General features: G+C 29.6%; 57 protein-coding genes and 6 tRNA genes (2 of these 63 cut by a window edge). 26 read left to right on the forward strand and 37 right to left on the reverse strand.

The window, feature by feature from the left end:
• The 4 genes from EAH69_RS05110 to kbl form a co-directional block, all read right to left on the reverse strand.
• On the reverse strand, positions 1 to 1,498 hold the 5' portion of the coding sequence (locus EAH69_RS05110) for a PD-(D/E)XK nuclease family protein (RefSeq protein WP_121934108.1). The gene continues 1,214 nt to the left of window position 1, outside the view; only the first 1,498 of its 2,712 coding nucleotides appear in the window; the start codon lies at positions 1,496 to 1,498; its stop codon lies off the left edge, out of view.
• Between the two features lie 59 nt (positions 1,499 to 1,557).
• Complete coding sequence (locus EAH69_RS05115) at positions 1,558 to 2,073, reverse strand: toxin-antitoxin system YwqK family antitoxin (RefSeq protein ID WP_121934109.1); 516 nt, start codon at positions 2,071 to 2,073, stop codon at positions 1,558 to 1,560.
• A complete protein-coding gene (locus EAH69_RS05120; RefSeq protein ID WP_147439092.1) occupies positions 2,070 to 2,543 on the reverse strand; it encodes a hypothetical protein in 474 nt (157 codons plus the stop codon). Before EAH69_RS05120 ends, EAH69_RS05115 begins: the two co-directional genes overlap by 4 nt.
• A 72-nt stretch (positions 2,544 to 2,615) precedes the next feature.
• Positions 2,616 to 3,815: a glycine C-acetyltransferase gene (gene kbl, locus EAH69_RS05125; protein ID WP_121934111.1), complete on the reverse strand. Its 1,200-nt coding sequence runs from the start codon at positions 3,813 to 3,815 to the stop codon at positions 2,616 to 2,618.
• A gap of 84 nt (positions 3,816 to 3,899) precedes the next feature.
• Here kbl and EAH69_RS05130 point away from each other — a divergent pair, with 84 nt between their 5' ends.
• The gene (locus EAH69_RS05130) at positions 3,900 to 4,817 is read left to right on the forward strand and encodes a GNAT family N-acetyltransferase (protein WP_230466711.1); all 918 of its coding nucleotides are present in this window, start codon (positions 3,900 to 3,902) and stop codon (positions 4,815 to 4,817) included.
• 21 nt (positions 4,818 to 4,838) lie between these two features.
• Here EAH69_RS05130 and EAH69_RS13915 read toward each other — a convergent pair whose 3' ends face one another.
• The 5 genes from EAH69_RS13915 to EAH69_RS05155 all read right to left on the reverse strand — a co-directional run bounded on the left by EAH69_RS13915 (position 4,839) and on the right by EAH69_RS05155 (position 8,050).
• Positions 4,839 to 5,600 carry a cobalamin B12-binding domain-containing protein gene (locus tag EAH69_RS13915; RefSeq protein ID WP_230466712.1) on the reverse strand — a complete coding sequence of 254 codons (762 nt, stop codon included), beginning with the start codon at positions 5,598 to 5,600 and terminating at the stop codon, positions 4,839 to 4,841.
• Complete coding sequence (locus EAH69_RS14115; RefSeq protein ID WP_121934113.1) at positions 5,524 to 5,682, reverse strand: MerR family transcriptional regulator; 159 nt, start codon at positions 5,680 to 5,682, stop codon at positions 5,524 to 5,526. The genes EAH69_RS13915 and EAH69_RS14115 overlap by 77 nt, the downstream gene beginning before the upstream one ends.
• A gap of 72 nt (positions 5,683 to 5,754) precedes the next feature.
• The gene (locus EAH69_RS05145) at positions 5,755 to 6,855 is read right to left on the reverse strand and encodes a glucosaminidase domain-containing protein (RefSeq protein ID WP_121934114.1); all 1,101 of its coding nucleotides are present in this window, start codon (positions 6,853 to 6,855) and stop codon (positions 5,755 to 5,757) included.
• Complete coding sequence (locus EAH69_RS05150) at positions 6,852 to 7,769, reverse strand: 1-aminocyclopropane-1-carboxylate deaminase/D-cysteine desulfhydrase (RefSeq protein WP_121934115.1); 918 nt, start codon at positions 7,767 to 7,769, stop codon at positions 6,852 to 6,854. Before EAH69_RS05150 ends, EAH69_RS05145 begins: the two co-directional genes overlap by 4 nt.
• Positions 7,769 to 8,050 carry a hypothetical protein gene (locus EAH69_RS05155; RefSeq protein WP_317124730.1) on the reverse strand — a complete coding sequence of 94 codons (282 nt, stop codon included), beginning with the start codon at positions 8,048 to 8,050 and terminating at the stop codon, positions 7,769 to 7,771. Before EAH69_RS05155 ends, EAH69_RS05150 begins: the two co-directional genes overlap by 1 nt.
• A gap of 184 nt (positions 8,051 to 8,234) precedes the next feature.
• Here EAH69_RS05155 and EAH69_RS05160 point away from each other — a divergent pair, with 184 nt between their 5' ends.
• Together EAH69_RS05160 and EAH69_RS05165 are read left to right on the forward strand one after the other, a co-directional pair.
• Positions 8,235 to 8,414 (forward strand): DUF5522 domain-containing protein, encoded by a 180-nt coding sequence (locus tag EAH69_RS05160; RefSeq protein ID WP_121934117.1) that lies wholly within the window; start codon positions 8,235 to 8,237, stop codon positions 8,412 to 8,414.
• A gap of 6 nt (positions 8,415 to 8,420) precedes the next feature.
• On the forward strand, positions 8,421 to 9,152 hold the full coding sequence (locus tag EAH69_RS05165; RefSeq protein WP_121934118.1) for a DUF2911 domain-containing protein: 732 nt from the start codon (positions 8,421 to 8,423) through the stop codon (positions 9,150 to 9,152).
• A gap of 322 nt (positions 9,153 to 9,474) precedes the next feature.
• Here the strand turns inward: EAH69_RS05165 and EAH69_RS05170 are convergent, their stop codons facing one another.
• From EAH69_RS05170 to EAH69_RS05225, 12 genes are all read right to left on the reverse strand, one after another.
• A complete protein-coding gene (locus EAH69_RS05170) occupies positions 9,475 to 10,137 on the reverse strand; it encodes a response regulator transcription factor (RefSeq protein ID WP_121934119.1) in 663 nt (220 codons plus the stop codon).
• Complete coding sequence (locus EAH69_RS05175; protein ID WP_121934120.1) at positions 10,122 to 10,892, reverse strand: sensor histidine kinase; 771 nt, start codon at positions 10,890 to 10,892, stop codon at positions 10,122 to 10,124. The genes EAH69_RS05170 and EAH69_RS05175 overlap by 16 nt, the downstream gene beginning before the upstream one ends.
• Before the next feature lie 622 nt (positions 10,893 to 11,514).
• Positions 11,515 to 12,120 (reverse strand): hypothetical protein, encoded by a 606-nt coding sequence (locus EAH69_RS05180; RefSeq protein WP_121934121.1) that lies wholly within the window; start codon positions 12,118 to 12,120, stop codon positions 11,515 to 11,517.
• Positions 12,121 to 12,240: 120 nt separating this feature from the next.
• Positions 12,241 to 15,621 carry an ATP-binding protein gene (locus tag EAH69_RS05185; protein WP_121934122.1) on the reverse strand — a complete coding sequence of 1,127 codons (3,381 nt, stop codon included), beginning with the start codon at positions 15,619 to 15,621 and terminating at the stop codon, positions 12,241 to 12,243.
• Positions 15,605 to 16,186, reverse strand: coding sequence for a DUF4194 domain-containing protein (locus EAH69_RS05190; RefSeq protein ID WP_121934123.1), 582 nt, complete (start codon positions 16,184 to 16,186; stop codon positions 15,605 to 15,607). Before EAH69_RS05190 ends, EAH69_RS05185 begins: the two co-directional genes overlap by 17 nt.
• Positions 16,179 to 17,642, reverse strand: a complete 1,464-nt coding sequence (locus tag EAH69_RS05195; RefSeq protein WP_121934124.1) for a DUF3375 domain-containing protein — start codon at positions 17,640 to 17,642, stop codon at positions 16,179 to 16,181. Before EAH69_RS05195 ends, EAH69_RS05190 begins: the two co-directional genes overlap by 8 nt.
• A gap of 130 nt (positions 17,643 to 17,772) precedes the next feature.
• Positions 17,773 to 18,345, reverse strand: coding sequence for a pentapeptide repeat-containing protein (locus tag EAH69_RS05200; protein WP_121934125.1), 573 nt, complete (start codon positions 18,343 to 18,345; stop codon positions 17,773 to 17,775).
• A 63-nt stretch (positions 18,346 to 18,408) separates the two neighbouring features.
• Positions 18,409 to 19,110 carry a hypothetical protein gene (locus EAH69_RS05205; RefSeq protein WP_121934126.1) on the reverse strand — a complete coding sequence of 234 codons (702 nt, stop codon included), beginning with the start codon at positions 19,108 to 19,110 and terminating at the stop codon, positions 18,409 to 18,411.
• A 16-nt stretch (positions 19,111 to 19,126) separates the two neighbouring features.
• Positions 19,127 to 19,504, reverse strand: coding sequence for a VOC family protein (locus EAH69_RS05210; RefSeq protein ID WP_121934127.1), 378 nt, complete (start codon positions 19,502 to 19,504; stop codon positions 19,127 to 19,129).
• A gap of 12 nt (positions 19,505 to 19,516) precedes the next feature.
• On the reverse strand, positions 19,517 to 19,921 hold the full coding sequence (locus EAH69_RS05215) for a hypothetical protein (protein WP_121934128.1): 405 nt from the start codon (positions 19,919 to 19,921) through the stop codon (positions 19,517 to 19,519).
• 19 nt (positions 19,922 to 19,940) lie between these two features.
• Positions 19,941 to 20,408 carry a hypothetical protein gene (locus tag EAH69_RS05220; protein ID WP_121934129.1) on the reverse strand — a complete coding sequence of 156 codons (468 nt, stop codon included), beginning with the start codon at positions 20,406 to 20,408 and terminating at the stop codon, positions 19,941 to 19,943.
• A 54-nt stretch (positions 20,409 to 20,462) separates the two neighbouring features.
• Positions 20,463 to 21,380, reverse strand: coding sequence for an N-acetylmuramoyl-L-alanine amidase (locus EAH69_RS05225; RefSeq protein WP_121934130.1), 918 nt, complete (start codon positions 21,378 to 21,380; stop codon positions 20,463 to 20,465).
• A gap of 147 nt (positions 21,381 to 21,527) precedes the next feature.
• Here EAH69_RS05225 and EAH69_RS05230 point away from each other — a divergent pair.
• The 7 genes from EAH69_RS05230 (at position 21,528) to EAH69_RS05260 (ending at position 23,053) form a co-directional block, all read left to right on the forward strand.
• Positions 21,528 to 21,611: transfer RNA gene (locus EAH69_RS05230), tRNA-Ser, on the forward strand.
• A gap of 45 nt (positions 21,612 to 21,656) precedes the next feature.
• Positions 21,657 to 21,731: transfer RNA gene (locus EAH69_RS05235), tRNA-Pro, on the forward strand.
• Positions 21,732 to 21,759: 28 nt separating this feature from the next.
• A tRNA-Arg gene (locus EAH69_RS05240) sits at positions 21,760 to 21,833 on the forward strand.
• Positions 21,834 to 21,874: 41 nt separating this feature from the next.
• A tRNA-Ser gene (locus EAH69_RS05245) sits at positions 21,875 to 21,958 on the forward strand.
• Between the two features lie 26 nt (positions 21,959 to 21,984).
• Positions 21,985 to 22,059, forward strand: a tRNA-Pro gene (locus EAH69_RS05250).
• Between the two features lie 32 nt (positions 22,060 to 22,091).
• Positions 22,092 to 22,165 (forward strand) — tRNA-Arg (locus tag EAH69_RS05255).
• A gap of 177 nt (positions 22,166 to 22,342) precedes the next feature.
• Complete coding sequence (locus EAH69_RS05260; RefSeq protein WP_147439094.1) at positions 22,343 to 23,053, forward strand: hypothetical protein; 711 nt, start codon at positions 22,343 to 22,345, stop codon at positions 23,051 to 23,053.
• 25 nt (positions 23,054 to 23,078) lie between these two features.
• Here the strand turns inward: EAH69_RS05260 and EAH69_RS05265 are convergent, their stop codons facing one another.
• Positions 23,079 to 23,315 (reverse strand): hypothetical protein, encoded by a 237-nt coding sequence (locus EAH69_RS05265; protein WP_121934132.1) that lies wholly within the window; start codon positions 23,313 to 23,315, stop codon positions 23,079 to 23,081.
• An 86-nt stretch (positions 23,316 to 23,401) separates the two neighbouring features.
• On the opposite strand from EAH69_RS05265, the gene EAH69_RS05270 reads away from it, so the two are divergent.
• The 6 genes from EAH69_RS05270 (at position 23,402) to EAH69_RS13920 (ending at position 28,263) form a co-directional block, all read left to right on the forward strand.
• Positions 23,402 to 23,797, forward strand: a complete 396-nt coding sequence (locus tag EAH69_RS05270; RefSeq protein WP_121934133.1) for an META domain-containing protein — start codon at positions 23,402 to 23,404, stop codon at positions 23,795 to 23,797.
• A gap of 66 nt (positions 23,798 to 23,863) precedes the next feature.
• Positions 23,864 to 24,598 carry a lysophospholipid acyltransferase family protein gene (locus EAH69_RS05275; RefSeq protein WP_121934134.1) on the forward strand — a complete coding sequence of 245 codons (735 nt, stop codon included), beginning with the start codon at positions 23,864 to 23,866 and terminating at the stop codon, positions 24,596 to 24,598.
• A gap of 9 nt (positions 24,599 to 24,607) precedes the next feature.
• The gene (locus tag EAH69_RS05280; RefSeq protein ID WP_121934135.1) at positions 24,608 to 25,606 is read left to right on the forward strand and encodes an acyl-ACP desaturase; all 999 of its coding nucleotides are present in this window, start codon (positions 24,608 to 24,610) and stop codon (positions 25,604 to 25,606) included.
• Positions 25,607 to 25,709: 103 nt separating this feature from the next.
• On the forward strand, positions 25,710 to 27,047 hold the full coding sequence (locus EAH69_RS05285; protein WP_121934136.1) for a cytochrome ubiquinol oxidase subunit I: 1,338 nt from the start codon (positions 25,710 to 25,712) through the stop codon (positions 27,045 to 27,047).
• 2 nt (positions 27,048 to 27,049) lie between these two features.
• The gene (locus EAH69_RS05290) at positions 27,050 to 28,060 is read left to right on the forward strand and encodes a cytochrome d ubiquinol oxidase subunit II (RefSeq protein WP_121934137.1); all 1,011 of its coding nucleotides are present in this window, start codon (positions 27,050 to 27,052) and stop codon (positions 28,058 to 28,060) included.
• 47 nt (positions 28,061 to 28,107) lie between these two features.
• The gene (locus EAH69_RS13920; RefSeq protein ID WP_230466713.1) at positions 28,108 to 28,263 is read left to right on the forward strand and encodes a hypothetical protein; all 156 of its coding nucleotides are present in this window, start codon (positions 28,108 to 28,110) and stop codon (positions 28,261 to 28,263) included.
• 219 nt (positions 28,264 to 28,482) lie between these two features.
• On the opposite strand, the gene lysS is transcribed toward EAH69_RS13920, so the two are convergent.
• The 13 genes from lysS to ruvX all read right to left on the reverse strand — a co-directional run bounded on the left by lysS (position 28,483) and on the right by ruvX (position 41,785).
• A complete protein-coding gene (gene lysS / locus EAH69_RS05295; RefSeq protein ID WP_121934138.1) occupies positions 28,483 to 30,186 on the reverse strand; it encodes a lysine--tRNA ligase in 1,704 nt (567 codons plus the stop codon).
• A gap of 113 nt (positions 30,187 to 30,299) precedes the next feature.
• Positions 30,300 to 31,220, reverse strand: coding sequence for a hypothetical protein (locus EAH69_RS05300; protein WP_121934139.1), 921 nt, complete (start codon positions 31,218 to 31,220; stop codon positions 30,300 to 30,302).
• 84 nt (positions 31,221 to 31,304) lie between these two features.
• The gene (locus EAH69_RS05305; protein WP_121934140.1) at positions 31,305 to 32,240 is read right to left on the reverse strand and encodes a hypothetical protein; all 936 of its coding nucleotides are present in this window, start codon (positions 32,238 to 32,240) and stop codon (positions 31,305 to 31,307) included.
• A gap of 32 nt (positions 32,241 to 32,272) precedes the next feature.
• Positions 32,273 to 33,643, reverse strand: coding sequence for a DNA recombination protein RmuC (gene rmuC, locus EAH69_RS05310; RefSeq protein WP_121934141.1), 1,371 nt, complete (start codon positions 33,641 to 33,643; stop codon positions 32,273 to 32,275).
• Positions 33,644 to 33,774: 131 nt separating this feature from the next.
• Positions 33,775 to 34,242, reverse strand: a complete 468-nt coding sequence (locus EAH69_RS05315; protein WP_121934142.1) for a hypothetical protein — start codon at positions 34,240 to 34,242, stop codon at positions 33,775 to 33,777.
• Positions 34,243 to 34,270: 28 nt separating this feature from the next.
• Positions 34,271 to 34,810, reverse strand: coding sequence for a CvpA family protein (locus tag EAH69_RS05320; RefSeq protein ID WP_121934143.1), 540 nt, complete (start codon positions 34,808 to 34,810; stop codon positions 34,271 to 34,273).
• Positions 34,811 to 34,926: 116 nt separating this feature from the next.
• Complete coding sequence (locus EAH69_RS05325) at positions 34,927 to 36,087, reverse strand: cysteine desulfurase family protein (protein ID WP_121934144.1); 1,161 nt, start codon at positions 36,085 to 36,087, stop codon at positions 34,927 to 34,929.
• 95 nt (positions 36,088 to 36,182) lie between these two features.
• On the reverse strand, positions 36,183 to 36,998 hold the full coding sequence (locus EAH69_RS05330) for a DUF4846 domain-containing protein (RefSeq protein WP_121934145.1): 816 nt from the start codon (positions 36,996 to 36,998) through the stop codon (positions 36,183 to 36,185).
• 36 nt (positions 36,999 to 37,034) lie between these two features.
• Positions 37,035 to 39,026, reverse strand: a complete 1,992-nt coding sequence (uvrB, locus tag EAH69_RS05335; protein ID WP_121934146.1) for an excinuclease ABC subunit UvrB — start codon at positions 39,024 to 39,026, stop codon at positions 37,035 to 37,037.
• Positions 39,027 to 39,347: 321 nt separating this feature from the next.
• On the reverse strand, positions 39,348 to 40,112 hold the full coding sequence (gene mazG / locus EAH69_RS05340; RefSeq protein ID WP_121934147.1) for a nucleoside triphosphate pyrophosphohydrolase: 765 nt from the start codon (positions 40,110 to 40,112) through the stop codon (positions 39,348 to 39,350).
• A gap of 8 nt (positions 40,113 to 40,120) precedes the next feature.
• Positions 40,121 to 40,729, reverse strand: coding sequence for a DUF5606 family protein (locus EAH69_RS05345; protein ID WP_121934148.1), 609 nt, complete (start codon positions 40,727 to 40,729; stop codon positions 40,121 to 40,123).
• A 22-nt stretch (positions 40,730 to 40,751) separates the two neighbouring features.
• Complete coding sequence (def, locus tag EAH69_RS05350; RefSeq protein WP_121934149.1) at positions 40,752 to 41,327, reverse strand: peptide deformylase; 576 nt, start codon at positions 41,325 to 41,327, stop codon at positions 40,752 to 40,754.
• Positions 41,328 to 41,371: 44 nt separating this feature from the next.
• On the reverse strand, positions 41,372 to 41,785 hold the full coding sequence (ruvX, locus tag EAH69_RS05355) for a Holliday junction resolvase RuvX (protein WP_121934150.1): 414 nt from the start codon (positions 41,783 to 41,785) through the stop codon (positions 41,372 to 41,374).
• A gap of 70 nt (positions 41,786 to 41,855) precedes the next feature.
• Between ruvX and EAH69_RS05360 the strand changes: the two genes are divergently transcribed.
• From EAH69_RS05360 to EAH69_RS05380, 5 genes are all read left to right on the forward strand, one after another.
• Entirely contained in the window at positions 41,856 to 42,671 is an 816-nt protein-coding gene (locus EAH69_RS05360) for a 2,3,4,5-tetrahydropyridine-2,6-dicarboxylate N-succinyltransferase (protein WP_121934220.1), read from the forward strand.
• Positions 42,672 to 42,846: 175 nt separating this feature from the next.
• Entirely contained in the window at positions 42,847 to 43,911 is a 1,065-nt protein-coding gene (locus EAH69_RS05365; protein ID WP_230466714.1) for a glycosyltransferase family 9 protein, read from the forward strand.
• 89 nt (positions 43,912 to 44,000) lie between these two features.
• Positions 44,001 to 44,783 (forward strand): glycosyltransferase family 2 protein, encoded by a 783-nt coding sequence (locus tag EAH69_RS05370; RefSeq protein ID WP_121934151.1) that lies wholly within the window; start codon positions 44,001 to 44,003, stop codon positions 44,781 to 44,783.
• Between the two features lie 12 nt (positions 44,784 to 44,795).
• Positions 44,796 to 45,674 carry an ACP S-malonyltransferase gene (gene fabD, locus EAH69_RS05375; RefSeq protein WP_121934152.1) on the forward strand — a complete coding sequence of 293 codons (879 nt, stop codon included), beginning with the start codon at positions 44,796 to 44,798 and terminating at the stop codon, positions 45,672 to 45,674.
• Between the two features lie 3 nt (positions 45,675 to 45,677).
• A complete protein-coding gene (locus tag EAH69_RS05380) occupies positions 45,678 to 46,586 on the forward strand; it encodes a GYDIA family GHMP kinase (protein WP_121934153.1) in 909 nt (302 codons plus the stop codon).
• 33 nt (positions 46,587 to 46,619) lie between these two features.
• On the opposite strand, the gene EAH69_RS05385 is transcribed toward EAH69_RS05380, so the two are convergent.
• Entirely contained in the window at positions 46,620 to 47,399 is a 780-nt protein-coding gene (locus EAH69_RS05385) for a lipopolysaccharide kinase InaA family protein (RefSeq protein WP_121934154.1), read from the reverse strand.
• Between the two features lie 80 nt (positions 47,400 to 47,479).
• On the opposite strand from EAH69_RS05385, the gene EAH69_RS05390 reads away from it, so the two are divergent.
• Entirely contained in the window at positions 47,480 to 48,286 is an 807-nt protein-coding gene (locus EAH69_RS05390) for a glycosyltransferase family 2 protein (RefSeq protein ID WP_230466715.1), read from the forward strand.
• Here EAH69_RS05390 and EAH69_RS05395 read toward each other — a convergent pair.
• Positions 48,259 to 49,368 carry a glycosyltransferase family 4 protein gene (locus tag EAH69_RS05395; RefSeq protein WP_121934156.1) on the reverse strand — a complete coding sequence of 370 codons (1,110 nt, stop codon included), beginning with the start codon at positions 49,366 to 49,368 and terminating at the stop codon, positions 48,259 to 48,261. The two genes, EAH69_RS05390 and EAH69_RS05395, sit on opposite strands and share 28 nt — an antisense overlap.
• Before the next feature lie 183 nt (positions 49,369 to 49,551).
• Between EAH69_RS05395 and EAH69_RS05400 the strand changes: the two genes are divergently transcribed.
• The 4 genes from EAH69_RS05400 to EAH69_RS05415 form a co-directional block, all read left to right on the forward strand.
• Entirely contained in the window at positions 49,552 to 50,109 is a 558-nt protein-coding gene (locus tag EAH69_RS05400) for an L-threonylcarbamoyladenylate synthase (RefSeq protein WP_317124731.1), read from the forward strand.
• A gap of 31 nt (positions 50,110 to 50,140) precedes the next feature.
• Positions 50,141 to 51,562, forward strand: coding sequence for a CCA tRNA nucleotidyltransferase (locus EAH69_RS05405; protein WP_121934157.1), 1,422 nt, complete (start codon positions 50,141 to 50,143; stop codon positions 51,560 to 51,562).
• Positions 51,563 to 51,565: 3 nt separating this feature from the next.
• Positions 51,566 to 52,081: an IS1096 element passenger TnpR family protein gene (locus EAH69_RS05410; RefSeq protein WP_121934158.1), complete on the forward strand. Its 516-nt coding sequence runs from the start codon at positions 51,566 to 51,568 to the stop codon at positions 52,079 to 52,081.
• Positions 52,082 to 52,194: 113 nt separating this feature from the next.
• On the forward strand, positions 52,195 to 57,671 hold the 5' portion of the coding sequence (locus EAH69_RS05415) for an alpha-2-macroglobulin family protein (protein ID WP_230466716.1). The gene runs 451 nt beyond the window's last position; 5,477 of the gene's 5,928 nt are visible here — the first part of the coding sequence; it begins with the start codon at positions 52,195 to 52,197; the stop codon falls past the right edge of the window.

A 57,671-nucleotide genomic window follows, 5' to 3' on the forward strand; every position in this document is an offset into this window, starting at 1 on the left:
GTAAACCTTTTAAAGGCTCACCGATAAATGCAACAGACTCGGATTGAACAATTTTGTTGTACAATAAGAATAAAGTTCTGTAGTCTTTAACATCTGTTACTTCTTTTAAATTATCAGCTAATTGAACAAAAACTTTCTTAAAATAGAAAAGGTATTCCTTTAATAATAAGAACTTAAAATCCGATCCGTCGTTAAAATAAGGATGTTGTATTAATTCTTCTGTCCAGTTTTTTAGTTGATTCACAAAATCAGGTAACGAATTTGGAATAAAGAATAATGAACTGAAAATGTTATCTTGTAAACTTCCTTGTAAAGTTTTTTCAGCATTAAAAATTCGATTGTTTTTTCGAATTGTGTTTGAAGTTTCACGTGATGATGCAGTTGAAAATTTAGATAAGGTTCTATTTTCTAAAATTTGTAAGACATTTTTAAAATAGAAGGTTTTTCCTTTTCCTAATTTTTCACGGTTCATTTGTAATTCGAAAACAGATTTGAAAAATTGAGCCAATGGAACTGATTTCAATGGAATACCCATCGAAATATTTAAGTATGAAATATTATCTGGTAATGAATTTAAAATGGCAGGTAAAATAGATTCATCCGCTAAAATTAAAGCTGTTTTTTTGATTTCATCTTCATCCATTTTTGCGATAATGTCAGCAATGTACTTTGCTTGTCCAACTTGCTTTGCAACGCCAGTTACGTAGATATTTTTCTCTTTTGAAAATTCGTCGAAAGTCCATTTCCAATTCTGAACTTTTTGTTTGTAACGGCGCATAAATGCACCAGCTTCTTGATTCGGATTTTCTAAATAGTATTTATCTGCATCCCAATAAATTTGAGCGATATGATGCTTTTCAAAATTGAATAATATCTTTTGTTCTGCCTCTGTTAATGCATTAAATCCAGCGAAAACAAACTTATCTTCTTGTGCAGCGATAATTTCTTCGACTTTGTCGGCTGCTAATCTAAATACTAAACCAGCATAACCTTGATTATTAGCAACCAAATCTTCTCTTAATTGGAAATAGAATTTTGTAACAACTTGCCAAAACAAAATGTGTTTTTGCATGACTTCATTTTTATTTACAAAAATTTCATCTTTTCCCCATTTTTCGATTCGTTCAATCGAAACTAAATAATCTAAAATTTTTCCAGGATCAACTAAAGAAGAATCGATATCATCAAAATCCTTTAAAATAGTTGGTCCCCATTTGATAAAGTCTTCAAATGTATCAGGCTTTTCGACCACTTTTTTATACGATTGATAAGCTTTAAACCAAAGATTAATTCCTGAAATGATTTCTAATTGAGCAATTTCGGCCATAAAATCTTCAACACTTATCATCTTTGGTAAAATCAAGGTATGCGCTTGTTTTTGAAACTCTTGTCTGAAGAATAACATAGGACGTTTACCAGGTAAAACCAAAGTTGTATTTAAGAAATCGTTTTTTTGGCTTAAAAGATCTGAAACTACGTTTTCGATAAATTGTGACATGATTGTAGGCTTGAAATTTATAGTGTAAAAATAGTGTTTAAAATGACAAAAGATGTCGTTTAATTTATAATCTCAGATTTTATTAATTCACCATTTTTGAAATGATCTTTTTTTATCAAAACACCATTTTCAGAATAAATATATATTTCTCCGTTACCCATATTAAATGGTCCACAGTAGATATTATTCTTTTTTTTATCGTAACAATTCGCAATTTTGTTTGGTTTTCCATTCACAAATAAAATGCGAGCTTTAGGATTACCATTTTTATAAAAATATTCAAAAACTCCTTCTTGTAAATTATTTACCATCATTCCTCTACTTTCTAATCTTGTATTGGGATGATATGATTCTAAAATTCCATTAATATCTCCATTGATGTAAGGAATTATACTTTGTATGGCACCGTTAGAATAGTAATTTGTAGTTTCACCCTCTTTTATATTTTGTGAATTATACATAACGATGGATTTGATACGACCATTATTATAGCGTAGAATTTCTTCGTAATAATCTTGTGCTTTTATAAAATTACTTATCAAAAATAGAAAGAGTAAAAAGATATTGTTTTTCATGGTTTGATTTCTTTGATTTTAGTTTGAAATAATTTCTCGAATGATTCCTTAATTTGATTTTTAACTAAAAGTGGACCAATATACATTAACATTGAACCGAAAAATAACATGATTAGAGAAATTCCTATAGCAAAAAGATTGGTTAAAATTAATGAACCGATTAAAAAAATACTTACAAAACTTAGCCAAAAAATACAAAATATAAAAGTGAATGAATTTTGTTTTAATTGGATTTTTATTAAAGTTTTATTAGAAGAAATTGGTTTGAAAGTTCCAATAATAGATGGATTAAAAGAATTTCTACTGTTTATAACTTTCTGAATTTCGAAATAATCATTATATATTTTACCTTGAAATTCTTTTTTAGGGGTGAAAAATCTAATTTTCTTTTCAATCGTATTTTCGAATAATATTTTGAAAACTTCTTCTTGCGAATAGTTTGTTTCTAATTGATAATATTTAGGTTTCAAAAGCATTTAATAAATATAAAAAAAAACGACTAATTTCTTAGTCGCTAATATATACTATTGAAAAATAATTTCTTATTTAATCACACCTAATTCTTTACCTACTTTAGTGAAAGCAGCAATAGTATGGTCTAATTGTTCTTTTGTGTGTGAAGCTGAAAGCTGAACACGAATACGTGCTTTATCACGAGGAACAACAGGGAAGAAGAATCCGATGACATAAACACCTTCATCAACTAATTTATTGGCCATTTCTTGCGATAATTTTGCATCATATAACATTACAGGAATAATAGCAGCATCACCTTCTGGGATATCGAAACCAGCATCAACCATTCCTTTACGGAAATACTCTGCATTCCACATTACTTTATCGCGTAAAGTTGTGTCCTTTTCTAACATATCTAAAACTTGTAAAGCTGCACCAACAATACCTGGAGCTAACGAGTTAGAGAATAAATAAGGACGAGATTTTTGACGTAGCATTTCGATTACTTCTTTTTTACCAGATGTAAATCCACCCATTGCACCTCCTAAAGCTTTACCTAAAGTAGATGTAATGATATCTACGCGTCCCATAACTTCATTATGTTCGTGTGTTCCACGACCAGTTTTACCAATAAAACCAGTTGCGTGAGAATCGTCAACCATAACTAACGCGTCGTATTTATCAGCTAAATCACAAACACCTTTAAGATCAGCAACAATTCCGTCCATAGAAAAAACTCCATCAGTTACAATAATTTTGAAACGATGACCTTTTTCAGAAGCTGCGATTAATTGCGCTTCTAAATCTGCCATGTTATTATTTTTGTAACGGTAACGAGCCGCTTTACATAATCTAACACCGTCTATGATAGAAGCGTGGTTTAATTCGTCAGAAATAATTGCATCTTCTTCAGTAAATAAAGGTTCGAAAACACCACCATTCGCATCAAAAGCAGCTGCGTATAAAATAGTATCTTCCATTCCTAAGAAGTTCGCGATTTTTTGCTCTAATTCTTTATGAATATCTTGAGTTCCACAGATAAAACGTACAGATGACATTCCGTAACCACGGTTGTCTAACATTTTTTGAGAAGCTGCGATAACTTCAGCATTATCAGATAAACCTAAATAATTGTTAGCACAAAAATTTAATAACGTTTTTCCGTTTTCTAATGTAATTTCTGCACTTTGTGGAGAAGCAATGATTCTTTCTTTCTTGAACAATCCTTGTTCTTCTAAATCATTAAGTTGTGTTTGTAAGTAGTCTTGAAATTTATTGCTATACATAATAAATCACTTTTGTTTACTACAAATATAATAGTTTAGCTTAGTTTTTGCTTAACTTTGTAGTTCATAAAAATAAAAGAATTAGTGTTTTTAATAATAATATTTTCATTTCAGTATTTTTTCCTTGCAAAAGTTTTTAATAAAAATAAATTAAAAGCAATTTTAAGTGCTTTAGGATTGTATTTCTTAGGGAATTTTATTTTTGGAATTGGATTATTTATTTTATTATCTTTTAATGTAATAAATGTAGGGTTTGATGTTACGAATCTAGATCCAAACAACATAAATGAATTTTCTAAAACTTTAAATCAATATTTAGTTGAAAATAATGTGCCTATTATTACAGAAGTAATTTTGTTTGTATTAGTTGGTATGGTTTATTATAATTATGTAAAAAATAAATGGATGAAAGAAGTTATCGCAGATAATGAACCATTTATTAAAGAGATTAAAGAACAAGTGACTAAAATACAGCAATTAATTCCTGTGAAAACGAATTGTTATTTACATTTTCATGATGTTAATGCTACAAATATTCATTTAGTTCCGCAATTGGCAACTGAAATTTGGAACCATTGTTACAAGGATATTATCTCGCAAGAGCAAATTGATTATATGTTAAATATGATGTATAATCAAGAAAAAATTAACGAGAATTTAAATAATGGTGAACATTGGAAAATCTTAAAAGCTGATAATGTTCCGGTAGGATATATTCATTTTAAAGAAGAAGATGAAAAGTTATTCTTATCTAAAATCTATTTGTTACAAGATGAAAAATATAAAGGGTTAGGACAAGCTTTATTAAATGAAGTAATTAAATTTGCTTTAGATAATAAATTTAAATCTATTTATTTAACTGTAAATAAAAATAATTCAAAGGCAATTCGTTTTTACGAAAAGAATAATTTTACAAACGTAAAATCAGAAACATTTGATATTGGTAATGGTTATGTAATGGACGATTTTATTTTTGAAAAGAAAATTGTTCAAGTAGTATAAAATCTAAAAGCGAATTAATTATTAATTCGCTTTTTTTAGTTCTAATTCTTCGAAAAAGATATTGAATTCATCAATGTTGTAGAATTTTTGTTTTCGTGGAATTTTGTATTTTTCAATAGTAATTTGTCTTCCAATCAAATAAAACTTATCTATTTCTTCAGGAAAAGCTTCAAATATTTTTAAATAAGATTTATAGTTAGCGCTATTCGTATCAAAAGATAAGATAATGTCTGGGTTAACGTCTTCTATAAATTGTTTAATTGATTTTACATTTTGATTGGCTCCTATATAAAATGTACGATATCCTCTTTCTTTTAATAATAAATTTGCGAATAGTAAGCCAATTTCATATAACTCATTTTCAGGTAAATACAATAATATTGTTTTATTTTTATCATAAACCGAGGCAGTATTATGTATTAAATGATGTAATTTTCTTTCAAGTAAATTCATCATATAATAAAACTGTACAGGAAATTCTTTTATAAAATGAAAAGTTTCAAAAATTCTAACTAAAAAAGGATAAATCACAAATTTGTAAAAGTCTTGTGTGGTAAGTTTTTTTAATGCAGAATCAATGATAAGATTAAATTTAATCCCATTGTATGTTAAAGTTGCAGCTAAAAGTTGGTTTATTATATCCTCGTTTAATTTATTTTTAATAAGATTGGATAACAACTCAATTTCAACCTTAATTTCTAATTGGTTACTTTCTAATAAACATATTTTCTCTATTGTATTTAAACCTTCTATCTTTTGTCGGAATAATATCTGGAAAGACATTGTATTTTTTGTGCCAAAATAAGATAGTAGTATCGGGGAGACCTGATAAATGACTAAGTTGATCTATTGTATATCTTTTCATGGTTTTTGTTTAGTTATTAAATATAATGAAAAAAGCCATCTAAAAAGATGGCTTTCAATAAATAAAATGATATTAAGATTTTTTCTTAGTTTTTAAATATATATTTTGTCCTTCAGTCGGCTGATCGCCTGGATCCATTCTATTTAATTTGTACAAGTTAGTCAACTTTACACCAAATTTTTGTGAAATAGAATACATATCGTCACCTTGTTTTACTTTGTAACTGTTTTGAGAACCTTTTGATTTTTTCATGTCAAAGAATACAATTTGACCTTCTTTAAGCTTAGTTCCTAATTTAATTTCATTGAACTTAGCTAAATCAGACGGAGTTTTTTTGTATAATTTTCCAATCGTACCTAAAGTTTCTCCAGCTTCTGCAACAACATAAGCTATATTGTTCGGATGTCGTTTAATTCTTGAAGTTGGATTCTTTTTACGCGTTTCAATAGTAATTGATGGTCTAGTTTCGTCAGAAGTTTTTGCAATTGTAGTTGTTCTCGTTTCTACATAATCTTCGTTAGCTGTATGTTTAACAGAAGTATTGGTAATAATTGTTTTATCTTTTGTACGTTCAATGGTTTTAGTTGATTTATTACTTGCTAAATATTTATCATCATTATTTCCATAAAGCGTATATAATTTAGCATAAACTTCTTCATTTGAAATTTTATCAAATTGATCTAAATTATATTTTTCAATTCTTGAAATTAATTTAGATGCATAAGTTGGATCAGTTGCATACCCAGCTTTTTTAAGACCATGTGCCCAACCTTTATAATCAGTAGTAGATAAGTTGAATAATGCTTTATAATATGGGCGTAAAGCTAAAAATTCTGAATGATCTCTGTAACTTTCTCCTACAGAAGTATAGCTTCGGAAACATTCACCTTTAGCATCATCATCATGATAAATACGACCTTTATGTAATGGCCATTCTTTTTCAGTTTTACATTTAATCCCGAAGTGATTATTTGCTTGTTCAGCTAATCTACTTTGTCCCCCACCAGTTTCTAATAATCCTTGTGCTAAAGTAATACTTGCAGGTACTTTATATAGGTGCATCTCTTCTACAGCTAAAATAGCGTGTTTTCTGATATAAGTGACATCTCTACTTTCTTGAGCTTGTAATGTTATTGTCGTTAAAAGACCTAAAATGTATAACAATAATCTCATATTATTATAGTTTTATTTTTCTTGTTTAATAATTTATTCATTCCCTCAATTCCCTGCAAACCTCCTGTGTGTACAACTAAAATTGAAGAGTTTTCTTTAAAATAATCTTGTTTGATTAAATCAAAAATTCCGTACACCATTTTTCCAGTATAGATAGGATCTAATGGAATTGATGTATTTTCTTTAAAAGAATTGATAAAATTAATCAATTCTTCTGAAACCTTACCATATCCTCCGAAATGGTAATTTTCTATTATACAATAGTTTATTTTTTTTGTTAATTTACGAATTTCTTCGTCAAAATGTTCACTTTTTACAGCAGGAAATCCTAAAATATGTTGATTATCAGTACTCGAATTAAGGATTCCTGTTATTGTTCCAGCAGTTCCAATTGCAGAAGTAATGTAATCGTAATTGTAACATTCTTCATACAATATTTCTTCACAACCTTTGATTGCTAAATCATTTGTTCCACCTTCTGGAATAATATAAAAATCAGGATAATCTAATTTAAGTTGAGATAGAAATTCTTCAGAATCCTTTAGTCGATATTTTTCTCTTGAAATGAAATTGAATTTCATTCCTTCACTTTGGGCAAATCGTAATGTTGGATTTTGATCAATTAATGCTTGAACTTCTTCGCCACGAATAAATCCAATTACTTCAAAATTATTCAATTTTGCTGCAGTAGCTGTAGCGGCAATGTGATTAGAAAAAGCACCACCAAATGTGATTATTTTTTTAAATCCTAAACGCTTAGCCTCAATTATATTGTATTTTAATTTTCGGAATTTATTTCCAGATATTTTGGGATGGATTAAATCCTCTCTTAACACAGAAAGTTTAATTTTTTTCTGAGCTAAAAGTGGTAAATCTATCGTTTGTATTTCACTTTTGTAATCGATCCAATTCATTAAAGGTATTTTAAAAACGAATAAAATTTTCGTTTCTTTAAATAATCTAAATTACGTTCATTCGCATAAGCTTCACGTTCAAAACTAATGTTTCTATATGCTTTATGGCTAATAAATTTAAACTGAATTAATCGAATTGCATATTCAGTTAGGTACCAAATAAAAAATGGAATTACTAACATTTCTATTTGTTGAATAATATGGATTCTTTCATGATGAATTAGATGTAAATCATTTTTATCTTCTTTATTTCTTAATAAAATAAAGGGAAAGATAGCCATACCAACAAAATTTTTACGAAATAACCAGCTTAAGGCAATTATATACATTAATTGTGATTTGTGTACAAAATTAAGATTATTGACTGAAATGATATAAATTTTAGCAGAAATTTAAATGAATTGTGATTTTATAAAGGTTTTTTAGAATGAATTAATAGAATTCGTAAATTAGAGAAATAAAGAAATAGCTGTGAGTAAGTTTGAGGAGGGTGATTACTATTTATCACCAGAAGGTTTTAGAATTTTTACAGAACAATATTTGAAACGAAGAGGATATTGTTGTAAAAGCGGCTGTAAACATTGCCCTTACGGATTTGATAAAAAAACAGGATTAATTAAAAAAAAAATAGAAAATAGAAAATAGAAATAGATGAAAGTAAAAACAACTTTATTGGCCTTATTGGTAGCAGGATTCTCTTATGCGCAAATCGAATTTCCACAAGCAAGTTCTAAAGCAGAATTAGAGCAAAAGATTGGTTATACAGAAATTGAAATAGATTATTTCCGTCCAAATTTGAATAATCGTACAGCTTTTGGAGGTTTAGTTCCATATGGTGAAGTTTGGCGTACTGGTGCAAATAATAATACAACAATTGATTTTTCTACAGATGTGTTAGTAGGAGGTAAGCCATTGGCACAAGGAAAATATTCGTTGTATACAATTCCAGGAAAAACAAGTTGGGATGTTATTTTTTACAAAACAACAGAAAATTGGGGTAATCCGCAGAAATGGGAAGAATCTCAAATTGCTTTAAAAGTAAATGTTCCGACAATTAATTTAAAAGATAAAGTAGAAACCTTTACAATTGATTTTGCTAATGTAAATGTAAACAATGGAGATTTAGTTATTGCGTGGGAAAATACTAAAGTGAATGTGAAAGTAGAAGCGCCTACTCAAAAAATTGCTCAAGAAAAAATTTCTACAGGATTGAATGCAGAATCATCTGCACGTGATTATTATGGTGCTGCAAACTATTACTTTAGTAATAATTTAGATTTAAAGAAAGCACAAGAATGGATTAAAATCGCGCTTGAAAAAGATCCTAAAGCGCCACAACATTTTAAAGATTTGAAAGCTAAAATTGATTCAGCAATTAAATAGATTTATAAAGTTATAAAAGCAAAAAAACCACTAGGAATAGTGGTTTTTTTGTGTTGTTAGTTTGTTAGTTAGGAAAAGCATAGGAGTGGTTAAATCCTATGCTAAAATGTTTTTCTTATAAGATGAATTAGCTAAATCAAATTAAGAATCTTATAAGTTATATTAAGGCTTAGGTTAGATTATAAATTTTTAGTTAATTATTTCATTGCTTTAATTAACTATTGTAAAATTAGGTAATCATCTAATCATATGCATCAGGGAAAACAACCAAAAAAAAAATAGGGAAAACCCCTATTTGATTTATTTTAACTTAATTGATGTCTTATGTTAATACGTAAATTCCATTTAAAATTGCGTAAGTTACCATTCCTACAACATTCTTACAACCAATCTTTTCCATTATTTTAGAGCGATGAGCTTCTACAGTTTTGTTACTAATAAAAAGTATTTCAGCAATTTCTTTCGTTGAATGCTCTTTACAAATTAGTATTAATATTTCGATTTCTCTTTCGCTAAGAGAAATCATATTCCAAGGATTTGTATTCTTATTTTTCTGTTGCAAGAAATCGTTAATCAGTTTTTGATTCCCTTCGTTGAAATAAAAGCGATCAGTATGTATTTTTTGAATAGCTTCAAATAATTCTTCTTTATCGGTATATTTAGGTAAGAAACCAGAGATTCCATATTTAATCATATACCCATACATAGAAGGATTATATAAGGAAGATAATACTAATACTTTTATGTCTATTTTTTTTTGATGTAATTGTTCTAAAACTTCTAATCCATTAATAGGTTCCATATTTAGATCAAGTAATATTACATCTGGCAATTGATCCAATTTTTGTAATTCTTCAAGAAAATCAACTGGATTTGTGTTTTTAATACAAACTTCAAAATTTTCGTTCATCGAAATCAGGTTACTGAAAGCTTCAACCAACAATTTTTCATCGTCTAATATTCCTATTCTTATTTTGTCGGACATAACTTTATGATTAAACGTGTTCCTTTATTTTTACCAGATTTGTATTTAAATTTAGCATTGATTGCATCTAATCTTGTTTCTGTATTATTAATACCTAATCCTTTATTGATATTATTTAAATCCATACCAATTCCATTGTCAGAAATTAATATTGAAACTTGATTATTGATATTTTTGATGTGAATATTAATCTGATTACCACCTGAATATTTAATTGAATTTGTAATGAATTCCTGAATCACACGATACAATTGATGTTCAACTAATTTTGGTCCAAAATCAATATTTTCATCAGCAAATAAATCTATAGAAAATTCATTACTAGAATAACATAGTTCTTTGATACAAAGAAACAATCCTAAATTATCAATCTCTACCGGGAATAGATAATGTGTAATATCTCTATTCTTTTTTATTAAAGTTTTGATGTCTGTTTTTATCTCTCCAATTTCGGTATCAAAAGTATTAGCGTCTAAGGCGTTTAATTTTAGTACAACTAAATTAAGTTTATTACTTATTTGGTCATGTAATTCTGATGCTATTACTTTTCGTTCATTTTCTTGCGTTGTAATAATAGCTTTTTTCATTTCACGTTCAGAATTTAATTTTTCATTAAAAACTAATTCACGCTTTTCAATGTCTTTTTTGTAACTAATTTTTATTAAATAACTTATGAATATCATTAATACAACTAAGAGTATTAATGTTATTACAATCCATAAGATTATGACGTTTGGGTCTTGCCATTTTTCCATAGTATGTAAACTATATATGTGTAAAAAGCACTTACATTAATAATATTTGTTAACCAGATAATATATATTATATCGCTATTATAGGTTACAAAAAAATTCATCGGTAGGTTGAGAAAAGTACTAAATGTAAGATAGATTATTAAATAAATGTATAATTGATAAGTTAATCCATATTTTTCTGTTTTGATATGTTTTATAAGTTGCGAAAAGCATACTACTAATAAAAATATACAATTAATACTGTTAGAATAATTTTGATACTTAGAATAGTCTTGATAGTCTGTGTCAACTAATTCGTAAAAATTATAAAACAAAATACCTAATAGTATTAACTTTAAATATGGACTAAAATTGATGCTATTTGCCTTAATTATAAGAAAAAGACAAACAACTTCTATAATGTTATATGTGTTAATAAACATCAAGTTATTCTGATAATAATGAGAAACTACGCGACTTAATAGGTCATTAGATAAACTTAGAATCAGAAATAAAATGAAAAATTTCAAACTTGTTTTTTGTGTTCTTTTTACATAAAATACTATGATTCCAATAATCAAGATTAATGGAGTTATGTAACTAAATGTATCAATAGCAAGATATATAAAATTTGTTTCCAAAATTAAGGTTTAAACGGTGGTACAGGTCTCACACGATCCATATATGCATCGTTTACAGTTATTAAATCTATTGTAACATTTTGTTCTTTAGAAGCATAAGACTCTTCGAAAAGTCCAAATACACAATAATTATTTACATCATTTTTAAAATTTGCTTGATCAATAATAAAATACTGTATCATAATATTGTTATCTAAAACATTTTGTAACCAAGCAGCTTTATTTACTTCCCAATTTTTTACTCTTTTTTTATATTCATCTATTGTGATTTCAGTATTATCAGCAGTTAATTTTGTTTTTAAACTTTCGTTAGCAACAAATTTATTTGACATAAAATTTAAAACTATTGGAGAATAGTTTTCAATATTATTGATATCAGGAGTAGTAGTGCTGTGAACTAGGATGGCATGTAAATTATCTTTTTCTAAGCCTAAATACAAATAGTAATGTCCTTTAATTGTAGTCTTTAAATTATTAAAGTCAACATAGTTTGCATTATCTAAAATGCTTAATATTTGATTTTTAATAATGATTTTTGATGATTTCGTAGCGTTTTTGTAACTATTTACAAGATTGCTATAATTATTAATTGCAGTTTGTGTGCTCATTTGTTTAAGTCTGTTTTATAAGTATTGTTGAGTTTTGTAAAAATAATCCTTTTTGTTTAACTAATACTTAAATACTTAATAATAAAAAAGCCGAAGTGTAAACTTCGGCTTTTCATATATTTAAATTGATAATTCTAGCAATTCTTTTTGTGATTTATATTGCGTAATAGGCATGTCGTATAACCAAGAATATTTTTCTTCTTTTCGTTCTACATAATGGACAAACGAAATATGATCTTCAACAATATGAATATTATCCGCGGGCGTAACAACCAATAATTGTAAGTTCAATTGATCACATAAACGTAAAAGATATTTTGCTTTATCCTCATCTTGTGCTTTAAAAGCTTCATCAATGGCAATAAAACGGAATGTATTGGCTTTATCTTTTCGCATCAATCCAAATTGATAAGCAATAGCAGAACCTAAAATTGTGTATGTCAATTGTGCTTTTTCACCTCCAGAAAGTGCCCCCATATGTTCATAGGTTTTTACTTTTTCTTTTGTATCACGACGGAATTCCTCAGCTTTATAATTAAACCAATAACGAACATCCATCACTTTAGATCGCCAATCTTCTTTATTCAATTTTTTGATTAAAGGTGCAATATGTTCATTGAAATGATCACGTTTTTCTTCGAATAACATGATAGTATCATTACCAGTTGAAATTGCACGATTAAGTAATGTTTTAAAATCTTGAATTTCGGCAACATAATGCGAATTTGCAATCAACTGAATATATGTTGTGTATTCTTTTGTATTGTAATCAATTTCAGCCAACGATTCGTTTAATAAAGTGATATTTTCTTGAATATTTTCCGACCAATTTTCAAAAAACATTCTAAAATCACCAATCTTATTTATAATCGTTTCTTGTAAATAAGACTCAAATTTAGTTTCGAAACGCGGTAAATTATCTTCGTTTAAACGTTGGTAAAAATCTTGATATTCAGAAACTAATTCCAAATGTGCAGAATCGGGTAGAGCAGAAGCATCAGATCGCCAATCTTTATATTTTAAAAGGATATCTTCTTTTGGATTTTTAAACTCGTTGATTTTTTGTTTGATTTTATCCTCAGCTAATCGCTTCGAATATTCAAAACTTTTTATCTGAGTTTCTAAATCTTTTTGAAATTCAGCTTGCTTAATTTTAACTGAGAAATAATCAACCGTTAAAAGTTCTTTGTGTTTTTGCTCAAATTCTTCAACAGAAACAACCTCTAATGTTTGAATAATTTCTTCATTACGTTTAATTTCTTTAAGAATTTGCTGAATTTGTGTTTCAATCTTGAACGTTTCACGGTTCAAGTTATGTATATCTTTTTCAGTTAGTTGTTTCAACGCTTCTTGCGTTTTTTCTAACTCTTGTTGTAATCCTTCAGTTCGGTTTGATCCTGAATTTAAAACATCAATCAAATTTTGCTTTTGTGCAATTTCTTCAACAATATCTTTTGTGTCAATTATAGCAAAAGAAGGATAAGTGTTTTTAACCTTAGAAATTGTTTCTTTGATTTGTTCAATGAATTGAATCTGCTTCAGAATTTCTTTATTTTGAATCTCATTTGATTCTAAATCTGATTCAAAATCTTTTAATTCTTGATAAATCGCTTGAACTTTAGACGTATTTTCCCAACCTAAAACAAAATGTTCTTTACGTTTAGATGCTGTACGGCCATCTTTTTGAATATTTCCGTTTTCTAAAATTAAAGTTCCGTCTGTTAAAAGTGTATTTTTTCGATCTTGAATTTCTTCAGCACAAACAAAATTAAATTCAGTTTCAATAGATTCTTTGATCCATTTAGCGTAAATACTTTCAGTTTTAAATTCGATTTGATTCATTAAATGATTTTCTTCAACAGTTGGTTTTAATCCTTCCATCGACGTAAATCCATTGTATGCTAAAATTTGTATAAAGGCTTCTAAATCGTTCGATTGAATATAGTTTCTAACTTCTGTTAAATATTTTTCAGGAACAATAATTTGATGTGCAAATTGATTTAAATGTTGTTCAATTGCATTTTCCCAAATTGGATTTTTGATTTTAATTAATTCAGCAACAAACGGAATTTCAGCTTGTGTAGCTTTCGTTAAAGTAACAATCTCATCACGAATCAAAGCAATTGTTCCTGTAATGTTATTTTGATGTTGCGCTAAGAAATCTATTTTAGTTTGTGCTTCATTAATTTCAGATTTAATCTGATCCGCTTGATTTTTAATTAAACGTAAATCTTCATGTAAAACATCAATTTTTAGACTGTTTTCTTGTCTAATTTCTTCTATTTGTTGATTATTTTGATTGAATTCTTCTATCGAAGGATTTTCAATTAAACCTAAAATCTGAATGAAATTATTATAAGCTGTACGTTTCTCCTCAATCGATTGTTTAGACTTTTCTAATTGAACTAAGTCTATTTTAATCTGTTCAATTTGTTTACCAACATCATCCGATTTGATTTGAACTGTTAAATTAGTTTCCTGATTTTTTAAAGTAGCTTCTTTTTCTTTCAGTTTTTCTAATTCAGCCTGGAATTCATTAAACTTAACATTCGTTTTTTCTAATTCAGTATTCGCTAAACTCAAACCTTTTTGCGCAAACCAATATACTGCAGTTTCTTTTGAATGCGTAACAGTTGCTAATTTTTCGTTTAAATCCTGAATTTTAGTTGCGTTATCGTTAATTGGCTCTAAATATTTAATTTGGTCTTTTACCTTTTCAATATTTATTTTAGCTTCCATTAATGTATTGAAACTTTCTTTCAGTTGAAGAAATTCAGCTTCTGCATTCCATTCTTCCAACATGTTAGTACGAATAAATTCGTCTAAATCTTCTAACACTTTTACTCCAACAACTTGATTAAAAAGAGTTAAAGATCGAGAAGATTTCATACCAAAAATATCACTCATTCGATCTGCATAAGCAATCGGACCATCCATTAATTCAATTTTCTTTTTCGTCGAATTTGAATTGTATTTTTGATCTAAAGTCTTCTTCCAGTTTCCTTTTTGATCAAAATGAGAAAAATCGGCTTCAATTGTCAACGGAACATGCGCAATTCCGAATGTTCTTTTCAGTTCATCTCCAGAAAACCATCGCACCTGAAAAATGGTGATTTTTTTACCATCTTTATTATCGAAATGAGCTAAAATTATCGAAAATGTATTTTTATCACGTAACGATTTTGTCATTGTGCCTAAATCGCCATCACGCTGAATGTGTGCGTAATTCCCAAGAACATACGTTTCTTCTGTACGGTCACCTTTTTTATCAACTCCCGAAGATTGATTGTAAAAACGATCTTTTTTTGCTGGTACCAACAAGGTTAAAAGAGCATCAATAAAAGTACTTTTTCCAGATGCATTTGCTCCCGTTAATAACGAATTATTACCTTTTGGTTGAATGCGAAAAATACGATCTGTGAAAGTTCCCCAATTGAAAACTTCCATGTATTGCAGACGATATCCAGATTCTTCGGACGTTGTACTAAATAGATTCAACATAGGTTTCTAATTTGTTTTTAAATTCTTGTAATTGGTCTAACGACACTTTTTCTTTGATGATACGATGAATTTGATATTTAGTTTCAAACTCATTTTTATCGATTTCTTTCAAATAACCTAAATCTACAATACGGCGTATATTAAGATCTAAATCTTTTAAAAGTTTAACTTTATTGTAAGTTTCTGGTAGGAATAATTCAACTTCTTCTTTGATTTCTTGGAAAGTGATAAATTTCTCACTTACATCAAATTGAGTAGGATTTTGATCAAATTCTTCTAAACTTTGGCGTAAAACGACTAAAATAATAGATGCTTCAAAACCAATTTTACGTTTAGAAACAAGACCTAAAGTATTTCCTTCACGATCTTCTAATTCGCGTAAATAAGCAAATCCTTCATCTTTTTTTACGACCAATTCTAAACCAATCATATTCAAATAATTTTGAATTTCAACTTGGTAATTGATGATTTCTTGCCAAAGTGATTGATTACTTTCAATAGGCTGTTTTAGTAATTTTACAATAGCCTTAGAATAGGGTTTAATATGTTGTTCTAAATTACTCATGCTTTAAGGTAATCGTTGGAATTTGTATTGATTTATTTTCTGATGTATTGAAAATGATATCTTGTAAAGCTTCATCATTTTTTTCATGCTTATATTCATTACTTAAAGCGATAAAAGCAAAAAGTTCTGGTAATCCTTTTTGTAAACCACCTGAATTTTCAATAATTTGATTCAGATTTATAGTTTGATGCAATTCTAATTGCAAATTAATTCGGTCACGAATAACTTGTTTATCAATTGCATATTTATTGAATATTTTTTCTAAATGCTCTGATTTTGAAATATCAGATTCAGCTAATTTTGGAGTTGAATCGTAAATGATTTCCTGAGTTTGTTCTAACGTTAATTTACGGTCAAAAGGTAAATGAATATTGATTCCATCATCCACAATTAAAGAAATATCTGGAGTCTCTTTTTGCTGACTAATTTTAATCAATGATTTTTTGATTTCTTGAATCGTTTTCTTCGTTGCCTTTGCATTAGAAACTTGCGTTTCTCGAATCACTTTACTCAGTTTATCAGCCATTTTATCATTGGCTTTATATACTTTTTGTCCCGCAGCATGCAAATGCTTTTTCATGTTTTTTAGATAAGCATCTTGTATCTCAATCTCTTTATGAGAAAGCGTTGCATATAATTCTTGCGTTAAATGATCCCATTCGTGCTGTAAGGAAGGATTCAATAAGAAATTCCAAAAGGCATAAAAACTTTTACCTTGAGAACTTTCTTTCAAAGAATCTAAGGAATTGAATGTATAATCTAAAATTTCGGCTTTGGTAAGATTACCTTCGTTATGTTTTTGGTAGATTTCTTTCGTTATAATTTTGAAATTATCTTCTACTTCTTTAAAATCAGAAAGTAACTCTTTCGCGGCTTGTGTAATTTGATTGACACGCGGCACAATTTCGTAATCTTCGTAAACTTTCAAGGATTCACCTAAACGTAGGTGCATCATTTCTTGTTCGATTTCTTTTTTCCGATTTTCTAAAATTTCTAAACGTTGTTCTTTGTTATCGTTCGAATATTCAACTAATTCTTTTAACTGTGTAACAATCGTTTTAAATTTAGATTCAGTTCCTACATATTCGTCTTTGTCCAAGGAAGTAACCCAGTCCAATGTTTTACTTGTATGAGAAGATAATTCGTAAAAAACTTCTCCATTTTCGGTCTGAAAATTTGATAAGAATCCACGATTAGTCCAATCTGTAATGTATTTTTTAGCTTTCAATTCGTATGAATCGAATACTTGTATGTCAATATCCTCGTCATTTTCTACTTGACGATATTCCAAATAATCTGTTAAACGAGAGTGAATAATCTCGGAAGATAAAATGCGATGTTTCTCTGCAAATTGATCAGCCAAAAAGACTAAAATCAATTCTCTATTTCGCATTTTTAGCAAATCTACACTTGGAGATCGCTGTAAAATGGATGAAATTTTTGAACCGTCTAACATATAATTGATTAATTATTAAAATCTTAGCTAAAAGTCGCTAAAATAGGGCATAGACGGGCAATTTAAGTTTTTATAATCGTTTTTGAAATGATGAAAAACGTTAAATTAAAAAGAGTTATGAACAATAAAGTTATTGGATTTTAATCTTGAATTGATTTAATAAACCATGTAAATTTTCTTTGGAAAATGAAGCATTTATTACTTTATTTTCAGTTGGATTTATATTGAAATTATATGCAGTTGTAAGATTTGCTTTTTCAAGAATAGTTTGATCAAATATAGAGTCTTTCAAGTCACAATTTTCCAAAAAAGAATTAGATAAATCAGCAAAAGACAAATCAATATTATGCATGATACAACTTTTGAAATATGTTTTAGAAAGAGGACTTTGGTAAAATGAAGATTCGTTTAAAATGCAATTTATAAACTTTACTTTTAAAGCAAAAGAATTACAGGTTTCTAAATTGAAACCAATCATTTTACAAGCGTTAAATTCTACATTTTGCAGAATAGTTTTATTAATTTTAGCTACACTTAGATTACATCCTTTAAAGATACAATCGCTAAAATTACAATTGCTAATATCAACTCCATTAAAATTGCAGTTGATGAAATGGCATTGTTCGTAATCGCCTAAAGGAAATTCTTTTAGAGTAAAATCTATATTTTCGAACCGTTCGTCGTATGTGTATTTTTTTTGCATAAAAAAATCGTAATCTTTCCAAATTTAAGAAAGATTACGATTAGTATTTTGTTTGAATGAATTTTAGTAAATAAAATCTTTATCAGTTATGCCTTTGTTAATTTCTTGTTTTGTAAAAGTCATTGTTGTTATAACTTTTTTGGGATCTGTATGAATTAATTTGTAATTAACAATTAATCCATCTAAAGTTCTATAATCTAAATACTCAAAGGTTGATAAGTTATTTTCATCATTCATTACGATGTTTTCAGATTTTACTTTTCTGAAGTTGTTAGAGTCAAAATAAATATATTCTATCGTTCCGTTTTTGTTTTCACCTTTTAATTTGTGAGCTTTAGAATTGTTTAAATCAACCTCACCAACGTAGTTAAAAGTCCAAATTGTAGGATCAATATATGCTAGTTCATTAAAAATGTATTTTCTATTCTTTTTATCAGTAATTTCTTCATCAGGCATTTGTTTGATTTGTCCATTTTGTTTCTCAAATCCTTTTTCACCGTCAAAACGATAACCAAAAACTGAATTTCCATTCACTTTTACCTCTAAAGAACCTTTATTTGGTGCTTTCTCTTTTGTGATATAAAATACAGGATCGTTATTGATTTGCATTTCAGTGTAAAGCGTTTTTACATTTTCTAGCTTCTTTTTACCACCAATAGCATCAATAGATTTATTGATGATTTCTAAAGATTTTTGGTCAGATTGAGCGTTAACAATAACACTTGTAATTAAAGTAAATGTAATAGTAGTAAGTAGGTTCTTCATAATTATTTTTTTAAGGTTAATCTTCGTCTCCGTAATCAAATTCAATCGCTTCACCGAATTGTAAAATGTATCCATTGTTATCTTCAATCGCAAATTCGCGCATTCCCCAATCAAACGTTTCTATTTCGTAAACCACTTTGTTGTGTTTTAAATCTTCCCAAGCTTCATCTGCATTTTCTACATTAAAATAGAACGTTCCAGTGAATTGAGGTTGTTTAAAATCTGGATTAGCTTCAGGATTAGCGATATTGATTTCGATGTCTCCATTTTGCATACAAGTCCATACTAAATCTTCGTTTTCTTCGATGATTTTAAAACCTAATTTTTTATAAAAAGTTGTAGTTGTTTGTATATCTTTTGTCCAAATAATAGGAGTTAAGCTTTTTAATTTCATATTGATTTATTTTTATTTATCTGATGTAAAATTACCGAATAATTGATTCTGAAATTCGGCATGTTTTGGTTCTATTTCTTGATTGACAAAGATTAATTTATTGCCATCAATTGTATAAATTGTTTTTCGTTTGGCTGTGGTATAATCAAATTTTGGTGCTTTACGATTACTGTGTTTATTTTCAGATTTTTCGCTGTGTGCAGTTTCAATTAAAATTAATTGATTTTCTTCTGATTTCCATTCACCACGAACATATTCTTTAATCAAACCATTTAGATTCTGAAAGTGGAAAAAATTGTTTTCAGTTAAGTTTAATTTTAAATTGAATTCGTCGTTTGAATAATTTCCAGTTTTAACTTGGGCAAACAGAAAACCAGTTTGCAGCGTAAATAAGGAAAGAATAAACAATTTTTTCATTTTTATAGAGTTTTTAGTGTTACCAGAATTTCCACCATTTTTTCTTTGGTACGAAATAATTAATCGTGACCATAGGATGTATGTTTTTATTCGGAATTTCAGTTTTTGTAAAAGTTAGAGTAGAAGAAGTTGTCGGTACTAAATCTTCCAAATCTTCAATTTTAAACGTTTCTTGGTTTGAATTAACTGCGTAGATATCTTCATTAATAAAATAGAATTTATAATCTATCTTATTAATTGTTTGATAACCTTCTATAGTTATGATTCTGTCGTTTGTAGGTTTGTTTTGATTGATTGTATTTACCCAATCTAGCAATTCTTCTGGAGCGAGCTCTTCATTAAACTGAACAAAATATGTTCGCGAGTTTTTCATTAAGATATCTGCTGAAAGTGTAGAATCTTGGTCGTAATTGGCGTTAAAGTATTCTTGAGTAATATTTTGTATTTCTTCAAGATAAAAATTCTTAATAAAGATATAGCTCGACATTTTTATAAAAAATTGTATATATAAAAAAAGCTCCTACGAATAGGAGCCTCAAATTTACGGATTATATTTTTTGTTTAAAGCTTTAATAATAGCCCAAGTTTCTACATCCAAAGTACCATCATACTTTTTAGGATTAAAGTGATATTGGAATGCTTGTGTTGTTTTCTTTGTTTTATCGTCCCAAATTCCAGTTTCAGTTATATCATAACCATATTTTTTTAATTCTTTTTGGAATTCTTTAATTACAACTTCTCCATCAAATATAAAAGGAGCAGTAGTTATGAAGCTTTGTTTGTCTGCTTCTTCATACCAAGCACCAACTCCATATTCATCATATAAACGTTTCCACGGAAATAATGGTCCTGGATCGTGTTTACGTCCTGGAGCTATATCAGAATGTGCTATTACATTAATTGGTAATATTTTGTAACGATTGACAATATCTTTCGTTAAACTTCCAATTTTCTTGAATTGGTATTCTGGATATGGGTAATGTGTAATAACACCACCATTAGTTGTATAACCTGAGTTTACGATTTCAATCCCGATTGATGTAAAATTCAGATTATCTAAATTTTTCCATTTACTTGCTCCGGCATGCCAGGCTCTTTTAGTTTCGTCAACTAATAAATGAATTTCATTGTCGTCGATATCATTTACTAAATAATGAGAACTTACTTCTTGTTGTGTTAATACCTGCATCGATTTCTCATTATTTAATGCAGTATAATGTAAAACTAAAAATCTAACTCGATCATCTTGCCCAACGGCAGGATAATTTGCTGTACTAATTTTATAATCTTCCAACTTTGCTGCGCGTGTCATTTCATATTGATCGGTCTTAGAATTTACGATAACTGTATCGCGAATAATTTTTGTTATGACCTTTTGTGGTATGTTTTTTGAACTTCCGCAGCTAGAAAGTGAAAAAATTGATAAAATTCCTAAAATCACTAATCCTTTAACATTCATTTCTTTACTTGTAATTTGGCTTTTCTAGGGACAAAATTAAGCTATTTTTTTTAAAAATATTTTCAAAAAGACTTGCGTAAACTGAAAACACGTTCTATATTTGCAACCGCTTAGAACAAGTAACGATAGTTATCAAAAGCTAAGTTAGGAGAGGTGCCAGAGCGGTAATGGAGCAGATTGCTAATCTGTCATCGGGAAACCGATGCCAGGGTTCGAGTCCCTGTCTCTCCGCAGTAGTTCATTAAAATATTAAACTTTTTTATCTACCTTAAAATTCGGGGTGTAGCGTAGCCCGGTCATCGCGCCTGCTTTGGGAGCAGGAGGTCGCAGGTTCGAATCCTGCCACCCCGACGAATTTTTAGAAATAAAATTTTGGATTGGTCCAGTAGCTCAGCTGGATAGAGCAACTGCCTTCTAAGCAGTAGGTCTCAGGTTCGAATCCTGACTGGATCACTGATCTAAAGTAGATAAAAAGCATAATTCGAAAGAGTTTAGGAGAGGTGCCAGAGCGGTAATGGAGCAGATTGCTAATCTGTCATCGGGAAACCGATGCCAGGGTTCGAGTCCCTGTCTCTCCGCTTTTTTTGAATTTTGAATTACACCTCGGGGTGTAGCGTAGCCCGGTCATCGCGCCTGCTTTGGGAGCAGGAGGTCGCAGGTTCGAATCCTGCCACCCCGACAAAATTTCTAGTAATAGAAAGTTTTTGGATCGGTCCAGTAGCTCAGCTGGATAGAGCAACTGCCTTCTAAGCAGTAGGTCTCAGGTTCGAATCCTGACTGGATCACTGATCTTTAATTAACCCACACTTGAAAAAGTGTGGGTTTTTTGTTTTATATTGGATTTACAATAATATAAAATGACAATTGAAAGAAAAGTAAATTTAAAAAAGCGAATTCAAAGATTTAATTATATAATTAATGAAATTGTAGAATTAAACGAATTCATAAAGGCTTCGAATGAATTGTATTTAGATAACAATTTTGAAATTATTAATGGATATAATATTAATAATAAATATCTAAATGTTTTATCGAATCATTTGATTATTCATGCCCAAAAGAATATTATTAACCTTTATAAGATTTTGTATTTAAAAGAAGATTCAAGTGTTTTTAAAATATTTAATGAATTAGTTAGTTTAAGAAGGAGTCCATTATTGCAAAATAATCTTTATTATGAAAATTTTAAATCAAAATATGATGAGCTGATTTTATTTAAAGATTTTATTGCTAAGTTATGTGATTTTAGAAATAAATTTTTGGCTCATTCAGATATAGATTATAATTTTAGTAGGTCGTTTAAGTATTTAATTGAATTTTATATTGATAATATAATAGAAATCGAGTCTATTATTTTCCTATTAAAGGGAATTACTAAAGATTTATTGAAATGCTTTTTTAAAGAATTTAGTGATGAAAATATTATAATTGAGAATGATTATATTTTAGAATCTAAAATTGTCGATAATATAAATAGAGTCAAATATTTAAAGTCAAATGAATCTTTAGAACTTTATAAATTATTAGATTATATTAAGGATGTGAAAGAGATTCAGGATATTGTTATGGATAGAAGTTTAGATGATAAAACTATTGTATCTAAAGTAAAAGATATCTTAAAGAAGGACGAATTCTTAATTGATGGTAAAAAGCATATTTCTTATAAGTATTAAAAAAACACCCTAATTAGGATGTTTTTTATTTTAATACCTTACGACCTTTCTCGCTTAATTGCTTGTAGTTAATTACAGGTTTTTCTAATTCCATTTCTACGCTTGGCGTTTCAAAAAAATCTAATTCGTACAAACCATCTTCCACAAACCAATCTTTTTTTATCAAATCATATATTTTGTAAAAAGTAGGTTTACGTTCAAGTTTTACTTTTTTATTTCCATTTGTATCAGTAAAAACTTCAGCTTTTCTTGTATTTGCCATAGTAAAAGAGTTTCTGCAAAAATAAGTGATAATATTTAAAGATAGAATTCCTACATTCGCTTTATAGTTTATCATAAAATTAAACCATGAGAATTTTAAGTTTAGTTATTGTTTTAATAACTATTGTTACGAGTTGTAGTACAACAACATATCCTATATATCCAACAACTCCAGTTGATACTAAAGTGATATTGGCTGGGAAATGGAAAGAGACTAATATGAATGTGAAAGTTTATTTTGAAGAAGAATTAAATAAAATAGTCTTGTCTAATGGTTGTCAGGTTGTATCAGCAAATTATAATCGTTTTGAGCCTGCTATTTCATTTTCAAATATCACATCAACACAAAAAACTTGTGAATTTCAAGGGATGGATTTAGACCAAATTTTGAAAGAAACCATACTTGTTAAAAATAGATCGAATAAACAAATTGTATTCTTGAATGAAAATCAAGAAGAATTATTGATTTTGAATAAAAATTAGTAAATCCTTCTATTAATCATTCCTTGTAAAGATTTTATTTTAATTAACTTTGTAAAAAATCAACGATTGAAAAAAATAATTGCTATTCCATTATCAATCATATTTTATGTATTGTATGGATTAACGCTTTTAGTGATGCATGTAGCACAATGGTTAGCGTATAATTTAGGTGGTTATCAAGCACATCATCAGTCTGTTAAAGTATTGAATGGGTTATTGGTAGCTTCTACAAAAGTTTTATTCACAACTTATAAATATTCTGGGAAAGAAAAAATTCCTAAAGGTGTTCCTATTATCTTTGTAGCCAATCATCAGAGTATGTATGATGTATCTCCTTTAGAGTATGATTTATCTGAATTTAATCCAAAATTCATTTCTAAGATTGAATTAGGGAAAGGAATTCCAAGTGTTTCATACAACTTACAAAAAGGAGGTTCTGCGTTAATAGATCGTAAAAATGGTAAACAAGCCATTGATGCAATTAAAAAATTAGCGATTTATATTCAAGAAAATAATTATTCTGCAATTATCTTTCCAGAAGGAACAAGAAGTAAAGACGGTACTCCGAAAGACTTTAAAGAAAGTGGGTTAAAGGTATTAGCGAAGTATGCTAAAAATGCATATGTTGTGCCTGTAACATTAAATAATACTTGGCAAATTACTAAATGGGGAAAATTTCCTTTAAATTTAGGTTCGAAAGTAACAATTGAATATCACGATCCAATTAAAGTGAGTGATTATAAATTTGATGAACTTTTTGAAAAAACAGAACAAGTAGTAAAATCTAAAATAATTTATTAAGAAAATATTATGTCAATACACAACGTTAGATTGGAAGTAATGCAGCTTCTTGAAAAGGATGTTGATTCTTTCATGGAGAAATTTTTAGTTCCAGTTGAAAAAATTTGGCAACCAACAGATTTTTTACCTAATTCTCAATCAGATTCATTTTTTGAAGAGATTAAAGAATTACAAGAATTATCAAAAGACTTACCAGACGATTTTTGGGTAACATTAATCGGTGATACAATTACAGAAGAAGCATTACCAACTTACGAATCTTGGTTATTGCAAATGGAAGGAATTGTGGACGAGGAAGGAAAATATCTAGAAAATGGATGGGCAAAATGGATTAGACATTGGACAGGTGAAGAGAATCGCCACGGAGATGTATTAAATAAATTTTTATACTTATCTGGTCGTATAAATATGCGTGAAGTTGAAATTTCAACGCAACATTTAATTAACGATGGTTTTGATATTGGAACATCTCATGATCCATATAGAAATTTTGTTTACACAAGTTTCCAAGAGTTAGCAACTTACATTTCTCACAACAATGTATCGAGAATTGCAAAAGATTACGGTGCGAAAAAATTATCTCGTATGTGTAAAATTATTGCAGGAGATGAAATGCGTCACCACTTAGCTTATTCAGAATTTGTTAGACGTATTTTTGAAGTTGATCCATCAGAGATGATGAAGGCAGTTCAGTACATGTTTAAACTAAAAATTGTGATGCCAGCTCACTTCTTACGTGAAGGAGGTCAAGAAAAAGGTAATTTATTTGAACCTTTCTCTGATGCTGCACAACGTTTAGGTGTTTACACAGCTCAAGATTATGTAGATATCATGAAGAAATTGATTACGATTTGGGAATTAGACAAAATTACAGGATTGAATGACGAAGCTGAAAAAGCGCGTGATTACATCATGAAATTCCCAGAGCGTATGGAACGAATTTCACAACGTATTGTAATTCCAGAAGAAGGACCAGAATTTAAATGGTTAGTTCCGGCAAAAAAATAATAAGCAATATCATATTATTAAAAAGGCATTTCGTTATTCGAGATGCCTTTTTTATTTCTAACTTTAAGCAACACAAACAAAACATAAAAAAAAACATTTTCTAATGGATGATTTTATCGCTGCACGAAGTCAGATGGCATTATCTTTAGCCTTTCACATAGTATTTTCTTGTGTCGGAATGGTTATGCCTTTTATGATGGCAATTGCTCATTATAAGTACTTAAAAACTAAAAAAGAAATTTATAAAGGACTTACTAAAGCATGGAGTAAGGGAGTTGCAATTTTATTTGCAACAGGAGCCGTTTCTGGAACTATGCTTTCATTTGAGTTAGGTTTACTTTTTCCTAAATTTATGGAACACGCAGGACCTATTTTCGGAATGCCTTTTTCGTTGGAAGGAACAGCTTTTTTTATTGAAGCGATAGCTTTAGGTTTCTTTCTTTACGGTTGGAACAGATTTAATAAATGGTTTCATTGGATTTGTGGTGTAATCGTAGGGATTAGTGGACTTTCATCTGGAATTTTAGTGGTTGCTGCTAATGCTTGGATGAATTCTCCAACTGGTTTTGAATTCATAAATGGAGAATATTTAAATATAGATCCGATAAAAGCGATGTTTAATGAAGCTTGGTTTTCACAGGCATTACACATGACAATTGCGGCTTTTTGTGCGACTGGTTTTGCTGTTGCTGGTTTACATGCTTATTTAATTTTAAAAGGTAAAAATGTTGTTTTTCATCAAGAAGCTTTTAAAATTAGTGCAACTATGGCTGTTATTGCGGCTTTATTAGCTCCATTAAGTGGAGATATTTCTGCAAAAGATGTAGCGGAAAGACAACCTATTAAATTGGCTGCGATGGAAGCTCATTTTCACACAGAAGCAAGTGCTCCTTTTGTATTAGGAGGATTAGTTGATGAGGCAAACGAAGAAATTAACTATGCTATTAAACTACCAGGGGTATTAAGTTTCTTGGTGCATTCCGATTTTGAAACTCCAGTAAAAGGATTAAATGAATTTCCGAAAGATGAATGGCCACCAGTGGCAATTACGCATTATGCATTTCAGATAATGATAACTTTCGGAATGTTGATGATGGGAATAGCAGTGATTTATTTATTCGCTAAATTCTTCAAAAAAGAATGGTTGAATACACGTTGGATGTATAAACTATTTATGATTGCCACTCCATTCGGATACATTGCTTTAGAAGCCGGTTGGACAGTAACAGAAGTTGGTCGTCAGCCATGGATAATATATGGTATTATGCGAACTGTAGATGCAGTTACGCCAATGCCAGGAATACAATATTCGTTTTATATTTTTACTGCAGTTTTTGTTTCATTATCTATTATTTTAGTGTTTTTGATGAACAGACAAATTCAGATGGTTGCTAAATTATACGATCCAAACGATCCTAATTATAATCCTGAAAAACATTAACTATGATTTACGTTGTTATCGCATTTTTATGGACTGCATTAGGAATGTATGTCATATTTGGAGGAGCAGATTTTGGTGCTGGAATTGTAGAATTATTCTCAACAAAGGATTTTAAGGAAAAAACACAACGAATTATGTACAATTCGATTGGTCCAATTTGGGAAGCAAATCATATGTGGTTGATTATTTCAATTGTGATATTGTTTGTAGGTTTTCCTAAGATTTATGCAGATTTATCAAACTATTTACATATACCATTAGTGATTATGTTATTAGGAATAATCGCGCGTGGAACATCATTTACATTTCGTAATTATGATGTAATTAAGGACGAATGGCACAAATTATATGCTGTTATTTTTACAATTTCGAGTTTAATTACACCTTTATTTTTAGGGATCATTGCAGCTTCTACAGTTTCGGGATCAATAGATAATACGGCAACAGATTTTCTTTCTGCTTATGTCTACTCTTGGTTAACATGGTTTAATGTGTCTGTCGGAATTTTCACTGTTTCTATTTGTGGATTTTTAGCTTCTGTCTATTCTATTCATTCAATTGATGATGAGAAAGACAAACAAACTTTACGAAATACTGCAAAACGATATTCAATAGCAATTTTTATAACTGGTGGATTTGTATTTTTGGTTTCGTTTTGGAAGGGAATTCCATTGATGCAATGGATTTATTCTGATTGGAAAGGCTATGTAGCTGTTGGTTTAGCTACTTTATCAATTGTAGCTTTAATTTTTTCATTAAACAAACATCAAGATATATTAAGTAGAATCATTGCTGGTTTTATTGTTTTAATGATTTTATTTGCTGTTTCATATTCTCATTTCCCACATCTTATTTTGTTTAAAGATGGTTCAACTTATTCATTATTGGATTTAAATCATTCAGAAAAAACGATTGAAGTTTTGGGATGGGCGTTATTATTAGGGAGCATTTTTATACTTCCATTTTTATTTTATTTGATCTATTCTTTTAACAAAAAAGCTGATATAAAATAAACACCTTGGTATATATTTTGTATTAAAGAATCAAAATATTGATTAAGATGAGAAGATTATTTATCTATCTCGTATTTCTTACTCTTATTAGTTGTAAGTACAAAGAATCAAAAGCTACATATTCAATAATAGAAGTAGATACGATAGCGATTGATGGAAAAGTTTTAGAACAAAATCAGGATAATAGAGTCGAGATTTTTTAAGATATCAGTTAATGATAAGAGATAAATGCAGTATAAAATTGAGTCGAAAAATTTTTAGTGTAACAAGATGTACCTTTTGTTGATTTAGAAATAGATAAGAAAAGGAGAGAGTCCAAACTTTGTAATAGGTTTGGACTTTTTTTATAAAAAAAGAAGCTATTTCTTTAAAGAAATAGCCTCTGAAGTATCATCTTAATAGATGAAAGGGTTGTATTTTAATTACTCTCCTAAATATTCAACAGTTTTAGAATCACCGTTTACATTTACTTTAGTTAAGTTATATTTTGCTAAGTTTTTCATTGACTTATCCCATTTCTTACCACTTAAAGCAGATTGAGTTTTTAAATCAGCTAACTCGATATTGTTATTCGCTTTTAATAATGCAATGATAGCAGTTTCTTCTTCAGTTAATTCATAAGAAGGAGCAGCCTTCTCTGGACGCATTTGAGGGAAGAATAATACTTCTTGAATTGATGGATTGTTAGTTAAATACATAATTAAACGGTCCATTCCAATTCCTAAACCACCTGTTGGAGGCATACCGAATTCTAAAGCTCTTAAGAAATCTTCATCGATAAATTCTCCAGCTTCATCATCACCTTTTGCAGATAATTTTAATTGTTCTTCAAAACGCTCACGTTGATCGATAGGATCATTTAACTCAGAGTAAGAGTTAGCAATTTCCTTACCACAAACCATTAATTCAAAACGCTCTGTTAAGTTTGGATTATCACGGTGTTCTTTAGTTAAAGGAGACATTTCTTTTGGATAATCTGTAATGAAAGTAGGTTGGATATAGTTTCCTTCACATTTTTCACCAAAGATTTCATCAATTAATTTTCCAACACCCATTGTTTCGTTCACGTCGATTCCCATACCTTTAGCAGCTTCAAATAATTCTGCTTCAGTTTTTCCTTCGATATCGAAACCAGTGAAATCAATGATCGATTGACGCATTGTAACGCGTTTGTAAGGTGCTTTAAAGTTAATTTTGTGTTCACCAAAAGTAGCTTCAGATGTTCCGTTTACTGCAATTGCACAGTGCTCTAATAATTGCTCTGTAAAATCCATCATCCAGTTGTAGTCTTTGTAGGCTACATAAATTTCCATTGCTGTAAATTCTGGATTGTGTGTACGGTCCATTCCTTCATTACGGAAGTTTTTAGAGAATTCGTAAACACCTTCAAAACCACCAACGATTAATCTTTTTAAGTATAATTCGTTTGCGATACGTAAGTATAAAGGAATATCTAGTGCGTTATGATGCGTAATAAATGGACGTGCTGCAGCACCACCAGGAATAGACTGTAAAACTGGTGTTTCAACTTCCATGTAACCACGGTCGTTAAAGAAGTTACGCATTGCGTTAAATAATTTAGTTCTCTTGATAAAAATTTCTTTTACCTGAGGGTTAACAACTAAATCTACATAGCGCATACGGTAACGTAATTCTGGATCTACGAAAGCATCATAAACTTTACCTTCGTCGTCTGTTTTAACGATTGGTAAAGGACGTAATGTTTTAGCTAATACAGTTAATTTCGTTACGTGGATAGAAATTTCACCAACTTTAGTCTTGAATAAATATCCTTCAATACCAATGAAATCTCCAATATCTAATAATTTTTTGAAAACAGTGTTGTATTCTACAGCTTCTTCCGTAGAAGAGATATCTTCACGAGAAACGTAGATTTGGATTCTACCTTCAGTGTCTTGTAATTCAGCAAAAGAAGCTTTACCCATTACACGCACGCTCATCATACGACCTGCAAGCTTCACAACCTTACCTTCTTCGTACTTTTCCTTTATTTCTTTCGAATTAGAAGTTATTACAAATTCTTCAGCAGGATAAGGCTCAATACCTAAATCTCTTAATTGCTGTAATTTTTCTCTACGAATAATTTCTTGTTCAGACAATTGCATGATTGTTATGATTTTTTTAAAATAGATTGCAAAATTAAGAAATTTTATTCAAATTTCCGAAGTAAATTATCTCTAAAATATATGATAAAATAAGGGTTTTATATGATGTTGGATTAATCCAATTCAATTCTCCTTTCTAAAGTGTAATTAGTATCCTGGAAGTTTACTGTTTTAATCTCAGTGCTATAAGAAAGCCAACCATTATCTTTTATACGCGAAGTTGTATTTACGTTATAGATAATTTCGTCATTTAGATGGTTTTCATCAGGTTTTTCAGTTTCTAATTCTTCAGATAATTGTTTCAAATAATTAAACCAAGAATTAGCCAACCATTCTTTGTCCGCCATTTGCAGCGCATTCATTGTATAATTAGTTCCAGTAAATGCGATTTCATTTAATTTAATAGTTGTTTTTGCAGGAGTAGGAGAAGCACTAAATAAATTATCCATGTACGAATTATATTCAATCGTATTTCCTTTGGTATTAAATTCTCCTTTTCCAAAAAATAAATGAAATTGACGAATATCTTTTTCGAAAATACGTGTAATATTTTCTTGTGTTGAATACGCATTGATTAAATCCTGAACTTTCGTAAGCGTTTCAGGTTGATGGATATATTCATTTTTTACCTTTTCGGCAGATTTTAAATAATCTTCAATTGTTTGTTCAATATTTTCGAATCTTAAAAAACGACCTTGTGCATCGATAATATATTTTACTGTGACTTTATCAATTAAAAACAAGGGATTATTTATGAATTTATTCGAATCAAATTTCACATTTTCATACGTCCATAAAATGGTAATTTCATCTCCGTAAATATCTAAAACATCAATTTTTACGTTGTATGAAATTTCTTCTTCTTGAAAAGTTTCGGCAGTTTTTTTAGTTTCTTTTGTTTTAAAAACGTAATTATTAACATCATCCACATTCCAAAATATTTTTGGATTTACTATAGAATCTCCTTCGATTATTTGTCCGAAAGTGAATGGAATAGCAAAAAAGATTAATAGATATGTGAAAATGTTTTTCATTTATTTGAAATTAAATTTCTGACCAAAAATAAGGAAATAATTAAAATAATATTCTAATTATTGGATAAATGAGAGAAAATAGAATTAATTCGTACGCTTAATATTTAGATGATTAATTGTTTTTTTAGAACCAATATTCATAATAAAACGATAATCTGATTCTAATAAGATTGAATTTTTATCGTATTTAGAAACGTATCCAACTTTTAATTCAACGGTTTCAGAATATTTTTTAATTTCTTTTTTAATTTGATCTTGACTTAATTTTAAATTTTTGTCATTTAACATGTAATAAGCCATTTCTTCCCATAATTTTTCAAAATCATCTTTACTTAAATTTTGATCAGAAATAACTGTAAATGTTTCATTCTTTTTATCAATTTCTTTTAAGTAAGTTGTTGTTGTTGATGAAATAGGGAAACCAAAAATATTGTCTTGTACCGTTTTACCAATATACTCTTCACCCAATTTTAGGTAATATCCATTAAAGAAATTTAGAACCTGAATTTCTTGTTCGAATACATATGGAATATAACTATCAGAATTAATCATATTTTCTAATTCTGCAATGTTATCTTTATATTCTTTCGGTTTACGCTTTATGTCAGCTAAATCTTTAGTAACTTTTAAAAAGCTTTTACGAATGTCACCAATATTTAATAATTCTAAAAATTCGCCAGATAAATTTGTAGTGAATTGATATTTAATTCCGCTCGAATTATTGATGAAATCTCTATAAAATTCGTCTGGATCGTTAGAAGTATTTTTACCGTTTATTAACTCAAGTTTATACGCAAAATTATTTTTATCTAAAATGTTCAATGATTTTTTCGAATGGTTAACAACATTCATAACTGTATCATTGACAGAAATAGATATATTCTGGTCAGCAAACTCGTATTGATAAATCTTTTTAAGCTCCCAATTAGGCTTAACTTGCACGGTGTTATTTTCGTAATCTATCTGTCCAAAAAGTGTTGAACAAAGCATAGCATTTACAAAAAGTAAAATATTTCTCATTCTTAATAAAAGATTGTGCAAATATAGGAGGATTATTGATATTCCGACTGATTTATTGCACGAATCATAGTGTCTATAGGTTTAGTTTCGTTAATTTCTTTTTCCATTAATGTTCCGCCAATTTCTTTCAGCTTTTTAACTTGTGGAATAAAGCGGCTTTCTAATGATCCAATAGCCTTATTATAGCTTTGTGTTGCTTGATTTAAATTATGTCCAACACTCGAAAAATGCTGTATTAGAACGTTTACACGATTATATAATTCAATTCCTGCATCGCGCATTTGATAAATATTATCAGCAACATGAATTTGTTGCCAGCTAAATGCAATCGTTCTAAGCATTGTGATAAGCGTAGTTGGAGTTGCTATAATAATTCTATTATTTAATGCATCTTCAATCAAAGTTCGGTCCAATTCTAAGGCAGAACCAAAAGAACTTTCTATTTGTAAATACATTACAACATAATCTGGCGCATCGTTGTATTGATTCCAATATGCTTTTGAGCTTAAGTTTTTTAAATGTTCTCTTACCGCTTTAGTGTGATTGATTAAATGATGTTTACGCACATCTTCATCTTCGGTTTCGAAAGCTTGCATGTATTGATTTAATGGAACTTTAGAATCAATGATAACTTTTCTTCCGCCTGGAAGATTTACAATTAAATCTGGACGAAGCAGTCCACCTTCACTTTGTACTGAAGTTTGTTCTTCAAAATCACAAAAAGAAGACATACCAGCGAATTCGACGACACGTTTTAAACCAATTTCACCATATTTTCCTCTTGTATGAGATGTTTTAAGTGCAGAAACTAACGTATTCGTTTCTTTCTGCAATTTATCTGTAGTTCCTTTCATCGCATCAAGAAAAACTTTAATTTCTGAATATGCACCTTCTCGTGCTTTTTCAATTTCTTGAATTTTACCATCAAACTTAGATAAACTTTCGCTTAATGGTTTTACGATAGAATCAATTGCTTGCTGACGTTTTTCTAAATCATTTTTCGATTCATTGATATGATTATCCAATGCTGTTTTGGCTAAATCTAAAAATTGTTGATTGTTACTTTGAAGAACTTTGGAAGATAAGGCTTCAAATTGTTCTTTTAAACGCTCATTCGTTTCAGCTAAAAATCTTTTTTGTTCGTCAGCAGATTTTAAAACTTCTTGGTATTTTGTATTTAATTCTGTGTTTCGCTCTTTTTCTTTGAACCATTCAAATTGTAATTCATTTGCATTGTCTTTTGCCTCCGTTAATTCGGTGCGTAAAACAGCATTTAATTTATCTAATTCTTCAAATCGAATTTGATTAGAAATTTGTTCAGAAGATAATTTACTCTTAGTGAATAAATAAGCAATTACACCTCCTAAAACGAAGAATACAATTGCTACTAAAATCGTAGTCATAGTTATAAAGATTACTATTGGTATACAAATGAAAGCATTTTGTACGACAATTAATGGCGTCTAATATTAATTTTTAAAGTAGTACTAAGCTTTATTTAAATAAAAAAAGCTCCTATTAGAAGCTTCTTTTGTTATTTTTTGATATTCTTAATAAATTCAGATAATTCATCTGGTCGTCTTGTTCCAACTAAAAGATGTGTACCATCTTTAAAATGAATTTTTAAACCATGTTTTCCAGATGGATTAATAGCTTTACCAGTTTTGCTTCTTCTGTATCCCCAACCACCATATTCTTTGATTGCAGAATATTCTACTACTTCAACTTTTTTCGTATCACTCCATAAAATAGTTTGATTCGTTAAGTTGAAAGGAACAATTTTTACGTTAATACTTTCTTTAGTAATATTTGTTTTTACTTTAAAAACAATAAATAAAACAATACAAAGAGGTAGTAATATTAATGATAATATTGATGAAGTTTGAAAACCTTCTGTAATGTTCGTGTAAAGGATTTTACCAAATAAAACGACAACTAATAAAATGATGATTTTATTAAAAGTTGAATCAAACATTCTTTGGCTTTCTGTATAAGTATTCATGCGTTAATTTTTAATAAAGATAGAGGTTTTATAAATAGTTTTCAGATTCAATTTGATTTTGTTCTCTCAAAACATCTTTTGTTTCGTACAGCATATTTTTTACATATTCTGCCGATTCAATTAAATAAGGATATAAAATACTATTTTCTTTCGTCTCTTTAAAACCAATTTCTAAAATAGGATCGATATAAAATAATACTGAAGAAACTAAAAGTAATAAAATAACCAAACCTAAAGCTGCTCCAGCTATTCTGTTTACAAAACCAAGTCCAATCATTTCTACTGTTTTTTGAGTAAGAGATGATAATAGTTTGATGGAGAAAAATGCAATGGCAAAAGTTAAAACCAGAGAAACGATAGAAACTAAACTATCTGCTACGATGTTTTGACTTCCGATAAAAATGCTAACGAATTGATAGAATTTAAAACTTAACCAAATGGCGATAAAAAATCCTAAAAGTCCAATTAATTGAGAAATAAAACCTTTGAATAAACCATTGATTACGCCAAAAGCTAACGCAATTGCAATTAAAATATCTAAGTTGTTAAATGTTGATGCTTGATCCAATTTTTATTTATTTATGATGCAAATATATTTAATTGATTGCATCTTCAAAATGAATCAAAGGATAAGCTATCATAAAAAAAGCATAAAAAAACCTCCTAAAAAGGAGGTTTGTATAATTAAGCATTCACTACTAAATGTTTACTTGATATTTTGACTAAAGTAGAAACTAATGCATCAATGTCTTCTTTTGTGTTCATGTAACTAAAAGATACACGTAATGGAGTCATTTGGTTAACTTCTTCTTCTGTATATAAAGTTTCCATAACTTTTGAAACTTTAGCTGCACCAGAACTACAAGCTGATCCTTGAGAAACTGCGATTCCAGCTAATTCTAATTCAAATCCGATTAATGTGTCGTGAAATGGTAACTTAACACTTAAAACGGTATATAAACTTTTTTCGAAATCGTTACTTAAACCATTAAATGCAACACCTGGGATTTTTGCAGTTAACTCTTCAATTGCATATTTTTTTAATCCTTCGATATGTTTTGTGTGATTTTCTAATTCTTCTAAAGAAATCTCTAATGCTTTAGATAATCCTACAATTCCGTATACATTTTCAGTTCCAGAACGTAAACCTCTTTCTTGTCCACCACCAGCAATTAATGGTTTGATGTGAGTTGATTTACGTGCATATAAAAATCCTGCACCTTTTGGTCCGTGAATTTTATGTGCAGAACATGAAGCGAAATCAATTCCTAAATCTTCTACATCAATAGGGTAGTGACCAACTGTCTGAACAGTATCAGTATGAAATAATGCGTTGTATTCTTTAGTTAAAGCAGAAATTCTTTTAACGTCTAATAAGTTTCCGATTTCGTTATTGGCATGCATTAATGAAACTAAAGTCTTCTTTGATTGATCTTTGATTAATTCTTCGAATTGATCATAATCAATAGACCCGTCTTTTAAAATATTTAAACGAATAACTTCAACTTTGTCTCTACTTTCTAAATCACTTACACTTTCCATTACACATTTGTGTTCCATGTAAGTTGTAATGATACGAGTAACTCCTAAATCGTTAACACAAGAACGAATTATAGTATTGTTTGATTCAGTACCGCAAGAAGTAAAGTAGATTTCTGCTGGAGCAGCGTTTAATTGTTGTGCAATTTTCTTCCTTGCAAGTTCTAATAATGCCTTTGCTTCTCTACCAAAAATATGTGTGGAAGAAGGATTTCCGTAGCAATCTTTCATTACGTTTACCATCTCTTCAATTACTTGAGGATGAATAGCCGTTGTAGCTGCATTATCTAAATAAACTTTTTGCATGTTGTTAATTTTTCGGCATTAAAACAATGCCTGTGTTTGTATAATGTAAAATTGAGTACAAATGTATTAATTCAAAAACACTTTATCAATAGGTTTTAATTAAAGCGAATTAAATCAGATGTCATAAATCGCCATTCAGGTGTTAAAAGTACTCCATCTTTCACTTCATACCATGGAGATAATTTATCATTTGATGGATTGGAAAGGATTTGAATGTCTTGTCCTGGATAATAACTCTGAGCTAATAACATTATTTTGTCACCATTTTTGTTTACAGCTAAATCCATTACAATAATAGCATGACTCTTTGTTGAAGACATTTGCATAAAAACATCTCCAATATTAATTTCTTTTAGTTTGATTGGCGAAGCTAAATTAGATAAGCTATTTGTTGTGGTTGCTGTTAAAAACTTATCCATGTACTCTAAAAATTTTTCATAAGAATAATCTCCTTTTGCAAACGTGTTGTACGAAACAAATGTAAGTTTATTGTTGATTCTGAAATCTATTTCTTCATATCTTTTATTATGATATAAAAATTCTGCTCTTAAACGATAAATTGCATTTGCATGAAATTGGACGTTGTTTGTAAAAGGTTGCAAGTCTAAAACTCCTGCATACGAGCTTTTGTTTAGTTTATCAGTTCCGTCAAAAAGTTTTACTGTACCTTTTTCTCCTTTTAAAGGAATGTGATTTAAAAAAACAGCAAAAGGAGTTGAAGGATTAATTCTTGTATAACCTTCGGGTGTTCTAAATTTTGAAGTAAGCGTACGTTTAGTCTCGTTTATTAGTTTAGAGACATCTATAGTGTTTATATTTTCTGCTTCAACTGCTTCGTTTTCGGAAATGTATGCATTACATCCACCGAGAAAGAATGGTAACAAAAGTATAATACAATAGAAAATTTTCATTATTGTTTGTTAGTTTGTAAGGATTACGAATGTAGTTTATTTTTCGTTTAACGCATTTATTTTATCTCTAAATTCCGCTGCTTTTATAAAATCTAAATTTTTTGCAGCAGTTTCCATTTCTTTCTGCAATTTTTCGATGATTTTTGCCTTTTCTTCATCAGAATAATCAATTTTTTCTTCAGCGGCAACTGTAATTAAACTTTTTTGCTCGTACGGATTATTTTCAAAATCAGCTGCGGCTAAACTAAGTTTAGTAATCTTCTTATTTAAAGCTTGAGGAGTTTTACCATGATCCTCATTATATTTCATTTGAATTTCTCTTCTTCGTTCGGTTTCATCAATCGTTTGGCGCATACTATCTGTAATTTTATCAGCATACATTATTGCTAATCCATTAACATTACGTGCAGCACGACCAACCGTTTGCGTAAGCGAACGATTACTGCGTAAGAATCCTTCTTTGTCAGCATCAAGAATTGCAACCAAAGATACTTCTGGTAAGTCTAATCCTTCACGAAGTAAATTAACTCCGACTAAGACATCAAATAAACCAGTTCGTAAATCGGACATGATTTGTACACGTTCTAATGTATCTACGTCTGAGTGAATGTAACGACAACGAACGCCATATTTTGTTAAATATTTCGTTAATTCTTCTGCCATTCGTTTAGTTAAAGTAGTAACTAAAACACGTTCATCAGCTTCAACACGTTTATTAATTTCTTCCATCAAATCATCTACTTGATTTTGAGATGGGCGGACTTCAATAATAGGATCTAATAAACCAGTTGGCCTAATTACTTGTTCTACAACAATTCCTTCAGATTTTTCAAGTTCGTAATTAGCTGGAGTTGCAGAAACATGAATTACTTGGTTTTGTAATGCTTCAAATTCTTCAAATTTTAATGGACGATTGTCCATAGCTGCAGGTAAGCGGAAACCATATTCAACTAAATTTTCTTTACGTGAACGGTCACCACCATACATAGCGTGAACTTGTGAAACAGTAACGTGAGATTCATCAATTACCATTAAAAAATCGTCTGGAAAATAATCTAATAAACAGAAAGGTCTTGTTCCTGGTTCTCGGCCATCTAAGTAACGAGAATAATTCTCGATACCAGAACAGTAACCTAATTCTTTAATCATTTCTAAATCGAATTCAGTTCGCTCTTTTAATCTTTTAGCTTCTAAATGTTTTCCGATATCATGAAAATAGGATTCTTGTTTACCTAAATCTATCTGAATATCTTTAATAGCGCCTTCTAAAGTATCTTTAGACGTGACAAAGATGTTTGCAGGATATATGTTTATTTTATCTAATCGAGATGTGGTTTCGCCTGTTTCAGTATTGAAAATTGTAATTTCTTCAATTTCGTCACCAAAAAAGCTAACTCTAATTCCATCATCAGCGTAAGCTGGGAAGATATCTAATGTATCACCTTTGATTCTAAAATTACCACGTTGGAAAACTCCTTCAGATCTTGAATATAATGCTTGAACTAATTGATGTAAAAATTTTGTTCTTGAGATGATTTGTCCAATCTCTACTTGAATTAAATTTTTATGAAATTCTGCAGGATTTCCAATACCATATAAACAAGATACAGATGCAACGACCAAAATATCTCTACGTCCTGATAAAAGGGAAGAGGTAGTGCTTAAACGAAGTTTTTCGATTTCTTCGTTGATTGATAAGTCTTTTTCAATATAAACTCCAGAAGTTGGAATATATGCTTCTGGTTGATAGTAATCGTAGTAAGAAACAAAATATTCAACTGCATTATTAGGAAAAAATTCTTTAAATTCCATAAATAATTGCGCGGCTAATGTTTTGTTATGGGCTAAAACCAAAGTAGGTCGTTGTATTTCTTGAACTACATTTGCAATAGTAAAAGTTTTACCCGAACCAGTAACACCTAATAGTGTTTGATATTTATCTCCGTCAAGAATTCCTTTTGCTAATTGTTCAATAGCTTTTGGTTGATCTCCTGTTGGATCAAATTCTGAATTTAATTGAAATTGCATAACAGCAAATTTACAAAATAGTATAGGAAAAAAATAGTGAGTGAAGTAGATAAAAAAATAAAAAGGCGACATAAGTCACCTTTTCATCAAAACCACAAAAAAATGAGAAAACTGTTTACATAGTAAACAAACTTCCTTCCATTATTACAAGCTATTGCCCGCTATAACCATTGCAAATATAGGCCTGTTTTTTAAGCGAGCGCAATGTTTTCTCATTGTTTCTTTAATCGGTGTGTATAGTAGTAATCTATTTAGTTGTTATCTTATTGATAATCAATATACATTATTTAGTTTATTGCGTTTATTAGTGTTTGAATGACACTAGCGAATTTTCGCTAAATTCCATAAGTCTTCTAATTGACTAATGGTCATTTCTCCCATTATTAAACCTTTTTCCACTGCTAATTCCTCTAAAATTTGGAATCTTGAAATAAATTTCTTGTTAGATTTTTCTAAAGCATCTTCTGAATTAATACCAACAAATCTTCCATAATTGATTAATGAAAATAAAATATCTCCAAATTCCATCTCACGATCGATTGGGTTTTCTTCGTTTTTAAATTCAATAATCTCTTCTTGGATTTTATCAAAGACTTGATCTGTGTTTTCAAACTCGAAGCCAACTCCTTTTACTTTGTCTTGTATGCGAAATGCTTTTACCATCGCAGGTAGGGAGGTAGGAACACCAGAAAGTACAGATTTATTACCTTCTTTTAATTTAAGTTTTTCCCAATTTTGTAAAACTTTTTCTTCGGTATCTGCTTTGGTGTCTCCGTAAATATGAGGATGTCTGTGAATTAATTTATCACAAATAGAATTCAGAACATCAGCAACGTCAAATTGACTTTTTTCTGATGCTATTTTAGAATAAAAAACTAGGTGAAGAAAAACATCACCTAGTTCTTTTTTTATTTCATCTGAATCATTTTCGATAATTGCATCCGAAAGTTCGTAGATTTCTTCAATACTTAACGTACGTAGCGTTTCATTGTTTTGTTTACGATCCCACGGACACTTTTCACGTAACTCATCCATTATATCCAACAATCTATTGAAGGCTTCTAATTGATCTTTACGTGTATTCATATCAAAGATTATTCTTCAGTTTTTTTCTTTGTAGTTTTTTTAGCAGCAGTTTTTTTCGCTGGTTTTGCTTCAGCTTCAGCTTCAGCTTTTGCTTTTTTAGGCGCAGCTTTTTTAGCTGGTGCTTTCTTTTTTGGTTTTTCTTCAACTGCAACTTCTTCAGTAGCAACTTCAGTAGCTTGAGCAGCTTCAATTTCAGCTTGTTGAGCAGCGATTGCAGCTTCAACAGCAGCTAAATCGATGTTTAATAATCCTTTAGATTGTAAAATGTTATACCATTGGAATAACTTTTTTAAATCAGAATCATAAACTCTTGAATCGTCATATTCAGGTAAAACTTGCTCCATATATGCACGTAATTCAGCTCCAGATAATTTGTGGTCGATAGATGCACCACCGTTTTCTTTTTTGTAAATTCTAAAGAAAACTTCAGCTAAAGGGTATTCTTGAGAAACACCGTAAATAGCAACGTTGTCTAATAAACTTACGTTGTAGTTAGCAGCGATAGAAACTTTTTTTCCTTTGTCTAAATCTTCAACTACGAAACCGTTTCTTGTTTGAGAAACTAAACGGTATAAACCTGGTTTTCCTGAAATTGCGATAACTCTTGATAAATCCATATTCTAATTTATGTTTAAGGGACTATATAGGGAATTTCATCTTGTAAGATGTTTTCACGTTCCCTTTTGTTATGTTTTTTAATTTATTACTTATTAATTTCTTTTTGAAGCTCGAAATATAATCAATAAAAAGTTTACCTTCCAAATGATCATATTCGTGTTGAATAACTCGAGCGCGAATATCCGAAAAAGTTTCAGTATGTTTTACCCAATTCTCATCGTAATATTCTAAAGTGATAGATGCTGGTCTAGAAACGTCTTCATGTACATGTGGAATACTTAAACATCCTTCAGCAAATTTCCATTCATCACCTTCTGATTCACTGATTTTTTTTGGATTAATAAAAACTTTCTTAAAAGATTCTAATTCTTTTTCGATGTCTTCATAGTCTTCATCTTCAGCGAACGGACTACAATCTACAACAAATAATCGAATATCGCGACCAATTTGTGGAGCAGCAATTCCAACTCCATGAGAGTCGTACATTGTCTCAAACATATTGTCAATTAACTCGTTTAAGTTCTTGTAATCCTGATTTATATCTTGTGAAACTTTACGAAGCACAGGATCTCCGTAAGCTACAACTGGTAATACCATTTAATTTTATTTTTTATTAAATAATGGGCAAAGATACAATTTTGTTATAGTTTATGGGATAAAAATGATTGTAAAATTATTACAGCACTAACTTTATCTACCATTCCCTTCTCTTGTCTCTTTTTCTTTTTAAGACCACCTTCAAACATTGCTCTTGATGCCATTTTTGATGTAAACATCTCATTTTCTCGGTGTATTTTAATGTTTGGGAATTTTGTCGAGAATTTTTCTATGAATTTTTTTATCTCGATTTCAATATCATTTACTTCACCTGAAAAACGCATAGGAAGTCCTACGACTAAATCAGAAACATTTTCTGTAAATAAATATTTTTCAAAGAAATCCAATAATTTACTTGTTTCGATTGTGTCTATAGGAGATGCTATGATTTGTAATTCGTCAGTTGCTGCAACTCCCGTTCTTTTGCCTCCAAAATCTATTGCTACGATTCTTGCCATTTTGCAAATTTATAAAAAGGTTTATTTAAACGTAGATATATTTTATATTTGTAGTTCATTAGTTGAAGAAATGGAAAATTTAAGAGAAATAATCGAAAAAGCTTGGGATAACCGTGAGTTATTACAAGAAGATACTACACAAGCAGCTATTCGTGAAGTGATTGAATTAATTGATAATGGTCAATTACGTTGTGCTGAACCAGTTGAAGGTGGATGGCAAGTGAATGAATGGGTGAAGAAAGCTGTTGTAATGTACTTCCCAATTCAAAAAATGGAAACATTAGAAGCTGGAATTTTCGAATACCACGACAAGATGGAATTAAAACGTAACTACGCAGAAAAAGGAATTCGTGTTGTTCCTAACGCTGTTGCTCGTTACGGTGCATATATTTCTTCGGGTGTTATTTTAATGCCATCTTATGTTAATATTGGTGCTTACGTAGACGAAGGAACAATGGTTGATACTTGGGCTACTGTAGGTTCATGTGCTCAAATTGGTAAAAATGTACACTTGTCAGGAGGTGTAGGTATTGGAGGAGTTTTAGAGCCATTACAAGCTGCTCCAGTAATTATCGAAGATAATGCATTCTTAGGTTCTCGTTCTATTGTAGTAGAAGGAGTAAGAGTAGGAAAAGAAGCTGTATTAGGTGCAAACGTAGTATTAACAGCATCTACAAAAATTATCGATGTTACAGGTGATGAGCCAATTGAAATCAAAGGATACGTTCCAGAACGTTCTGTTGTGATCCCAGGATCATACACTAAAAAATTCGCAGCAGGAGAATACCAAGTTCCTTGTGCGTTAATTATTGGTAAGCGTAAAGAAAGCACAGATTTAAAAACATCATTAAACGATGCTTTACGTGAGCATAATGTTGCAGTTTAATCTATATTTTTAATATAATTTTAAAGGAGTTGATTTTTTTCAACTCCTTTTTTTTATGTTATCAATTGAAATAAAATGGATTCTTAGGAAATGATCAAGAGTTGTAATTATACCATAAATTCGATACTTTTGTAAGTGCCTTTTCAAGAAGAAAGGCTTTCATCTAGCTTACGAAATGAAAAGAATTTTAGTTATCCAACATAAAATGATTGGAGATGTTTTAATAACATCTTTGCTTTGCGAAAACTTAAAGAAAAGTTATCCAGAAGCAACGATTGATTATTTAGTAAATAGCAATACGTTACCCGTTTTAGAAAATAATCCTTATATAGATAATCTTATAGTTTTTAATGAAAAAGAACAAAAAGGTTTTCTTAACTTAATTAAGTTTTCTGAAAGCGTAAGCAAAAATAATTATGATGTAATTGTTGATGCATATTCTAAATTACAAAGTTGGGTAAATGTATTCATGAATAAAGCTCCGGTTAAAATTTCTTATAAAAAACCAGGTAGAGAATTTATTTATACTAATAATATAGAGAAGCACGAAGAAGCAAAATCTCATTTAGGGCTATCAATAGAACATCGTTTGGCATTATTACAGCCTTTTGGTATCACAAATCCAATAGCTACTGAACCGAAATTATATTTAACGGAACAAGAAATTGAAATAGCTAAACAAACGTTTAAAAATCATAAAGTTGATTCGTCTCGTAAAACAGTAATGATTAGTTTGTTAGGATCAGACGAAACTAAAACCTATCCATTAGACCAAATGGCGAAAATGGTAAATCATATTGGCGCAAACTATAACGTTAATATATTATTTAACTATTTCCCAAGTCAAAAAGAGCAAGCTTTAGTAGTTTATAATCAATTAAATGATATAACGAAATCTAAAGTGTATTTTGATCTTTTAGGTGATGATTTACGTTCTTTTATTGCCATTGCAAATGAATGTGACATTATTGTAGGTAATGATGGAGGTGCTATTAACATGTCTAAAGCTGTAGGGAAGAAGTCATTTATTATTTTTTCTCCATGGATTGATAAAAATGTATGGGCAACTTTTGAAGATGGTATTAATCACGTAAGTGTTCATTTAAAAGATTATCATCCAGAAAAATTTATAGATTTAAATAATCGTAAAATTAAAAAAGAAGTGAATTCTTTTTACTCGTTATTTGATTTTGAATTATTTAAGATAAAACTAGATGAATTCTTGATAAAACATATATAATAAATAGTTACATTTTCTGTTTAATAACTAACAATACGTATGTTAAATATTATATATTTGAGATACATTAAAGAACAAAACCAATCTAAATGCAAAAAATCTCAGCTCTACTGATTACATATAACGAAGAGAAAAATATCAAGCGTTTTTTAGAAGATGCTGATTACGCTGATGAGATTATTGTCGTAGACTCATACAGTTTGGACCGAACTGTAGAAATAGCCAAAACTTTTCCGAAGGTTAAATTATTTCAAAGAGTATTTACAAATTTTTCGGATCAAAAGAACTTTGCAATTCATCAAGCTTCTAACGAGTGGATTACATTTTTTGATGCTGATGAACATATTCCAGAAAATTTAAAAGAAGAAATTTTAAAGACTGTAGAAAGCAATACTTCTGCTGATGCTTATTACGTATATCGCAAGTTTTATTTTAAAAATAAATTATTAAATTATTCTGGAATGCAGAATGATAAAGCTATACGTCTATTTAAAAAATCTAAAAATAGATATAAAAATAATCGTTTAGTACACGAATTAATTCAATGTGATGGATTAGTTTCTAAACTAAAAAACCGATTAGATCACTATACATATTCTTCATCTGAAGATTACAGAAAAAAATTAACTTCATATTCAAGACTTAGAGCTCAGGAATTACGAATGAAAAATTTAAAACCTAATTTTTTTCATTTTCAAATAAAACCAGCTTATAGATTTATTAATCACTATATTATCAGATTAGGATTTTTAGACGGAAAAGAAGGTTATGTTATTTCACGTTTACATGCAGAATCTGTTAAAAAAAGATATGTATTTTTGAACGAAATTTACGAAGCTCAAGCTTCACAACTAATTAATAAAAACGCATAAAACATTATTATAATGAAAGCATATGTTTTTCCAGGTCAAGGAGCTCAATTCACAGGAATGGGGAAAGATCTTTATGACAACTCAGCAGTAGCAAAAGAATTATTTGAAAAAGCAAACGAAGTTTTAGGATTTGATATTACTAAAATTATGTTTGAAGGATCTGCTGAAGATTTAAAACAAACAAAAGTAACGCAACCAGCTGTATTTTTACATTCAGTTATTTTAGCTAAAACTTTACAAGATTTTAAACCAGAAATGGTTGCTGGTCACTCTTTAGGAGAGATTTCTGCATTAGTTGCATCAGAAGTTTTAGATTTCGAAGCAGGATTAAAATTAGTTTACAAAAGAGCATTAGCGATGCAAGATGCTTGTGAAGCAAATCCATCAACAATGGCTGCTATCTTAGGATTAGAAGACGAAGTGGTAGAAAATGCTTGTGGAGAGATTGAAGGTGTTGTTGTTGCAGCAAACTACAACTGTCCAGGTCAATTAGTGATTTCTGGAGAAGTTGAAGCTGTAAATGCAGCATGTGAAAAATTAAAAGAATTAGGAGCGAAACGTGCTTTAGTTTTACCAGTTGGTGGAGCTTTTCACTCGCCTTTAATGAAACCAGCAGAGGAAGAATTGGCAAAAGCAATTGAAGAAACAACTTTTAATACTCCAATTTGTCCAGTTTACCAAAACGTAACGACAACTGCTGTTACAGAACCAGCTGAAATTAAAAAGAATTTAATCGCACAGTTAACTGCGCCTGTAAAATGGACGCAATCTGTACAAAATATGATTGCTGACGGAGCAACAGAATTTATCGAGGTTGGTCCTGGTAACACATTACAAGGATTAGTAAAAAAGGTAAGTCGTGAAGTTGCGACTTCTTCAGCACAAATCTAAAAAATGAAAACATTCCGTTCCAATGGAAAATTATTCCTTATCGGGGAATATATTGTAATGGATGGAGCGAAAGCATTTGCATTGCCCACTAAGTTTGGGCAATGTTTATTTGTAGAAGATTCATCCGAAAAATCAAACCAAATCATTTGGAGTGCTTATAAAGCTGACGATTCTTTATGGTTTGAAGTTCAATTTCAATTAGATTCGTTAGAGATTTTATCGACAACTAATCAGAAATTGGCAAACTCACTTCAAAATATTTTGATTCAAGCCAAATCATTAAATCCTGATTTTTTCAATTCTAATAATTTTTATACTTGTAAAACGAAGTTAGAATATCCGCAAGAATGGGGTTTAGGAAGTAGTTCGACTTTAATTGATTTGATTAGCCAATGGATTGAAATTAATCCGTTTGAATTAAATCAATTAACGTTCAATACAAGCGGTTATGATATTGCTTGTGCGCATCACAATAAACCAATTTTATACACGAATCAACCACAAATTGAGGTGGAAGAATTGGATTTGAATTGGGATTTTAAAGACAAATTATTTTTTGTTTATCTGAATCAAAAACAAGATACGCAAGCAGTTGTTGGAAATCATTATAAAAACAAACCGAAAGATTGGGGTTTGATTAATGATTTATCAGAATTGGTTTTAGATGCAACTAAAGTTGATAATTTAACTGATTTAGAATCTATTTTAGATGAATACCAGGATAGATTAGAAGCATTTATGCAGATACCACAACCTAAAGAATTATATTTTTCGGATTACGAAGGAAGTATAAAAAGTCTTGGTGCTTGGGGTGGAGATTTTGTTTTAGTGACTTATAGAGAAGGAATGGAAACGTATTTTAAAGCAAAAGGTTACGATACGATTATTCCATTTACTGAAATAATATTATAAAAGAAAAGCACTTCATTCGAAGTGCTTTTTTAATTATTTTTTACCAATTAAGGTTTTTAATTTCTTTTTACGAGTTTGTTTTTGATGAAATTTAAACTGAAATTCTTCTGTCTTATTCCACATTGCCTCTACAACTTCTTGCTCTGGTTTATTAATTAATTTAGCGTATTCTTTCGCCATAATTTCTACCATTTCTTTGTGTGGTGTTAAGCGAGAGAAATTCTTCATTCTAGTTTCAAAGTCCATCGAATCGTGGAAATTCATTCGATTCAAATCAACTAAATAAAAATCATATTTATTATTATCAACCTGTTTGATTAATGTATTTCCTGGCGAATGATCTAAAAACTCGATTCCAGCTTCATGTAATTGATAAGTAAAATGTGTAAATTGTTTTAAAATTTCCGTACGATTTGGCCAATTCGCATCATGTACCATTTCACGATACGTTAAATCAGCATCAACCATTTCACATAAATAATAACTTTTCAAAAATTGTAAAGCCGTCTTTTCTTCAATATATCCAATAGGATAAGGCGTTAAAAATCCTAAATCAATCAGTTTTTTTGCATAATCATACGAACGTTGTGCTTTAGATTCTCTCAAAAAACGGTATACATATTTGTTAACGATATTTGGAATCTTAAAAGATTTTATCGTTGCAATTTTATTGTTTGCTAATGTTACTTTTTTAATTGAATTACGATCACCTTTGGCTACATAATCGTTGATAGAATCATATCCATCAATGATTTGTTTTACTTCTTGTGAAGTTGTATTATAATTAGGATTTATGACGATGTTTTGACTCATTCTTTACAAATTTCAAAGAGAAAAAATATAATTCTCTTTTTCTATTTTACAATGCCAAAGATATGTTTATTTTTGTTGATATGAAGATTAATACGAGCTTAGTTTTATCGACTTATAATTGGCCAGAAGCTTTAGAGCTGGTTCTTAAAAGTATAGCAAAGCAAACGACGTTGCCAGATGAGGTTGTTATAGCTGATGATGGATCTAAAGAAGAAACAAAAAATTTGATTGATTCTATAAAAACGACATTTCCGATTCCAATTAAGCATATTTGGCATGAAGATAATGGAAATCGTAAGGCAATTATTATGAATAAAGCGATTGCTCAAGCGTCTTCAGAATATATTATAAGTATTGATGGTGATGTAATTTTACATCCAAATTTTGTTGCAGATCATTTAATGATGGTTGAGAAAAATGTTTATTTATACGGATCGCGTGTTAATATTCAAGAAAAAGCCTTACACGATTTATTTGCTACAAAAAATATCAAATTTAATTTATTTTCGAAAGGAATAAAGAAAAGAGGAAGAACTATTCATTTACCATTTTTAGCAAAAAATCAGAAAAAACATACAAATTATTCATCAAAAATGAGAGGTTGTAATTTTTCTTTTTGGAAAGATGATTTTGTGAAAGTGAATGGTTATAACGAAGAGTTTTCGGGTTGGGGTAGAGAAGATTCAGAATTAGTTTTGCGTATGCATAATGCAGGAATTGAAGCTAAACGTCTCAAATTCGCTGGCATTGTTTATCATATTTATCATCATGAACAAAGCAAATCTTTCTTGGATCGTAATGATAAGATTCAACAACAAACTATACATCAAAAATTAACTTTTGCCGAGAAAGGCATCAATCAATATTTAACCCCTTTGGATTCATAAATTTTAAGAATTTGTTGTGCAATGTTTTTCGACGCGAAATTGTCTAGAATAAATTGATAATTTTGATCTGTCATACTTTTTCGTTGCTCTTCATTTAAAGAATACATCGCGAAAAGAGCTTCTGCTAATAATTCAGGTTGATTCGGTGGACAAGTAAAACCATTTTTACCGTTTACAATTACTTCTGGAATTACACCCACTTGCGTTGATACCACAGGAGTTTGGTATAACATAGCTTCTAAAGCAGAAGTTGGGCCCCCTTCGCGTGAGGATGAAACAACAAATGCATCAAACATATGGTTCAATTGCATGGCGTCTTCAATTTTACCGGTAAGAATAAATTCATTTTCTACACCTTTTTGTTGAATAAGCATTTTAAATTCATCGGTAAGTTTAGAAAATTCCCCTACTTGTATCAATTTGAAATTGGATAATTGATATTTATTCTTCAAGATGGAAACAGCTTCAATTAAAGTTGGTAAATCTTTTGCTTTGGTATGATTGGCAATGGATCCCATAAGATAAGATGCTTTGATATCGCTGAAACGATTCATTAACACATCGTTTATTTTAGGAAATGTTTGTTCTGAAATACAATCATAAACTACAGTTGTTTTATTTATTGAACTATTATTCAACATCAGTTTAAAGTTATCTTGAACACTATTTGATACACAGATGATGCGATGAATAAATGATGCATTGTATTTCAACTTGCTTAAAAAGCTACTACTTCCTCCAATCCCTTTTTTACTAAAAATGACTTTGGCAGGTATAGAATTTAATAAAGAATAGAAATACATTAATGTTAATGCATCACTGGTATGAAGATGAATGACGTCTAATTGATATTGTTGAATGATATCTTTGAGTTGTGCAACATTCCCAAACTTTGAAATTTTGCGCGATTTAGATGCGATAAATTCAATGTTGTGTCTTTTTGCACGTTCATGCAATGGTGTATTTTCGATACCAAAGATAAAATTTTTAGTCTGCAGTTGATTTAATTCGTTAATATTCAGAATTAATTGCTGTTCATTTCCACCCCAGCTTCTAGCACCAGAAATATGTAGAATATTCATGTGTTAATTTTAAGAAAATTTTAGCAAAAATATACCATTAAATTAATAATGTGGATTCAGATTTATGTTGTTTAATAAATTATTAGTCAATTATTGTTTTTATGTTGAATATATTTTTGAAATTTGCACACAAATCAAAAAAGATATCTATTAAATTAGATTCATATCAAATAAAATAAATCAATGTCTAACATTCACGAAATCGTAGAACAACTTATAGAAGGTAAAACAATGTTATATCCCACTGATACCATTTTAGGTATTGGATGTAGTGCAAAAAACGAAGAGGCAATTCAGAAGATTTTTGAAATAAAGAATAGGCCATCTTCTAAATCGTTAATCATTTTAGTTGATTCTCCGAAAATGTTACAAGATATTGTAGAAGTACCAGAATTAGCATGGGATCTAATGGATTTTAACGAAAAACCAATTACAATTATCTATGATAATCCAAAAGGTTTACCAAAATCGTTAATTGCAGAGGATAATACGATTGCTATTCGTTTAACTGACGATTTATTATGTAAGAAAATTATTGGTCGATTAAAAGGTCCAATTGTTTCTACATCTGCAAATATTTCTGGTGATCCATCGCCAAAAGTGTTAAAAGAAGTTAATTCTAATATTATAAATGGAGTAGATCTTGTTTTAGAGGAATGTAAAACCTTTGAGCCACAGCATTCTGCATCTACAATTATTAAATTAGGCTTAGATAATCAAGTAAAAGTAATTAGAGAGTAGTTTTTTTAGTCAAATCTTTTACTTTTGCAAAATGAAAATCCAAGAAGCTGTAACATTACCATTATTTAAGAACGTATGTGAAGTTGCTGATCAAATTAATCAGGAAACTTATGTCGTTGGTGGTTTTGTGCGCGATTATTTATTAGGAAGAGAACAAAAAAAAGATATTGATTTTGTAACTGTTGGTAATGGTATATTATTAGCAAAAGAACTATCAAAATCTTTAGGAAATACATCACAAGTTTCAGTTTTTAAACGTTTCGGGACTGCAATGTTCCGTTACAATGAAATTGAATTAGAATTTGTAGGAGCAAGAAAAGAAAGTTATTCAGAAGATAGTAGAAAACCTCATGTAGAGGATGGAACATTGGAAGACGATCAAAAACGTCGTGATTTTACCATAAATACATTGGCTATTTCTATGAATAAAGAAACATTCGGAGATTTAATAGATCCATTTAATGGAGTAGAAGATTTAAAAAATAAAATCATTCGTACGCCATTAGAACCTAATGTAACGTATTCTGATGATCCTTTGCGTATGATGCGTGCAATACGTTTTGCGGCTCAATTAAATTTTGTAATTGAAGAAAAATCTTTTCAAGCAATTATAGATAATGCATATCGCTTAGAGATCGTTTCTTTTGAGCGTGTGATGGATGAATTCCAAAAAATTATGATGACGGATAAGCCATCTTTCGGTTTAAATCTATTAGAAAAGGCAGGATTGTTGCAATATATTTTGCCAGAATTAATAGCATTAAAAGGGATTGAAGAGGTTGAAGGTCAGAAGCATAAAGATAATTTTTATCATACCTTAGAAGTTGTAGATAATATCTCACTTTATACAGATAATGTATGGTTACGTTGGGCAGCTTTATTACATGATATTGGTAAAGCAGTAACAAAAAGATTCGATAAAAAAGTGGGTTGGACTTTCCATTCTCACGAATTTGTTGGGTCTAAAATGGTAGTAAAATTATTCAGAAGATTAAAATTACCATTAGGTGCTCAGATGAAGTACGTTCAGAAATTGGTAATGATGAGTTCACGACCAATTGCAGTTGTAGATGACGATGCAACAGATTCTGCATTACGCCGATTGTTGTTTGATGCTGGTGAAGATTTTGATGATTTAATCAAACTTTGTAAAGCTGATATTACAACGAAAAACGAACGTAAACAAAAACGATTCAAGCAAAATTTTGAATTGGTTGAACAAAAGATCAAAGACGTAGAAGAACGTGATCGTGTTCGTAATTTTCAACCACCAATTACAGGTGAGCAAATTATGGAAATGTTTGGTTTAGCACCTTGTAAAGAGGTAGGTATAATTAAGAATGCCATTAAAGAAGCTATCCTTGAAGGTGAAGTTGAAAATAATTATAATTCTGCCTATAATTATGTGGTAGATTTAGGAAAAAAGTTAAATTTGGAATTGAAAAATAGTTAAAAAGTGATTTATAAAATTCGTGTATTCCTTGACGCAAAGGAGGATGTTTTCAGAGATATTGAAATTAAAGAAAAGCAAACGTTATTTACTTTGTACAAAGGAATTATCAGTGCATTTAGTTTACAAGGTGAAGAATTAGCTTCATTTTATGAAATCGACGAAGATGGAGTAGAAATGAAAGAAATTCCATTAGAAGATATGTCTGATGACGGTACAGATGAGACAATGGCTGATTTCTACATCAAAGAAGTGTTTAAATTACAAGGAGATCGTATGAAATTTGTTTACGATTTCATGGAAATGTGGACTTTCGTTGCTGAGTTAATTTCTGTTGAAGATAAGCCTGCTGTTTTAAATTACCCATTAACTGTTTACCGTTTCGGATCTATGCCATTAAAAGCACCAAAACGTGATATGGAAATCATGGATTTAGACGGTGATGAAGATATTGATTTTGCTGAAGATGCAGGATTAAATGACTTACAAATCGACGAAGATTTAGATTTAGAAGATTTATAAAATACAATTTATATATTTAAAAATCCGAATGTTACCTAGTAGCATTCGGATTTTTTATGTCTATAAACCAACCATTTTTAATTAACTTGCATCTATCAAATAAATTCATGATTATGAGAATTTACTATATATTTCTAACCTTATTTTTTCCATTACTTGCTATGGCACAAAACCAACCGATAGATAAATTATGGAATGAAATTGATCAATCAATGATGAATGGTCAATTTAAATCTCTCGAAACCAAAGTGCAAAACATCAAAACACTTGCACAAGCTCAAAAAGATGATGCCAATTACATCAAAACGTTATTCTATGAAGCGAGAATTAAAGTAGCAACAACGGACGAAACGGATGATGTGAACTTTGTGTTTGATACATTTTCTAAAGAAATCAATGGGAAATCTAAAGTTAGAGATGCTGTTGTTCAAATGTATTTGGCAAAACTTTATTCTATTTATTTTAACGAAAATAGTTACAAAATTAATTCAAGAACTGAAGTAGAAAATCAAACGACAAACGATGTTCGTTTTTGGACATCTAAAACGTTTACTTCTAAAATAGATCAATTATTTAAACAATCTATTCAGCCAAAAAATGAATTGTTAAAAGAAAATATTCTGAACTGGAAATCACTTTTAATTGAAAAAGATTCAAATACAGAAGATTTTGAAAAAAATATTGATTTAACACCGACTTTATACGATGTTTTGGTACACGAATACATCGGTTATTTAACTCAATTCAATGATTATAATTCTTCTGATGTTAATAATCGAGCGAAAGAAGCGAATAAATATTACCAAGAATTAGCAAAATTAAATAGCGATAAAGGTCAATTCAATGCGTTTTTATTTAATCAAAATCAACAATTAGATAATAGACGTGAAGAAATTTCTAAAGAAGAATTTATCAAAGAAAAAGAGCAATTAGCTACGATATATTTCAAAGAAGCGTGGTATAGTTCTACAATTTTTGCTTCTTTGGTAGATGAATTAATGAATGAAGAGTTACTTAAAAAAGGTAGTTACAACAAAATTTTTGAAATTGAGCAGAAAGTAAAATCTCAATATCCTAACGATGTACAATCGAAATATATTTCGAAAAAAGTGAAAGAGGTTAAAGCAAAATCTTACTCATTTTTGGTAGAGAATTATGTACTTCCGAATCAAAATATTCCGATAAAAATTGATCATAAAAATACCAATAAACTGTATGTTCGTGTTTATCCTAACTATACGAAATTTGGTGAATCAATTGTGAATGATTTGAATTCGGGTTATGATACAATAAGTCTTAAAAAAGGTGAAAAATTTATTAAGAATTTAAAAATAATCAACGAATATGCTATTGATTTAAAGTCTTTCGAAGATTATCAAACACATTCTTCATTCTATAAATTAAATCCATTGGCAGAAGGAAGTTATCTAATTTTGTTTTCTTCTGATCCTAAATTTGATATTTACTCAACAGAAAATCCATTGTCTTTCATAACGATTTCGGCTACGAATTATGTAATCAATACAAATAAGAATCAAGTTTATCTTTCTGATCGTAAATCGGGTAAACCAGTTGTAAACAAATCAATAGAAGTTTTATATCATTCTTATAATTCTAAAGGAAATTTAGAATCAGTTACAACGGATAAAAATGGAAAAGCAGAATTAAAGCCAAATAATTCTTCAATCTATTTACGTGTCAAAGATGATGCTGCGGTTTATTCGGCTTATCTAAATAATTACTATAAATCAAATACTGAAACTGAACGAGCTAATGCTACGATTTTAACGGATCGTGGAATTTATCGTCCAAATCAGACAATTTATTTTAAAACTATTTTATATAAAACTCTAAAAAAAGAAAGTCAAGTTTTACCAAATACATCAGTTGATGTTATTTTGAGAGATGTTAACGGAAAAGAAATTGCAAAAATTATTGGAACGACGAATGAATTTGGTTCGTTTAGTGGAAATTTTCAACTTCCAGCTTCTGTATTAACGGGAAATTTTAATATAAATGTTGTTTCAAATAATGCCACATTTCAAATAAGAGGTTACAAATCAGTTCGTGTAGAAGAGTACAAACGTCCAAAATTTGAGGTTAAAGTTGATGATCAAAAAGGTGTTTATAAACTAAATGATAAAGTAATTGTATCTGGGAAAGCAGAAGCTTTTTCGGGTGCGAATATTGATAATGCTGTTGTAAAATATCGTGTTTACCGCGAAGAGTTATTTACGTTTTGGCCGTGGTATAGAACTATTCCTTACGGAAGATCTGCAAGTGAAGAAATTACATTTGGTGAAACCAAAACGGATGCGGAAGGTAAATATTCGTTTGATTTTATTGCAAAACCTTTCGAGGAACGCAAAGATGTTGATCGTTTATACAATTATAGAATAGAGGTAAGTGTAACTGATATTAATGGTGAAACACAAACCACAATATCTAACGTAAAAGTTGGAGATCAACGATTGATTTTATCTTTTGGATTAAATGATAAAATGAATGTTGATGATTTAAAATCTTTTCCAGTTTCGGTTAAAAATGTAAATGATGTTGATCAAAATGGGAAAGGAAAAATCGAAATCTATCGCTTACAATCGCCAAATAAAGTATTAAAATCAATGGCATTTGTATCAGATAGTGATTATAATTATTATACAGAACAAGAATTCAATAAACTATTTCCGACTTATGCTTATCCAAATCAAATGGTTCCAAAAAACTGGAAAATAGGAGAAAAGGTTTTAGAATCTTGGTTTGAAACTACCCAATCTTCAGAAATTAAATTCGATAAAACGAATCAGTTAGTTGAAGATTATTACATCATAAAAGGATATGTTTTGGATGGAAATGATAAAGTAGAAATTGAGCGAATTATCTATATTGCAAATCCAGAAAAATTAAATAATTACACTTTAATTACGACATCTTTAAATAAGAAAGAATATAAAGTTGGAGATGAAGTAATCGTTACGTTTAAATCGCCGGTGAAAAATGTTTTTGTGAATTATTCAGCAAACGAAAATTCGGTTGATAAAATAGAAGGAGTTTTAGATTTGAGTAAATCAAACACTGTAAAATTCAAATTAAATGATTCTCATTTAGGGGGAACAGCATTAAGTTATTTTGCGGTTTACAATAATGATTATATCTCTGGAAAGGTGGATATTCTTGTTCCGATGGAATCGAAGGATTTAAAAATTACAACTTCTGTTTTTCGTGATAAATTAACGCCAGGAGCTAAAGAAAAATGGCAAATTAAAATTGAAGGTGAACAAAAAGATAAGTTGTCTGCTGAAGTTTTAACTGCGATGTATGATGCATCTTTAGACCAATTTATAAAACATTCAATTAGTTTTAATCCAAATCAATATCGTTCAAATTATCTAAGAAATTATTTTGAATTATTGTCTAATGGTTTTGGAATTAATTCATCAATGAAAGTGAATAATATATGGAATAATTCGGATGTTTATCCAATAAATTTTCATGGTTTTAATTTTTCAATCTTCGATTTTAGTTTTGAAAATGAACAGTATTGGAGAGAAAATTTATATGAAGTAAGGATGGCAATGCCTCGAATGAAAGCTGAAATGAAAGTTGCTGAAAATAGTGATGGAAAAGAATCAGCAGCTCAATCAGGAGGTGGACCTATAAATGATGACGAAGTTATTTTAAGTGAAGCAGTAGTTGAACCCAAATTAGATCAAGTTCAGGCGCGTAAAGTTTTAAACGAAACCGCATTTTTCTATCCAAATTTAATGACGGATAAAGACGGAAATGTAATTATAGAATTTACGGCTCCAGAATCGTTAACGGAATGGAAGTTTATGGCATTAGCACATACCAAAGATTTAAAAATTGGGTATTTGGAAAATCGTGTTAAAACGCAAAAAGAGTTAATGGTTGTACCTAATGCGCCACGCTTTTTACGTGAAGGTGATCAAGTTTCTATTTCAACTAAGATTAATAATTTATCGGATAAAACGTTGAATGGAACAGCAAAATTAATGCTATTTGATCCATTTACGAATGAACCAATTGATGCGAAATTTAAGTTAAATCAACCAACTCAAAATTTTACAGTTACAAAAGGAAGTTCAGATCAAGTCACTTGGACTTTAGATGTTCCTAAAAATGTACAAGCGGTTGTTTATCGTGTGGTTGCTGTTGCAGGAGATTTTTCGGATGGAGAAGAAGCTGCTTTACCAATTTTAACGAATCGTATGTTGGTGACTGAAACGATGCCGATTTATATCAAAGAAAATCAAACAAAAACATTCATTTTTGAAAATTTAGAGCAAAATAAATCGACGACTTTAGATCATTTTAAATTAACGTTTGAAATGACTGCTAATCCGATATGGAATGCCATTTTTGCTTTGCCATATTTACGCGAATATCCTTATGAATGTGCAGAGCAAGTTTTCTCTCGTTTGTATGGAAATATGGTTTCGGAAAAGATCATCAATTCGAATCCGAAAATAAAAGCTGTTTTTGATCAATGGAATGCAAAAGGAGAATTAAAATCGAAATTGCAATTAAATGAAGAATTAAAATCGATTATTTTAGAAGAAACACCTTGGGTTCGTTCGGCTGAAAGTGAAGAAACGCAAATGAAACAAATTGCAACTTTGTTCCAAATGAATCAAATGCAAAATGAAATGAAATCGGCGTTTGAAAAATTAAGTGCAAAACAACAATCAAATGGTGGTTTTGCGTGGTTTGATGGTGGACGTACAAATGAATATATTACGACACATATTGTTGCTGGTTTTGGTAATCTGAAAAAAATGGATGTGAATTTCAATACCATGAATATTCACCCACATGCTATAATTGAACGTGCAATTCAGTTCATCGATCAAGAAAATTTAAAACGTTATAATGATTTTAAAAAGGATTTAAAATCATTTAAGAATATTACTTATTCAGACGGAATTCATTATTTATATGCTCGTTCATTCTTCTTAGATCAATTTCCAATGGATAAAAATTTAGAAGAAATGAGAAATGTAATGTTGAAGAATCTTAACGATAAAAAATTAGATTTATCATTACAGCAAAAAGCGATGGCTGCTTTGGTTTTAAAGCGATTTGGAATGGAATCTGCAGCAAAACAAGTGCTTATTTCGACTAAAGAAAGAGCAGTTCTTTCGGATGAAATGGGAATGTATTGGAAAAATAATCAACCAGGTTGGTTTTGGTATGATGCGCCGGTTGAAACGCAAGCAATGCTAATTGAGGCTTATGATGAGGTTTTAAATGATGTAAAATCTGTTGAAGAAATGAAAGTTTGGTTGATTAAAAATAAACAAACGAATCAATGGAATTCTACCAAAGCAACAACAAAAGCAGTTTATGCATTAATGAATACAGGACAATCTTGGATTGATGCTGAGAAAGGTGTAAATGTGAAAATAGGGAATGTTCCTTTTAATATTGAACAAAATTCTCAAGCTGGTTCTGGTTATGTAAAAACAACTTGGAATAAAGACGAAATTAAGCCAGAATTAGGAAAAGTTGAAGTTTCTAAATCATCGGCAGGTGTTGCTTATGGAGCAATGTACTGGCAATATTTTGAGGA

Source organism: Faecalibacter macacae (genome assembly GCF_003687725.1).
In the GTDB taxonomy this organism is placed as follows: Bacteria; Bacteroidota; Bacteroidia; order Flavobacteriales; family Weeksellaceae; genus Empedobacter; species Empedobacter macacae.

Bases quoted from the DNA above. Each gene is read 5' to 3' on its own strand.
- EAH69_RS05150 (WP_121934115.1), bottom strand. From the start codon at position 7,769: ATGAATTGGATCGATTACAAAAGTGAAATACAAACGATAGATTTACCA.
- EAH69_RS05215 (WP_121934128.1), bottom strand. From the start codon at position 19,921: ATGAAAAAATTGTTTATTCTTTCCTTATTTACGCTGCAAACTGGTTTT.
- EAH69_RS05200 (WP_121934125.1), bottom strand. From the start codon at position 18,345: ATGCAAAAAAAATACACATACGACGAACGGTTCGAAAATATAGATTTT.
- rmuC (WP_121934141.1), bottom strand. From the start codon at position 33,643: ATGACTACGATTTTAGTAGCAATTGTATTCTTCGTTTTAGGAGGTGTA.
- EAH69_RS05325 (WP_121934144.1), bottom strand. From the start codon at position 36,087: ATGCAAAAAGTTTATTTAGATAATGCAGCTACAACGGCTATTCATCCT.
- lysS (WP_121934138.1), bottom strand. From the start codon at position 30,186: ATGCAATTGTCTGAACAAGAAATTATTCGTAGAGAAAAATTACAGCAA.
- EAH69_RS05170 (WP_121934119.1), bottom strand. From the start codon at position 10,137: ATGTCCGACAAAATAAGAATAGGAATATTAGACGATGAAAAATTGTTG.
- EAH69_RS05390 (WP_230466715.1), top strand. From the start codon at position 47,480: ATGAAGATTAATACGAGCTTAGTTTTATCGACTTATAATTGGCCAGAA.
- EAH69_RS05180 (WP_121934121.1), bottom strand. From the start codon at position 12,120: ATGAGCACACAAACTGCAATTAATAATTATAGCAATCTTGTAAATAGT.
- uvrB (WP_121934146.1), bottom strand. From the start codon at position 39,026: ATGCAATTTCAATTAAATTCAGAATTTGATCCAACAGGAGATCAACCA.
- EAH69_RS05330 (WP_121934145.1), bottom strand. From the start codon at position 36,998: ATGAAAATTTTCTATTGTATTATACTTTTGTTACCATTCTTTCTCGGT.
- EAH69_RS13920 (WP_230466713.1), top strand. From the start codon at position 28,108: ATGAGAAGATTATTTATCTATCTCGTATTTCTTACTCTTATTAGTTGT.
- def (WP_121934149.1), bottom strand. From the start codon at position 41,327: ATGGTATTACCAGTTGTAGCTTACGGAGATCCTGTGCTTCGTAAAGTT.
- EAH69_RS05220 (WP_121934129.1), bottom strand. From the start codon at position 20,408: ATGTCGAGCTATATCTTTATTAAGAATTTTTATCTTGAAGAAATACAA.
- EAH69_RS05400 (WP_317124731.1), top strand. From the start codon at position 49,552: ATGTCTAACATTCACGAAATCGTAGAACAACTTATAGAAGGTAAAACA.
- EAH69_RS05270 (WP_121934133.1), top strand. From the start codon at position 23,402: ATGAGAATTTTAAGTTTAGTTATTGTTTTAATAACTATTGTTACGAGT.
- EAH69_RS05155 (WP_317124730.1), bottom strand. From the start codon at position 8,050: ATGGCTATCTTTCCCTTTATTTTATTAAGAAATAAAGAAGATAAAAAT.
- EAH69_RS05115 (WP_121934109.1), bottom strand. From the start codon at position 2,073: ATGAAAAACAATATCTTTTTACTCTTTCTATTTTTGATAAGTAATTTT.
- EAH69_RS05365 (WP_230466714.1), top strand. From the start codon at position 42,847: ATGAAAAGAATTTTAGTTATCCAACATAAAATGATTGGAGATGTTTTA.
- EAH69_RS05210 (WP_121934127.1), bottom strand. From the start codon at position 19,504: ATGAAATTAAAAAGCTTAACTCCTATTATTTGGACAAAAGATATACAA.
- EAH69_RS05370 (WP_121934151.1), top strand. From the start codon at position 44,001: ATGCAAAAAATCTCAGCTCTACTGATTACATATAACGAAGAGAAAAAT.
- EAH69_RS05145 (WP_121934114.1), bottom strand. From the start codon at position 6,855: ATGAGATTATTGTTATACATTTTAGGTCTTTTAACGACAATAACATTA.
- EAH69_RS05380 (WP_121934153.1), top strand. From the start codon at position 45,678: ATGAAAACATTCCGTTCCAATGGAAAATTATTCCTTATCGGGGAATAT.
- fabD (WP_121934152.1), top strand. From the start codon at position 44,796: ATGAAAGCATATGTTTTTCCAGGTCAAGGAGCTCAATTCACAGGAATG.
- EAH69_RS14115 (WP_121934113.1), bottom strand. From the start codon at position 5,682: ATGAAAAGATATACAATAGATCAACTTAGTCATTTATCAGGTCTCCCC.
- EAH69_RS05205 (WP_121934126.1), bottom strand. From the start codon at position 19,110: ATGAAGAACCTACTTACTACTATTACATTTACTTTAATTACAAGTGTT.
- EAH69_RS05315 (WP_121934142.1), bottom strand. From the start codon at position 34,242: ATGAATACTTATACAGAAAGCCAAAGAATGTTTGATTCAACTTTTAAT.
- EAH69_RS05345 (WP_121934148.1), bottom strand. From the start codon at position 40,729: ATGGATTTATCAAGAGTTATCGCAATTTCAGGAAAACCAGGTTTATAC.
- EAH69_RS05190 (WP_121934123.1), bottom strand. From the start codon at position 16,186: ATGAGTAATTTAGAACAACATATTAAACCCTATTCTAAGGCTATTGTA.
- EAH69_RS05395 (WP_121934156.1), bottom strand. From the start codon at position 49,368: ATGAATATTCTACATATTTCTGGTGCTAGAAGCTGGGGTGGAAATGAA.
- EAH69_RS05285 (WP_121934136.1), top strand. From the start codon at position 25,710: ATGGATGATTTTATCGCTGCACGAAGTCAGATGGCATTATCTTTAGCC.
- EAH69_RS05360 (WP_121934220.1), top strand. From the start codon at position 41,856: ATGGAAAATTTAAGAGAAATAATCGAAAAAGCTTGGGATAACCGTGAG.
- EAH69_RS05385 (WP_121934154.1), bottom strand. From the start codon at position 47,399: ATGAGTCAAAACATCGTCATAAATCCTAATTATAATACAACTTCACAA.
- EAH69_RS05305 (WP_121934140.1), bottom strand. From the start codon at position 32,240: ATGAGAAATATTTTACTTTTTGTAAATGCTATGCTTTGTTCAACACTT.
- EAH69_RS05165 (WP_121934118.1), top strand. From the start codon at position 8,421: ATGAAAGTAAAAACAACTTTATTGGCCTTATTGGTAGCAGGATTCTCT.
- EAH69_RS05405 (WP_121934157.1), top strand. From the start codon at position 50,141: ATGAAAATCCAAGAAGCTGTAACATTACCATTATTTAAGAACGTATGT.
- EAH69_RS05225 (WP_121934130.1), bottom strand. From the start codon at position 21,380: ATGAATGTTAAAGGATTAGTGATTTTAGGAATTTTATCAATTTTTTCA.
- mazG (WP_121934147.1), bottom strand. From the start codon at position 40,112: ATGAATACACGTAAAGATCAATTAGAAGCCTTCAATAGATTGTTGGAT.
- EAH69_RS05280 (WP_121934135.1), top strand. From the start codon at position 24,608: ATGTCAATACACAACGTTAGATTGGAAGTAATGCAGCTTCTTGAAAAG.
- EAH69_RS05290 (WP_121934137.1), top strand. From the start codon at position 27,050: ATGATTTACGTTGTTATCGCATTTTTATGGACTGCATTAGGAATGTAT.
- EAH69_RS05185 (WP_121934122.1), bottom strand. From the start codon at position 15,621: ATGTTGAATCTATTTAGTACAACGTCCGAAGAATCTGGATATCGTCTG.
- EAH69_RS05175 (WP_121934120.1), bottom strand. From the start codon at position 10,892: ATGGAAAAATGGCAAGACCCAAACGTCATAATCTTATGGATTGTAATA.
- EAH69_RS05195 (WP_121934124.1), bottom strand. From the start codon at position 17,642: ATGTTAGACGGTTCAAAAATTTCATCCATTTTACAGCGATCTCCAAGT.
- ruvX (WP_121934150.1), bottom strand. From the start codon at position 41,785: ATGGCAAGAATCGTAGCAATAGATTTTGGAGGCAAAAGAACGGGAGTT.
- kbl (WP_121934111.1), bottom strand. From the start codon at position 3,815: ATGTATAGCAATAAATTTCAAGACTACTTACAAACACAACTTAATGAT.
- EAH69_RS05265 (WP_121934132.1), bottom strand. From the start codon at position 23,315: ATGGCAAATACAAGAAAAGCTGAAGTTTTTACTGATACAAATGGAAAT.
- EAH69_RS05300 (WP_121934139.1), bottom strand. From the start codon at position 31,220: ATGAAAAACATTTTCACATATCTATTAATCTTTTTTGCTATTCCATTC.
- EAH69_RS13915 (WP_230466712.1), bottom strand. From the start codon at position 5,600: ATGTCTTTCCAGATATTATTCCGACAAAAGATAGAAGGTTTAAATACA.